Below are 55,578 nucleotides of genomic sequence, written 5' to 3'. Positions count from 1 at the left end.
CGACGTACCCCTCGGTCTTCCGGGCGATCGCGTCGAGGTCGACGTCGTCCGCGAGCGGCTTCTCGCGGGTGTGGACCTCGAGGATCTTCCGGCGACCCTCCTCGTCCGGGACGGGCACGTGGACGTGCCTGTCGAGCCGGCCGGGACGGAGCAGCGCCGAGTCGATCAGGTCCGGGCGGTTCGTCGTCGCGATCACGACGACGTCCTCCAGCGACTCGAGCCCGTCGAGCTCCGTCAGCAGTTGGGAGACGACGCGCTCGCCGACGCCCGAGTCGCTCGTGTTGCCGCCGCGCTCGGTCGCGATCGAGTCGATCTCGTCGAAGAACACGATGGTGGGCGCGTTCTCGCGGGCCTTGCTGAACACCTCGCGGACGCCCTTCTCGGACTCGCCCACGAACTTGTTCAGCAGTTCGGGCCCCTTGATCGAGATGAAGTTCGACTCGCTCTCGTTGGCGACCGCCTTCGCGAGCAGGGTCTTCCCGGTCCCGGGCGGACCGTACATCAACACGCCCTTCGCGGCCTGCATGTCGAGCTGGTCGAACACCTCGGGGTACTCGAGCGGCCACTGGATCGTCTCGCGGAGCCGTTCTTTGGTGTCGTTCAGGCCGCCGACGTCGTTCCAGGTGACGTCGGGCACCTCGACGAACACCTCGCGGAGCGCGGAGGGCTCGATGCCCTTCATCGCCTCCTTGAAGTCGTTCTCGGTGACCTGGATCGAGTTCAACACGTCCGCGTCGATCTCGTCGCTCTCCAAGTCGAGCTGCGGGCGGATCCGACGGAGCGCATGCATCGCCGACTCCTTCGCCAGCGACTCGAGGTCCGCGCCGACGAACCCGTGGGTGTTCTCGGCGTACTCGTCGAGGTCGATCCCGTCGACGAGCGGCATGTTCCGCGTGTGGACCTGGAGGATCTCCTTGCGGCCGTCGCGGTCGGGGACGCCGACCTCGATCTCGCGGTCGAACCGGCCGCCGCGCCGGAGCGCGGGGTCGATCGCGTCGACGCGGTTGGTCGCGCCGATCACGACCACCTCGCCGCGCTCCTCGAGCCCGTCCATCAGCGAGAGCAGCTGGGCCACGACGCGGCGTTCCACGTCGCCGCCGGCGTCCTCGCGTTTGGGGGCGATCGAGTCGAGCTCGTCCATGAACACGATCGCGGGAGCCTCCTCGGTGGCCTCCTCGAACACGTCACGGAGCTGCTCCTCGCTCTCGCCGTAGTACTTCGACATGATCTCCGGACCGGAGATCGTGTGGAAGCTGGCGTCGATCTCGTTGGCGACCGCCTTCGCGATCAGGGTCTTTCCGGTCCCCGGCGGCCCGTGGAGCAGGACGCCCTTCGGCGGGTCGATGCCGAGCCGCTTGAACAGCTCGGGGTGCCGCATCGGCAGCTCGATCATCTCGCGGACCTGCTCGAGCTCGTCGTCGAGCCCACCGATGTCCTCGTAGGTGACGTCGGGCGAGCCGTCGGCGGCCGCGCCCTCCGACGCGCCCGCGCCGCCGACGATCTCCTCCGCGGGCTTCTCGGAGATCTCGATCTCCGTCGAGTCGGTGACCACGACGGTCCCCGACGGCGACGTGCTCGCGACCTTCAGCGGGACCGCCTGCGACTGCCCGCCCATGAAGCCGAAGCCGAGCGGGAGCTGGACGTTCTGGCCCTCGGTGACGGGCTGGCCGCCGAGCTCGCGGCGGATCAGCGCGTCGATGTTGCCGCGAATGCCCAGCCGCTGGGGTAAGGCGATGGTGATCCGGTCGGCGGGCTCGACGTCGACCTGCTCGAGCGTCACGCGGTCGTCGATGCCGACGCTGGCCTCCTGGCGGAGCTTCCCGTCGATCCGGACCACGCCGGTGCCGTCGTCCTCGGGGTAACCCGGCCAGACGCGCGCGATCGCGGCCCCGTCGGCGCCCTCGACGCGAATGAAGTCGCCGCCGGAGAGCCCGAGCTCCTCGGCCGCGACGCGGTCTATCGCCGCGAGCCGGCGGCCGGCGTCCTTCTGTTTCAGCGGTTTGACGGTGAGTTTCATCGGTCTCCCTCGATCGTCAACACGCCGTTCGTCACCGAGACGTTCCGGGCCTCACCCGGCAGTTCGAACTCCGATTCGGTCGGCTCGCCGTCGCCCTCGACCACGACGATCGCCGTGTCGCCGACGGTGTCGACGTCGATCGTCTCGTCGTCGACGCCGACGTCGGCGGCGACGACCCACCCGTCATCGTACTCGTACCGGCGAAGCAGCGAACCGCCGCCGACCGATCGGGTCTGTTTGGTAGTCATCCTAACCACAAGTTAGGCGCGAAAGTATATAAATTAATCGGAGAAAATCGCAGGACGTGAGAATATCGTCCGTCGAACGGTAGTATTGCGGTTCGGATCGTCCCGACCGCGTCCCTCAGCGAGACCCGGTCGCGTGCGGGATCCCCCTGCGTGAGCCCGCCGCCTCCGTGGAGATCCGCCCGTTTAATCCCCTCGCACGCTGGATCCGGGACATGGAACGGGTCACGCACCACGGTCGCGAGACCGCCTACCGCCGTTTCGACCGCGGCGGCGACGGGCCGACCGTCTGTTTCGTCCACGGCAGCGGCGGGAACGCCGGCGTCTGGAAGGCACAGGCCCGGCTGGGCGACCGCTTCCCGGTCGTCGCGCTCGACCTCTCCGGACACGGCGAGAGCGACGACGTGGGGGCGCCCGCGGGGGAGCCGACCCTCGAGTCCTACGCCGACGACGTCGTCGCCGTGACGGCGGCGACCGACGCCGACGTCCTCTGTGGCAACTCGCTCGGCGGAGCCGTCGTGCTGTGGGTGGCACTCGAACGCGACCTCGCGCTCGACGGACTCGTCCTCGCGGGCACGGGCGCGAAGCTGACGGCGGGGGCGGCGCTTCGGGACGCCCTCGCGACCGACTTCGACCGGGCGCTGTCGCTGTTACACGAGCGAGATCGACTGTTTCACGACGCGCCGGCCGGACTCCTCGAACGCTCGCGGGAGACGATGCTGGAGTGCGGCCGGGCGGTGACCGAGCGCGACTTCCTGACCTGCCATCGGTTCGACGTGCGCGAGCGACTGGACGAGGTGGCCCTTCCGACGCTCGCGGTCGTCGGCGAGCACGACGCGCTCACGCCGCCGCGGTATCACGAGTTCCTCGCCGACCGGATCCCGGACTGTGAGTACGCCGGGATCGACGACGCCGCCCACCTCGCGATGCTCGAGGCACCGTCGCGGTTCAACGCGGTCCTCGCGGAGTTCGTGGAGCGTCTCGACTGACCCGCGACGGGACGAAACGGCCGGACATCCTTTTGTTCCCCGAGGGGGACTCCGGAGGTATGGGAACCGACGACGAACGGGGATCCGGAGGGACGGCGTCGGAGCCGTGGGCGACGTCGACGCCGGGTGAGGAGAGCCCCGACATCGACGACCTCCTGAAGAAGCTGGACGCGCTCGAGGAGACGGTCGACGACGAACACGAACGCGAGAAGGTCAGACAGACGATCTCGCTGGTGGAGCGGATGCCCGGAAGCGACGCGTTCACGACGCGGATCAGCAAGTACACGGGACGCGACATCGCCCAGTCGTTCGTCGGGGGGATCGTCTTCGCGCTCCCGCTTCTCGTCGAGGGGGGCGTCTTCGAGATCGCCGCGTGGTTCGCGACGGCGCGGGTCGCCGGCGTTCCCGTCTACCTCGCCGGACACGTCTGTTTCGTCGTCGGCGTGACCACCGGGCTGCTGTACTACGCCGACTTCCGGGACGTTCGGGTGTACCGACCGATCTTCGGGCTCGTTCCCCGCCGGCTCGTCGGCGTCCTGACCGTCGCGTTCGTCGTCTCCGCGGGGCTGATGGCGCTGTGGGGCCGGCTCTTCGCGGAGGACCCGACGACGCTGGAGGCGTTCGCCAGGGTGACCGTCGTCTGGGGCGGGGCGGCGTTCGGCGGCGCGCTCGGCGACATCCTTCCCGGGGAGTCGACCGGACGGGACGTCAGCGAACACTTCGAGGAGCTCGGCGACGTCTTCGACGACGATTGAGCGGCCGGACGGGTACCGCGATCCGTCGAACGGGTACCACAGGTTTTTCGCCGCGGCGACCGTACGGTCGTCCATGTCAGCGTTACGCGACGCGCTTCGGGACCTCCCGGACGCGGTGTTTGCGGACCTGCTCGAGTCCGACGACGGGTACGTCCTGCTCGTCGACCTCCCCGGGACGACCGCGGGGAGCACGGAGGTCCTCTTCGAGGACGGCCGGATCGTCATCGAGGCCCGTCGCGAGAAGTCGACGCCGGAGGGCTTCCGCTACGTCCGGGAGGACCGCCCGCTGTTTCTCGACGCCGAGCTCCCGCTGCCGCCGGACGCCGACGGCGACGACGCCGACGCCGAGATGGACCGCGGCGTCCTCGAGGTGACCCTCCCGAAGCGCGCCGACGCCGACGCCCATCGGATCCCGGTCGAGGAGAGCGACGACGGAGACGAGGCCGACGCCTGACGGGTGGTCACGCTGGTCAACCTCCGCGCCTACTGGCGGTTTCTCGTCGTGATTCGGCGGTTCTCGCCGCTGATCCTCGCCTACTGGCGGGATCGCAAGCGGTTCCTGCTTTTCGGACGAGGCCGCGAGGTTGACGCCGCCACCCAGCGCGAGCGCGCCGACGTCCTCCTCGACATCCTGCTCACGCTCGGGCCGACGTTCATCAAGCTCGGCCAGTTGCTGTCGACACGGCCGGACGTCCTCCCGCCCGCCTACATCGAGGTGCTCGAGGGGCTCCAGGACGACGTCCCGCCCGCCGACTGGGCGGACTCGAAGCGGGTGCTGGAGGACGAACTCGGCCCCGTCGAGGAGACGTTCGACGACTTCGACGCGGAGTCGATAAGCGGGGCCAGCCTCGGGCAGGTGTACACCGCGCGGTTCGAGGGGAACGACGTGGCCGTGAAGGTGCGCCGCCCCGGGATCGAGTCGCTCGTCGAGGCGGACCTCAGGGCGATCCGCTGGTCGCTCCCGATCGTTCGGCGGTTCATCGGCGGCGGCCGGGCGTTCTCGATCGAGAACCTCTCCGAGGAGTTCGCGAAGACGATCCGCGAGGAGATGGACTACCGCCGCGAGCGGGAGATGCTCGAGGAGATCAAGGCGAACTTCGCGGGCGACGACCGGATCCGGATCCCGGAGGTCTACGAGGCCGCCTCGGGTCCTCGGGTGCTCACGATGGAGTACATCGGCGGGACGAAGATCAGCCGGACCGACGAGCTCGACGCGGCAGGCCTCGACCGGACCGCGATCGCGGAGACGCTCCAGGAGGTGTACCTCCAGATGATCATCGACGACGGCGTGTTCCACGCCGACCCGCACCCGGGGAACCTCGCAGTCGACGCGGAGGGCGCCGTGATCTTCTACGACTTCGGGATGTCCGGGCGGGTCGACCCGTTCGTCCAGGAGAAGATCGTCGAGTTCTACGTCGCGGTGGCCAGACAGGACACCGACGCGATCCTCGACACGCTGATCTCGATGGGGACGCTCTCGCCCGAGGTCGACCGCGACGTGATGGGCGAGGTGATGGACCTCGCCATCGCCGACGCCCGCGGCGAGCAGATCGAGCAGTACCGCGTCAACCAGATCATCGAGCAGGTGGAGTCGACCATCTACGAGTTCCCGCTGCGGCTCCCCCGAAACCTCGCGTTGGTCCTCCGGGTCGCCACCGTCGTCGAGGGGGTCTGCGTCACGCTCGACCCCGAGTTCGACTTCATCGCGACCGCGACGAACTACCTGGAGGCGGAGGGGTACTACGAGCAGACCGCCCGCGAGCTCGCCGAGGACGCCGGCAGACAGCTCCAACGGACGACCGAGTCGCTCTTCACCGTCCCGCCGAAGGCCGAGACGTTCCTCGACCGGGCGAACCGCGGCGACCTCCACATCGACGTCACCATCGAGGACGAGTCGCGGGTGCTCGACAAGCTGGCGATGCGGATCGCCTACTCCGTGCTGCTCGCGGTCGGCGTCCTCTCGGCGACGATCCTCTACTCGTTCGCCGAGGAGTGGCGGCTCGCGGCGATCGTCCTCCTGCTCGCGACCCCGCTCGCGGTCGCGTTGTACCGGTCGTTCCGCAAGAAGCGGCGGACGATCCCGGGGAACCCGCAGTTCACCAGACAGGGGATGCGGGAGCGACGCGACGACTGAGAGGACGTGAGTCACCCACGACAGACCCAGACGTCGTCCCGCTCGTCCACGTCGTAGCCGCGTTCCGAGAGCCACGACCGGAGGGCGTCTTCGTGGTCGGCGGCGTGCGCCGAGGAGTCGTCGACGCCCTCCAGTGGGTCGCCGTTAGCCCCCACACCGTCAGCCGATCCGGCGCCGCCCGCCTCGTGTACCTCGACGACGAGCAGCGGTCGGTGGGTCCGGATCGTCGTCTCCGCCCCGCGCAACACCGCCGGCTCGTGGCCCTCGACGTCGACCTTGATCGCGTCGGGCGCGGGGACCGGGTCGCCGGAGACGGTCCCGTCGCCCGCGGCACCTCCCTCGACCAGATCGTCGAGCCGGTACACCGGAACCTCCTCGACGGCGGCGACCCGTGCCCCCCACCGGGTCGCGCGGTCGCGGTCGAACGCGGAGCACTTCGAGAACGTCGAGCGGTAGAACGGCAGCGACCCGCGCTCGTCGCCGAGCCCCGCTCGTCGGAGATCGATCCCGCGATCACCGCCGGCGTCGAGCCCGTTTCGGGCCGCGTTCCGCACCAGTCGGTCCGCGCTCTCGCCGTTGGGCTCGAACGCGACGACCCGGCGGTCGGTGCCGACGGCGAGCGGGATCGCGTGCTCGCCGACGTGCGCGCCGACGTCGAGGACCGTCGCGTCGTTCGGGAGCCGGTCGAGCGCGGCCAGCCCGGGGTCGTCGCCGTGGGGGTTCGTCGGCTCGTAGCTCCAGTAGGTGCCGGCGACGGTTCGCTTGGGCGTGGCGACCCCGAGGGCGTACGTCAGGTCCGCGAGCCGGTAGAGCGTCCGGAACCCGACCCGTTCGAGCCACGCGGGGGTGTCGAGCGCGGGCATCCTCGGGCCTCAGGCCGTCACGACCTGTATCGGGACGAGCAGGAAACAGAGCGCACCCGCCCCGAACGTCAACACGCCGATGGCGACGCGGGGCCAGTCGAGCCTCGCCTCGTCGTCGGGGTTCGCCGGGCCGTTGAAGGCGATGACGAGCGAGAAGACGCCCCAGAACGCCCAGAGGCCGACCGACTCGTCGAGCCCGAGCCCGCGTCCGTAGTGGAGGTACGCGGCGATCGCGAACAGCGCGCCGGGCACGAGCGACGCGATCGTCTCCTGGCGCGGCCCGACCATCGCGCGGACCATGTGGCCCCCGTCGAGCTGGCCGACCGGAAGCAGGTTCAGGAGGGTGAAGAACATCCCGACCCACCCGCCGATGATCACCGGGTGGACCGCCCGGGTCGGATCCGAGTACGAGGTGGGCTGGCCGATCAGCCCGGCGATGAGGTCCAAAAGCGGCGGGTTGTTGAAGCGGATCATCGTCCCGGAACCCGTCACGAGCTCCGCCGGAACGCGGATCGGATCGAGCGAGAGACCGATCACGGTGACGACCACGGTGGCGACGAGCCCGGCGATGGGACCGGCCGCGCCGACGTCGAAGAGCGCCTTCCGGGAGGGCATTCGGCCGCGCATCCGGATCACCGCGCCGAGCGTCCCGAACGGGAACACGAACGGGATGACGTACGGAAGCGACACGTCGACGCCGTGGTATCGCCCGGCGACGTAGTGGCCCAGTTCGTGGGTCATCAACACGCCGAGGACGGCGGCGGTGAACGGCCACGCCTGTAGCATCGAGAGGGGGTTCGCGCGGATCTCCGCGAGCGGGACGTAGTACCAGCCGTACGCGCCGACGAATAGCGTCGAGAGCACCGTCGCGAGGAACAGCCCCACGTTCACCCAGGGGATCCCCTCGCGCCCGTGGCCGAAGGGGGTCGCGACGACGACGTGGCCGTCCTCGACCGTCTCCACGTCGACGTCGTAGCCCGCCTCGCGGAACGCCGGAACGATCTTCCGGAGGAGCGTCCGTTCGGGGATGTACGACTCGCCGACGTAGCGGACGCGACCGTCCTCGCGGCGGACCTCCTCGACGCGGAAGAAGGTCCGGAGCGGGTCGGGACGAGGGACGTCGGCGGCCGCCGAGGCCGTCCCGTCCTCGCGTTCTGACATCGTCGGTCGTTGGCCGTCGCCGAGTATAAACCCCGCGTCACCGGACGCGGAACGAACCGATCGGAGGGCGAGGGACCGGGAGAGAGAACGGCGGAGCGGGCCGGAGAACCGACTGATCGACTGACGGAGGAACGGAAAGAGCGGAAAGAGCAGAAAGAGCGGAAAGAACGGAAGGGCGTACCGTTCGGGGGTTCAAAACGATCGGCGGGGACGCGTGAGCGCGTCCGGTTCGACGACGGTTGGATCAGGCGGGCTCGACCCGCCAGGTGGTCGCGCCCGTGTACGACCACTTCTCGACGGTGAGCTCGGTGGCCGACTCGCTGAGTTTCACCATCAGCGCGCCGATCTCCTTCGGCGAGAGTTCGACGTCGTCCGAGATGAACTTCCCTTTGAAGTACATCTCGCCGTCTTCGGCGCGTTCGAGCAGGTACCGCTTCAGCCGCTCCTCCTTGGAGAGGTCGTCGGTCGTGCCCGCGTTCGTGGAGGGGTTCGCAGTCGCGCTCATGGTACGACTCGTCCATGGCGGCGGGGGATGTTATAAAGGGGAGACCGTTGGGTGGCATTCAGGGGGTTTCAGCACCTTTCAAACGACGAACGGAAAATAAAACGTACCGAACGACGTTTTATAACCGTTCGATAGACGGTTAAACAGTTTATAACCCTCATAGAATCGTTCGATCCGATCCCAAGAGGACCGGTTCGTCCGAGGACCGATCGGTCGCCGGATCCGAGTTTATCGGTGGTATTTGCCCCTACAATGCCGGCCGGACGACCCGATCACGGTCGAGCGCGGAGCGGAGACGACGCCGTACGGGAGGGCCGTCGCGGCTCGCGGAGCACGGAAGGTGGTCGAAACGGGGGAACCGGAGGACCGACGCCTCCGACGTTCACGACCGCTGGTGGAGCCAGAACTCCTCGGACTCGGTGGTCTCCTTCTTGAAGATCGGGACCTCGTCCTTGAGCCGGTCGATCCCGTCCTCGACGGCCCGAAACGCCTCCGCCCGGTGGCCCGCGAGGACGACCACGAAGACGATGTCCTCGCCCGCCTCAATCACGCCCGTGCGGTGGTGGAAGGCCACCTCGAAGACGCCCTCCCGGTCGGTCAGTTCCGCGGCGATCGCGTCCATGCGCTCGCGAGCGACGCCCTCGTACTTCTCGAAGGCGAGGTGGGTCGTCCGCTCGTCGTCAGGGGCGTCCCGGGCACGGACTCGTCCGGTGAACGTCGCGATCGCGCCCGACCGCTCCGCGTCGGCCGACCGCTCGACGCGGTCCACGAGCAGCTCGCGAGTGACCCACGGCTCGGCGCCCACGAGCGCCGCGAGGAGGTCGTCGACGTCGACGTCCTCGGGACCCGCCCCGCGAGCGAGCACGTCCCCCGGCGTTTCGTCGGGGTCGGCGTCGTCCCCGAGCAGCACCGCCGGAACCCGGAGCCGGGCGAGTCCGACCGCGACGAGGTAGTCGTGGTCCGGCGCGAGCCGATCGAGGAGCGCGTCGAAGCCGTCGACGGTCCCGCGGCCGGTCCAGGAACCGTCGGACGAAAGCGAGAGGGTCGTGTCGCCCGCGGTGTCCCCGTCGTGGTGTCCCCGTTCGTTCGATTCGTCCGGGCTCTCGTCCCGACGGACGACCGCGACGCGTCCCTCCAGCCGCTCCGCGAGGGTCCCGGCGAGGTCGTCCGCCCCGGGACCGAGTATCGAGATCGGTTGCATGCCCGAACGCGGGCGGCGAGCGGCTTAGGCGTTTCCCGGTCGGCTCACTCGTAGGCGTAGAACCCCTCGCCCGTCTTCTTGCCGAGGTCGCCGGCGGCGACCTTGCGCTTGAGGAGGTACGCCGGCTTGTACCGGTCGCCGAGCTCCTCGTGGAGCGTCTCGCTGGCGTCGAGCACCACGTCGAGGCCGATGTGGTCGGCGAGTTCGAGCGGGCCCATCGGGACGTTCGTGCCGAGTCGCATCCCGCGGTCGACGTCGTCCCGCGTGGCCACGCCCTCGTCGTACGCGCGGACCCCCTCGTTGATCCACGGCATCAGGATCCGGTTGGTGACGAACCCCGGCTTGTCGTCCGACTCCCACGTCTCCTTGCCCAGGTCGGCCGCGAACGCGTGGGCGAACGCGACGACCTCGTCGGCGGTCCGCTCGCCCACGACGACCTCGACGCCCTCCATCACCGGAACGGGGTTCATGAAGTGGAGGCCGACGACCGCGTCCGCGCGGTCGGTAGCGCTCGCGATCGACGTGACCGAGAGCGTCGACGTGTTGGTCGCGAGGACGACGTCGTCGTCGGTGACTGACGCGAGGTCGGCGAAGACGTCCCGTTTCACCTCGAGGTCCTCGATCACGGCCTCGACGACGAGGTCGGCGTCGGCGAGAGCCGCGAGGTCCGTGGTGCCCGAGATCCGCGATCGGATCGTCTCTGGATCCTCCGCGAGCGCGTCCTTCGCGGCGAGTCGATCGAGACTCGAGGCGATCCCCTCGAGGCCCCGGTCGACGTACTCGGCCTCCACGTCGCGCATGGTCACGTCGTACCCGGCGGTCGCGGCGACCTGTGCGATGCCGTGGCCCATCGTCCCGGCACCGACCACGCCCACCGTCTCCACCGCGGATAGCTCTCGCATGGGAACCGCTGCCGTGCCACGAATCCTAAGCGTTGTGGCTCGCCGATCGTTTCGTCCGGACGATCGTTTACTATCTGAGTAGTAATGGAAACCATCGAGGGATCCGTTCCGAACGCGATCGAGAGCGCGGTGAGCCCATCGAATTCGTTTCTTTACGAACGCTCGATCGACCGTAGTGTTTTTTATCGATGTAACCGGAGTACGAACTGATGCTTCCTCACGCCGCCGACGACATCTCACGGGACGGAAAGTCGCTCATTCTGGCGTACGACCACGGCCTCGAACACGGGCCGGTCGACTTCGAGCCCAACCCGGCGACGGCCGACCCCGAGCGGCTGTTCGAGTTAGCGACCCACGAGGCGGTGACGGCGCTGGCCGTCCAGAAGGGGGTCGCAGAGGCGTACTACCCGGAGTACGAGGACGACGTGAACCTGCTCCTGAAGCTCAACGGGACCTCGAACCTCTGGCGGGGCGAGCCGAACAGCGCGGTCAACTGCTCGGCCGAGTACGCCGCCGAACTCGGTGCCGACGCGATCGGCTTCACCGTCTACGGCGGCTCGAACCACGAGGTGGAGATGGCCGAGGAGTTCCGCGAGGCACAGGAGGGTGCCCGCGAACACGACATGGGCGTCGTGATGTGGTCGTACCCGCGCGGACAGGGACTGCGAAACGACGGCAGCCCCGAGGTGATCTGCTACGGGGCCCGGCTCGGGCTCGAGCTCGGCGCCGACTTCGTGAAGGTGAAGTACCCCGGCTCCGCCGAGGCGATGGGCGAGGCCGTCAGGATGGCCGGCCCCACGCAGGTGGTCATGTCCGGCGGGACGATGCGCGACGACAAGGCGTTCCTCCGGAACGTCGCGGACGCCATCGACGCCGGCGCGACGGGGCTCGCGGTCGGCCGAAACGTCTTCCAGCGCGACGACCCCGAACGGATCCTCGACGCGCTCGAGGCCGTGGTCTTCCAGGAGGTCGACCCGGCGGAGGCGCTGGCCATCGCCGAGAGCGACGACTGATGACCGACGCCGATCCGGTCGTCGAAGCGGTCTTCGACGCGGTCGCGGCGACGGCCCCGGAGATCCGCGACGCCCTGCCCGGCCGCCGCGTCGAGAGCGGGACGGAGAACCCCTCGGGCGAGACGGTGCTGGCGGGCGACGTGTACGCGGACGAGTTGCTCCTGGAGGCGCTCTCCGCGGTCGAGGGCGTCGGCTCGTTCGTCAGCGAGGAGCGCCCGGAGGCGATCGACGTCGGCGGCGCGGTCGGCGAGGGCGCGTACGCGGTCGCGATCGACCCCCTCGACGGCTCCTCGAACCTGCGGTCGAACAACACGATGGGGACCGTCGTCGGCGTCTACGACGCGCCGCTTCCCGCCTCCGGGCGGGACCTCGTCGCCGCCGGGTACGTCCTCTACGGCCCGATCACGACGATGATCGTCGCCGACGACCGGGGCGTCCGCGAGGAGGTCGTCGAGCGCGACGGCGACGACCCCGGCGTCACCCGGTCGGTCGTCGACGACGACCTGACGCTGCCCGACGAGCCGACCGTCTACGGCTTCGGCGGGCGGGTGCCCGACTGGCCCGCCGCGTTCCGGGAGTACGCTCGCGAGGTCGAGGACGAACTCAAGCTGCGGTACGGCGGGTCGATGGTCGGCGACGTGAACCAGGTGGTGACCTACGGCGGGGTCTTCGCGTACCCCGCCCTCGTCGACGCGCCCGAGGGGAAGCTCCGGCTCTCCTTCGAGGCGAACCCGATCGCGTACATCGTCGAGTCGATGGGCGGGGCGTCATCGGACGGCTCCGGCTCGATCCTCGACGTCGAGCCCGACGGGATCCACGACCGTGTCCCCCTCCACGTCGGCAACGAGGGACCCATCGACCGACTGGAAGCCGCACTCGACGGATAGGAGCGGAACTAGTTTTTCTGATCTCGCGGTGGCGCGCCTCCGAGCGTCCGAAGGGCGCGAGGAGACCGCGAGGGACGCGGCGACTGAAAGGAGCCGCGAGGCTGGGGAGGCGTGAGGTGCGGGGCGGTCGCGGTGGGGGGACTCAAAGGGGCAGCCGCGAGGGCGAAGTACACCGGCGTAAGCACTGGAGGGAGCGAGCAACGCGAGCGACTGAAGCGCGCAGCGAGGTGCGCGAGCCCTCGCGGCTGGGGCTTTGACGGTGTTCCCCGTAATCGTGTCTTCAGCTGGCTTGAATAGATTCAGACCTTCATTACTACCACGGCGGCGACCGCAAGGACGCCGATGTGTGTTCCGTTGACCAGCCCACTCGTTTCGGTCCGTCCCACGATCACGGGCAATATATCCAGATACGGTGCCCACGAAGGCGCTCCCGCGTGCGGCGCGAGGAAGTTCCACGCTGCCAGCAGTACCACTCCCACCGCAACGTACCGGATTCCGTTGCGGACGTGTCGAGCGGTTCCGAAATCAGTACTCATGTGACTGCCGTTGCGTCCGCCGAGGAAAAAGGTAAGTCAGCGAAGACGTCTTCCGAACTCGAAAGTCCTGACGCGGACACGTTTGTAACGGAACAGTAGTTTCAGCACTAGACCACCGAGGGAATCCAAGGTCGGCGTACGAACCTCTGCCTCTATACCGACCGACACCCACCTACTCCGGCGGTTCGGACATCTCGTTTCCCGAATCCATCGGCTCGTACCCGACTCGCTCGCGGGCGTGTTCGAGGTCGAACCACGAGTTCGGGTTGTCGCTGATCCCGTAGAATATCTCGAAGGCCCCGCCGGCGAGGGTGTTCGGGTTCAGGTCGTCCGTGCCTCCGCCGTCCCCCTCGTCCGCATCCGAATCCAGTCCGTCCCGCAGACACGCGTCCACCAGCCCGGCACAGTCCCGCCGCGAGAGCCACGTACACCGCATCCGCGCGACGGCCTCCCCGTACGTCTCGTCGCCGCGCTCGCAGTCGCCGCGGGCGACGGCGCGCTCCGCGTCGCCGAACGGGTGGTCGTGGGTCGGGTCCCGGACCGAGCCGATCCGGAGCGCGTAGCAGTCGATCCCCTCGCGCTCGGCGTAGAGCCGACACCACGCCTCGCCGGCCACCTTCGACGCGCCGTAGTCGGAGTCGGGCCGCAGTGGGCTCTCGGCGTCGACCGTCAGGTCGTAGTCGGGGTCGTACAGCGACGGCGCGTGCTGCTCCTCGTACATGCCGACCGCGTGGTTCGAGGAGGCGAAGACGACGGTGTCGACGCCCGCTCGCGAGGCGGCCTCGAGGACGTTTCGCGTGCCGCGGACGTTGTTGCGCTCGACCGACTCGTAGGGCGTTGACACCGCCGGCGCGCCCGCGAGGTGGACGACGGCGTCGACCTCCCGGTCGTCCATGACCGCCGCGAGCGACGCGGGCGCGTCGGGGTCGCCCACGTCGCGGACGACCGTCTCGCGGTCGCGGTGCGGATGCGGCGTGCCGTCGCCGAGTTCCGCCGACGGCTCCTCGCGGTCGAGGAGGACGTACTCGACCGCCGAGTTCGCCGTCACCGCGGTGCCGACCGTGCCGTGCGCGCCCGTGAGAAGCACCGTGGCGGCGTCGAGCGGAGCGTCGCTCCCGGGCCGGTCGTCGGTCGCAGGTGAGCCGTCGCTCACGAGGCCGTCCCCTCGTCGTCGCCCGCGGTCCACCGTCGCGCGCCGGGGAGTATCCCGACCAGCTTCGTCACGTAGCCGAACTTGAACAGCCCGAGCTGTGAGAGCCCGCCGAGGACGAACAGCGCGAGGAACGGGAGCGCGGTGGGGTCGAAGAGCAGCGGCTCGACGGTCAGCTCCTCGGCGGCGGTCGCGAAGGACCCGGGGGTGAGCGAGCGCGACGCGAGCGCCGCACCGATGAACGCCGTCGAGACCACGAGCGTCGTCCGCGTGAGCACGAACCCGAAGAGCGCGCCGACGGCGACGCCCGCGAGCGTCGCGCCGACGAGCAGCGCCGTTCCCTCGATTCCGGCCGCGTCGGCCGCGTAGAACGGGCCGACGGCGAACCGCCCCGCGAAGCCGCCGACGACCCCGCCGATCGCGAGAACGGCGAAGGAGAGCCCGGCGTACGCGAGGAACCCGCCGACCGCGCCGCCGAGCAGGACGCCGCCCGCGGAGAGCACCAGCCCGTCGACGGCGATCAGTCCGGCGAGGTTCGGCGCGGCGAGGTAGCCCGCGCCCGCGCCGATCAGGAAGCCGGTCAGCGACACGGCGTACACGGAGACCGCCGCGCCGACGAACGCGAGCAGGAGGCCCGCGACGACGACCCCCGCGTTGAGTGGCGTGAACATACCGTCACGTGTGCCGCCGTCCGTCTTAAAAGGTCGCGACGGGCGGGCGGGTCACGCTCGAAACGGCGGCAATCACCGCGCCCGACGCTCCGCCGTCCGGTCGACGTGGCGCGTGTAGCCGCCGACCGCGAGCCCGAAGCCGACGACGAGAAGCAGGAAACCGGCGAGCCGGGTCGTCCCGATCGTCATCAACGCGAGGATCGCCCCGAAGACGAACGCGAAGACGCCGGAGACGACGATGCCGACGTCGACGAGCGGCGAGGGCTGGAGCGCACGGCAGTGCGGGCAGACCCGCGCGTCGCCGGGGATGGGCTCGCGACAGTCGACGCAGTGGACGCGGTCGCGGGGCACGGCTCCCGTTCGGGCGGCGGGGACTTATCGGGTCGGGTTCATAGTGATTACTGCGGTTCTTTACCGGCCTGACGACCTGTATCGGTAGTAGAAGTCCTTGATTCGGCGTCTTCCGACACCGTCCGTGAAAATAGTCGCAGTAATCACTATCAGTCGTCCGCGGCGGCCCCGCTCGCGGCGTCGGCCGTCTCGAGCGTCTCCTCGACCTGCGTCACCACCAACACGAGCGCCACGAGCGCGAGGACCCCGCCGACGGCGAAGGGGACGACGAAGCCGAAGCCGACGAGCCAGCCGGACGCCAGCGGACCGAGCGCGACGCCGAAGCCGAACCCCATGGTCAACACCGACAGCGTCGTCCCCGACTCGCCCTCGCGGGCGAGGTCGCCGGCGAGCGCGAGCGAGGGCGCGAAGACGAACGCGACGGCGACGCCCTGACCGAGCCGGACGAGCGTCATCAGGACGGGCGAGAGGACGAGCCCCTGTAGGAGCGTCGTCGGCGCGAGGAGCAGGAAGCCGCCCACGAGGAACGGCCGGCGACCGATCCGGTCGCTGGCGCGCCCGACCGGGACCTGGAGGGCCACGTTCGCGATGGTGACCGCCGCGAACTGGACGCCGAACCAGACGGGCGGCTGGTCCAACCGCAGGTTCACCTGGTTCTGGAGGGTCGCGTACAGCGCGATACACAGCCCCATCGCGACCGTCGCGACCCCCAGCACGAAGACGGGATCGAGCAGGCGGTCCTCGCCGCGGACCCGGATCGAGAGGTCGTCGCCCGCCTCCGCCGCGTCGGCGGCGTCGTGAACGAGGAGGTAGACCAGAAGGAAACTGAGGTACGCGCCGAGACAGGCGGCCGCGAAGGCGGCGTCGAAGCCGTTGACGACCGGGAGCCCGACCGCAGACAGGTCGTAGGGGCCGTTGTCGACGACGACGCCCGCGAGGACGGGGCCGAAGCCGAACCCGATCAGCCGGAAGGTGTTGAAGACGCCGAAGTTTCCCCCCCGCTGGTCCGCGCTGCCCGCGTACTCGTTGACGAGCGCGACCGTCGCCGGGATCGTCAACGCGGCCCCGAACCCCTGGATCGCTCGGAGGACGACGAGGATCCAGTAGGCGTCCGCGAGCGTGTAGAGCGCGCTCGCGGTCCCCAAAAGTAAGATTCCGGCGAGCACGAACGGCCGCCGGGTGGCCAGCCGGTCGGAGAGCCGCCCGGTGAACGGCTGTGAGAAGCTGTTGAGGAAGCCGAAAAGCGAGAGGACGATCCCGATGAGAAGCGGCTCGGTGAGCGTCACGCTCACGGCGCCGATCCCGAGGCTCGACCCGACGAGGGCGTCGATGTCGATCAGGTCGCTGGCGACGTACAGCGGGAGGACGACGATGAGAAACGAGTTGCCGACCGCGCCGACCATCCGTGCGAGCGCGAGGACGATCACGCGGCGATCGGTCCCGAGTATCTCCGAGATCGACCCCATTCGACTCCGGTTCGATCCGGGTCGTGAAGGCCCTTGCGGACGGCGGGAGGCGATCCGGTTTCTCGCCGAATCGGGGGCGTACCGACTACTCCGCGGGTTTCGCTTCGGGGCGGGCTATCCCGCGGATCTCGAACCGCGCGCCGCCGCTTTCGGAGTCCGTCACGGAGACGTCCCAGCCGTGTGCCGTGGCGATCTCCTTGACGATGGCCAGTCCGAACCCGGTGTTTCCGTCGGAGTCGCTCTCGCCGGGTTCGAACAGGTCGTCCCGGATCTCCTCCGGGATCCCGGGGCCGTCGTCGGCGACGGAGAAGCCGTCCTCCAGCCCGCCGATCCGGACGGTGACGGCGTCGCAGTCGACGGATCCGTGTTCGATCGCGTTCCGGAACAGGTTCTCGAAGAGGTTCCGAAGCCGGTCGGGATCGGCGAGAGCGGCCCCGTCGAGTTCGACCTCGAGACTCGCCTCGTCGGTGTCGACCGTGCCCCAACTGTCCTCGGCGAGCGCGGCCAGATCGACCGGTTCGGGGTCGCCGACGGTCTCCCCCTCGCGGGCCAGCGTCAGCGTGTGGTCGACGATCGACTCGATCCGGTCGAGCGCGTCGACGGCGGCCTCGAGGTGGTCGCTGCCGGTCTCCTCGCGGGCCAGGTCCACCCTGCCGCGGGCGACGTTGAGCGGGTTCCGGAGGTCGTGGCTGACGATCCCGGCGAACTCGTCGAGCCGCTCGTTCTGCCGGCGGAGCGCGCCCTCGCGCTCTTTGAACGCCGTGATGTCTTCCTGGAAGCCGACCCAGCCGGTGACGCGGTCGTTCTCGGCCTCGCGGATCGGCGCGATGCTGACGCGGTTCCAGAACGGCGTGCCGTCCCTGCGGTAGTTCAACAGCTCGACGCTCGCGGGTTCCTCGGCGTCGATCGACTTCCGGAGTTCCGCGACGGCCGCCTCGTCGGTGTCGGGACCCTGTAAGAACCGGCAGTTGACGCCGACCGCCTCCTCGCGGTCGTACCCGGTCATCTCGACGAACTCGTCGTTGACGTACACCATCGGGTTGTCCGGCAGGCTCGGGTCGGTGATGGTGATCCCGACGGGGGCCTCGTCGAGCGCCCGCCGTTTCGTCTCGAGCTCCTCGCGGCGGGCCGCCTCCACGGAGACGTCCCGGAGGATCCCCACGCTGCCGTCGAACTCCTCGCCCTCGTAGGGGAGGACGGCCATGTGGTCGCGACACGGGATCGGGTCGCCCTCCTTCGGGACGATGTCGACCCGGAACCGCTGGATGTCCGGATCCCCACTCGAGAGGATCGAGCCGAGCCGGTCTTCGGCCTTCTGGACCGCCTCCTCGTCTTTGATCAGGTCGGGCTTGCTTCCGAGGATCTCCTCGCGGTCGTACCCGGTCAGTTCCGCGAACGGCTCGTTGACGTAGTCGAACGTCCCCGTCTCGTCGACGACGTAGACGGGGTAGCCGAGCGCCTCGAGCACCGTCGAGTAACGGTCGGCCGCCCGGCGCGTCCGGAACTCCTCGACCGCCTGTTGAACGCGGGTGGCGAGCCGCTGGAGCTGTTCGGGCCCGCCCTTCTGGAAGTAGCCGGTGACGCCCGCGTTGAGCGCACGGCTCGCGATCTCCTCGGACCCCTTCCCCGTGTACAACACGAACGGGATCGCCGGGTGGTCCTTCCGCAGCGTCTCGAAGAACGCCAGCCCGTCCATCCCGGGCATGTCGTAGTCGCTGACGACGCAGTCGAACGACTCCGCATCGAGCCGCTCGAGTCCGGTCTCCGGCTCCGTCACGCTCGTCACCGACGCCGACGCCAGTTCGCGGTCGAGATACGCCTCGGTGAGGTCGAGCACCGAGGGGTCGTCGTCGACGTGTAACACGTCGATCCGTTCCGTCATAATCGATCAAGCGGATCCGGGGATAAACGCGTATCGGCTCCGGTATCGAGAACGGGGGCGGAGTCGGGTCGGTCGCGAACGCCGGGTTTCACCTCCGCCGCGCGTGGCGGGCGCTTAAGGGCGCACGGAGCCGACGCACGGACGATGGACGGCGGGACGCTCCCCGGAGCCGACGCGGACGACGACGCGAGCGATCGGAGCCGCGTCGTCTTCCACGTCGACATGGACTGTTTTTATGCCTCCTGTGAGCGCCTGCGAGACGCCGACCTCCGCGGCGAGCCCGTCGTGGTGGGGATGGGGTACGAGGCGGGCGAGACGATCGGCGCGGTCGCGACCGCGAGCTACGAGGCCCGCGCGTTCGGCGTCGAGAGCGCGATGCCGATCTCCGAGGCGCTCGACCGCCTCCCGAGGCGCGTTGACGCCGACCCCGAAGACCCGGACGTGCCCGATCCCGACGGAACCGGCCGCTACCTCCCCGTCGACATGGAGTTCTACGAGGCGGTCGCCGGCGACGTGAAGGCGGTGCTCCGCGACTGCGCCGACGTCCTCCGCGAGGTGAGCGTCGACGAGGCGTACCTCGACGTCACCGACCGGACCGCCTGGGACGCCGTCGGCGGGGACGACCCGGCGTCGAGCAGCGCGGCGGGGCCGAGCGACGTCCGGACGCTCGCGGAGGGGTACGCGCGACACGTCAAAGAGCGGATCGAGCGGGAGGCGGGCGTGCCCGCGAGCGTCGGCGTCGCGCCGAACATGTCGGCCGCGAAGGTCGCGAGCGACGCGGACAAGCCGGACGGGCTCGTCGTCGTCCCGCCCGGGTCGGTCGAGGCGTTCCTCGCGCCGCTGCCGACGGCGGCGCTTCACGGGGTCGGCCCCGTGACCGAGCGGGCGCTCGCGGAGCGCGGGATCGAGACCGCGGGCGACGTGGCCGACGCCGACCCCGACGCGCTGGCCGAGGAGCTCGGCGACCGCGGCCGGGAGCTGGTCCGGCGTGCCCGCGGCGAGGACGACCGGGAGGTGACCCCGCGGGGACTCCCCAAGAGCCTCTCGCGGGAGTCGTCGCTGCCGCGGACGGCCGACGAGGAGCGCAAGCGCGAGACCGTCTCGGCGCTCGCGGCCGACGTGGCCCGACGCGCCCGCGAGCGTGGCTGTCTGTACCGCACGATCGGGATCAAGGCGGTTCGTCCGCCGTTCGACGTCAACACCCGCGCGCACAGCCTCCCCGGTCCCGTCGACGACCCCGACCTGGTCGAGTCGGTGGCGCTGGAGCTGCTCTCCGAGTTCGACGACGAGGCGGTCCGCAAGCTCGGCGTCCGCGTGTCGAACCTGGACTTCGCCGACAGCGACCAGGCGACGCTCGGCGGGTTCGAGGGGGTCGACGGCGGCGGTGGCGGTGGCGACGACGAGGGCAACGGAACCGACGGCGACGACGGCGGAAACGACGGCAACGGCGGCGGAAAGGAGGGTGACGGCCGGAGACTCACCGACTGGGTCGGCGGGAAGCCGGCCGGTGATCCGGGACCGGGCTGCGATGGTCCGGGGTCGGACTGCGACGGTTCGGGTGTGGGCCACGACCGCGGCGACGACGCCGACTCCGGGGGCGGCGACGGACAGGCGTCGCTCCGGGACTGGTCGGAGGGTGGTCGGAGGGGGTAGTACCCGGCAGGACACGATCGGAGCGCGAGGGGGTCGGTCGCCTCCGTGGAGGACGACCGACGGAGCGACGAGCGCGCCCCGGGTCAGACCGTTCGACGCTCGACGGCGGGGTCCACCCCGGCGTCCGACAGGTCATCGCGGATCCGCCGCCGGAGCGGGTCGGGGACCGACTCGCGCGGGACCGGCGCGGCCGTGTCGGTGCCGGACGCCGAATCCGTGCCGGACGCGGCTGATCCGCCTTCCGACGCGGGCGACGCCCTCCTCCCTCCAGTCCTCTCGGGAACCGTCCAGTAGAGGACGGCGTCGGCCTCGGCGTAGAACTCCACGGCGAACCGGTCCCCGCCGCCGTCGTAGTGGACGCGCGCGGCGGCCCCCTCAGCCCGCCACCCCTCCTGACGGACGAGTGCGGCGATCGAGTCGTACATGGTCGCGTTCCGGGCGGCGGACACATGTCGGCTTCGACCGGCGGTCGCCGTCGCCCCCGTAGGGCCGAGGACGGACTCCCGCGGTCCGTCTCGCGTCCATCGTCCCGCTTCGCGTTCAGCGCCCCGCTTCGCGTCCATCGCCCCGCCTCGAAAGGAGTTTACCCCCGCCGGCCGCAGGGCGGGTATGTCCCTTCGCGTCACCTTCCTCGGGACGGGCGGTGCCGTCCCGACCACCGAGCGCGCGCCGAGCGCCCTGTTCGTCAATCGCGAGGGCGACCGCCTGCTGTTCGACTGCGGCGAGGGAACCCAACGCGGGATGATGCGGGCCGGCACCGGCTTCGGGCTCGATCACCTGTTCGTCTCGCACCTCCACGGCGACCACGTCCTCGGGATCCCGGGGCTGATCCAGACGCTCGGGTTCAACGACCGGACCGAGCCGCTCTCGATACACTGTCCGCCCGGCACCCGCGAGGACCTCCACGACCTCGTCCACGCCGTGGGCCACCAGCCGGGGTTCCCGGTCCGGATCGAGGAGGTCGCCCCCGGCGAGGTCGCGCTCGACGCCGACGGCTACGAGGTCCGCGCCTTCGAGACGACACACCGCACCGTCTCACAGGGATACGCCCTCGAGGAGGCGGACCGCCCCGGCCGGTTCGACCGCCCGAGAGCCGAGGAGCTCGGCGTGCCCGTGGGGCCGAAGTTCGGCCGGCTCCACGCGGGCGAGTCGGTCGAACTGGAGGACGGAACCGTCGTGGATCCCGATCAGGTGGTCGGGCCGCCGCGGCCCGGTCGGACGCTCGTGTACACCGCCGACACCCGCCCGCGAGAGCGGACCGTCGAGGTCGCCGAGGACGCCGATCTCCTCGTCCACGACGCCACCTTCGCCGACGGGATGGCCGACCGCGCCCGCGACACGGCCCACTCGACCGGCCGCGAGGCGGGCGGGATCGCGGAGCGCGCGAACGCCAAGCGGCTCGCGCTCGTCCACGTCTCCTCGCGGTACGCCGGGGACGCCTCGCCGATCCTGCGGGAGGCGCGCGAGGCGTTCGACGGGGAGTGTCTCCTTCCCGACGACGGCGAACTCCTCGAGGTCCCGTTCCCCGACGCCGAGGAGTGATTCCGCGACGCCCCGGACCCCCGTTCGGGAAACCTTGATACGTCGCGGCGTCGACCTCCCGCGTATGTCCGACGAGTGTATCTTCTGTTCGATCGTCGCCGGCGATATCCCGGCGCGGACGGTGTACGAGAGCGACGAGGTCCTGGCGTTCCTCGACGCCAACCCGCTCGCGCCCGGCCACACCCTCGTGATCCCGAAGACGCACGCGGCCCGGATCGGCGACCTCGACGCCGCCCCCACGAGCGCCCTCTTCGACGCGGTCGCCGAGCTCGCTCCGCGCGTCCAGGAGGCGGTCGACGCCGACGCGGCGAACGTCGGGATCAACGACGGCGAGGCGGCCGGCCAGGAGGTGCCGCACGTCCACGCACACGTCATCCCGCGGTTCGAGGGCGACGGCGGGGCACCGATCCACGCGGTCGGCGGGGAGCGTCCCGACCTCTCGGACGACGATCTGGACGCGATCGCGGACGACGTCGCGGGAGCGATCGACGCGTAAGCACCGCCCGCCGATCGTAAGCACCGCCCGCCGATCGGTACCGCTCGACCGGGTCACCCCCGTCCGCCGGCCAGGCGGTCGGCCGCCGGAAGCGTGCGGAGCCACAGCATCGCGGCGGTTCCCACGAGCGGCCCGACGACGAGCGGGGCGAACGCCCACCGCCAGCCGACGGCGTCGCGTACGACGGGAACGAGCTGGATCGACGCGATGGTGATGAGGAACCCGACCGCGGTCTGAAGCGTGAGCGCCGACCCGACGTAGCTCTCGTCGGCGAGCTCCGAGACCGCCGCGGAGAACTGCGCGGAGTCGGCGACGATGACGAAGCCCCAGACGAGAACGAACGGGACGACCACGACGGGCGGGGCTCCGAAGACGACGCCCGCGAGCACGCAGGCGGCCCCGGAGACGGTCATCGAGGCGCTGGTGACGACGGATCGGCCCCAGCGGTCGGCCGCCGAGCCGGCCAGCCACGCGCCGACGCCGCCGACGGCGATCGTCGCGAACGCGAGCAGCGCGGCGCGACGGTCGGCGGCGACCACTCCGCCGGCCTCGAAGCTCGCGGCGAGGTAGACGGGGATCCACGTCCAGACCGCGTACAGCTCCCACATGTGGCCGAAGTAGCCGAGGTTCGCGAGGAGGACGCCGCGGTCGGTGACGATCCGCCGGATCGCGCTCGGGTCGAAGGGAGCCGTCTCCGGCTGATGTGGACCGTCCTCGTACGCGAGGACGAGCACGCCCCCGAGGGCCGCGAGGGCGGCGGTGCCGTACAGAACCACGTCGGGACGACCGATCCCGCTGACCGCCCGCAGGAGGTGCGGAGATGCCGATCCCACCGTCAACGCGCCCACGAGGACCCCGATCGCCAGCCCCCGCCCCTCGTCGAACCACGACGCCATCATCTTCATCCCCGTGGGGTACACGCCCGCGAGCGCGACGCCCGTCAGGAACCGCAGGAGGATCGCGGGCGGCCCGCTCGCGACGACCGCCGCGATGACCGCCGTCCCCGCGGCGCCGGCCAGTGCGGAGCCGGCGAACAGGTATCGCGGCGGGACGACGTCCGCGATCGTCAGCGACGCCGACGCGAGGGCGCCGACGACGAATCCGAGCTGGACCGCGTTGGTCAGCCAGGCCGTCTCGGCGGGAGAGAGCCCCCACGTGGCGGCCAGCTCCGGTCCGACGGCGGTCCCGCTGAACCAGAGCGTCATCGCGAACAACTCCGCGACGCCGACGAGCGCGAGCGCGCGCCACTTCCCGTCTGCGATGGCTGCCATCTACCGGTCACGGTACTGAAAATCGAAACATAAACGTTGGGACGACCTCCGGGGCAGACCGCACGAACGACGGGGCTCCCGTTCCGTCGGCGGAGCGGTCCTCCCGAGGCGATCCGCGACGCTTAACAACCGACTCCAGAGAGCGAGTCCATGCACGCGACGACGCTCGCGCTGGTCGGGGCGACCGGCGGCGCGGGGACGACACGGACGGCCGTCGAACTGGCGACGGCCGGCGCGCGCGGCGGTCGGGACGTGGCGGTGATCGACGCCGCGTACGCGACGCAGGGGCTCTCCGAGTACGTTCACGGTCGGATCGGAACCGACCTCACGACGCTCCTCACCGACGAGGCCGGCGCGTCGCTGTCGGCGGCGACGTACCCGATCGCGCTCGGCGGCCGGTCCGGCGGCGGAGGCGACGAGGCCGGGAGCCTTCCGGGACGCGCGGACGTGATCCCCGCCCGTGCTCCGTTCGAACGGGTCGCCCGCGCGAAGACGTCCGAGGCGGCGCGCAGGCTCGAACGGCGGATCGACGAGGCGGCGACCGCCTACGACGCGGTGGTCGTCGACGCGTCGCCGGTGGCATCGAACGAGGCGGTCGCGGCCGTCACGGCCGCGGACGGCGTCGTCGCGGTCCGCCCCGCGACGCCGCACGGCAGCGACGCACTCCAGCGGCTCCACGGTCGGATCGCCGACGTGGGTGCGAGCGTCGACGCGACGGTCGCGGTGTCCCGCGGGATCGGCGCCGAGGCCGACGCCGACGGAGCGTCAGCCGACGCCGACGTGACGCTCCCGGAGACGGACCCGCGCGTGACGGCCGCGCCCGTGACAGCGACGGGGGACGGGGACTACTCGCGGACGGTCGCCGACGCGTACGCCCGGCTCTTCGATACGACGCTCGAGGTCGACTTCTCGGAGGAGGGGCTGATCGAGCGAATGAGGACGTAGCGACGGAGGTCGGCGGAGTCAGCGGAGGTCGTCGGACGATCCCAGCGCGTCGCCGAGGGGGTCGTCCGCGCCGAGGCCGGACCCGAGCGGCGAGGACCCCGCGAGCTTCGCCCCCACCACGTCGGCGACCGCCGGAACCGGGTCGTGCGTCTCGACGTACGTCGCGAGCGCGAAGTCGGCGTCGTCGCCGCCGGTGAGCGCGACCGCCTCGCTGCGGGCGATCCGGCCGTCGAGCCAGTCGCGAACGATCCCCCGGCGGGTCGGCGCGAGCGGGCAGACGCCCGAGACGCCACAGCGGTGGAGGGCCTTCGCGGCGGTCATCGGCGCGACGCCGGCGTCCGCGGCCGCGTCGCCGACGCTTCGACCGGCGGTGTACGCGTCGACCAGCGTCGCGGTCGCCTCCGGCGTACACGGCAGGTCCTCCGCGTGCTCGCGCAGGCGCTCGGCCAGCGGCGTCTCCGTGTCGTCGGCGACGGCGACGCCCCGGTCGCGCTGGCCGACGGTCACCTCGAGCCCCTCCGCGATCTCCGACAGCGTCATGTCGACCGCTCTCGCGTTTGAGTAGATAAAACCACCGTACTCCGTCGGGGCCGACCCCGATCACCGACCGGTAACCGGTCGGTTCGAGCGCGCGGATCCGACCGTCGACCCCCCGATCCACCGGGGTTTAAGTAAGGGATCGGGACCGAGGTTCAGACGTGATGAGCAAGGCACCTTCGACCCGCGCCCGTTCGCGTCGTTCCCGGAACGCCCGCGTCGCCGAGACGACCGCTCGAACCGCCGAAACGACCTCGTCCGCGTCCGCCGAAACGACCTCGTCCACGGCCGACGCCGTCCACGCCGCCGAGGAGTGCCCCGAATGCGGCGGGCGCACCGAGGTCGACAGCGCCGAGCGCGCCTGCGTCGACTGCGGGCTCGTGCTCGAGGCGGACCGGATCGACCACGGTCCCGAGTGGCGCTCCTTCGCGGACGACGACACGAACCCGAAGCGGACCGGGGCGCCACTGACGCGCTCGCGGCACGACCGCGGGCTCTCGACGGAGATCGGCCGGTCGACCCGGCTCAAGGGACGGAAGCGTCGCCGGATGGCGCGGATGCGCACCCAACACAACCGCGCGCGGATCTCCACGAAACGCGACCGCAACAAGGTGTACGCCTACACCGAGATCCGGCGGCTCACCGGCGCGTTGGAGCTGCCGACGAGCCTCCGGGACACCGCCTGTGCGCTGTTCGACTCCGCGCAGTCGGAGAGCCTGCTCCGGGGTCGCTCGCTCGAGGGCTTCGCGGCCGCGTGCGTCTACGTCGCCTGCCGCACCGCCGACGTCGCTCGGACCGTCGGCGAGGTGTGCGCGGAGGCGAAGGCGACCGAGGCGGAACACCGCGCCGCCTTCGACGCGATGAACCGCGAGCTCGGGCTCCCGATCGGTCCGGCCGCCCCCGCCGAGTACCTCCCGCGGTTCGCGAGCGATCTCGGGGCCTCCCCGACGGTCGAGGCACGCGCCCGCGAACTCGCTGACCGCGCCGTCGAGGAGGGGATCGCGAACGGCCGCAACCCGGTCGGCGTCGCCGCCGCCTGCCTGTACACCGCGGCGCGCCAGTGCGACGTCGACTGTACCCAGCAGGAAGCCGCCGACGTCGCGGGCGTCACGCCCGTGACGATCCGCCGGACGTACGTCGAACTTCGCGAGGAATCGTAGCCGGTTCCGCCCGTGTTCGACCGACCGATCGCCCCTCGCCCGTCCGACACGCCCGTTAAGGGTCGTCGGGCGCGTACCACCCGTCGTTCGGATCGAACGCCACCGATGAACCCCACGACATCCCCGATCGACGAGTTCCTCGCGAGCGTCGCGTCGAAGCGCGTGGCCCCCGCGGGAGGCACCGTCGCGGCCGTGGCCGGTGCGATGGGCGCATCGCTCTGTGAGATGGTCTGTATCCACACCCTCGAGAACGACGAGTACGCGGCCGTCTCGGCGGAGACGGCCGACCTCCGGGAGGAGTTCCGCCGACGACGTGGACGGCTTCTGGACCTCGCGGCGGCGGACGCGACCGTCGTCGAGGAGTCGTTCTCGGAGGCGGCCGGCGAGCTCGAACGGTCGGACCGCAAGCGGTCCGTCGGCGTGCCGCTCGCGATCGCCGACGCCTGCGGGGCCGTCCTCGAGTCGGCCGTGACGGTCATCGAGACGGGCAACCGAAACGCCGTGGCCGACGCCGCGACCGGCGCGTTCCTGGTCGACGCCGCGCTCCGGTCCGCCCTCTTCACCGCGCGGGAGAACCTGTCTCTCGTCTCCGATCCGTCGTCCCTCGAGGAGACCGAGCGGCGACTCGACGGGATCGAATCGCGCGCCGACGACGCCCGCGAGCGGGCGGCGGCCCGCCTCGACGAACGGACGTGAACCGGGGGACCTCAGGTCGACTCGGACGCCGTCGCCCCTCCGGCGACCACTCGCACGACGGCCCGCGTCATCCCGAGGAACGTCAGCCCCCACACGCCCAGCGCGAACCACCCCCAGTACGCCGGCACGACCGAGAGCAACCGGAACGTGCCGATTCCGGCGAGGTTCAGCGTACAGGCGGTATACATCCCCATCGGGAAGACCCTCCCCCACGCGGTCGGCGCGTACGCGTGGTATCGCCGACCGACCCCGAGCCGCGCCCACGGAAGGAGGACCACCCACGTCGGCGGTCGCGAGTCGACGCCGTCGGCGAGGAACGCCCAGACGTCGAGGACGAGGAGAAGCGGGATCCACCACGAGGCGATCGCCCACGCGAGGAACGTGACGCCGACGATCACCGGCGCGTACGGGGCCCACCCCGCCGCCGACGCCAACTGCGGGCCGATCGTGGTCCCGGCGAGCGTCGTGATCGCCGCCGCACCCATCGTGATCCAGTACGGTCCGGTCCAGTCGTCGGGCCGGACCGCGCCGTCGAGCAGTCGATAGGTGACGACGGTGACGACGACGAAGTACAGCACGTATCCCGAGCCGAAGTAGCTCACGCTCAACAGGACGGTCACGTCGGCGTACGCCGGCAGCGCCTCGGCCAACAGCCCTCCGAGGACCGCGAGCGACTGCATACAGACGATCACCAGCAGGAAGGCGCCGTCGATGCGCTCGCTCACGTCCGCTTTGCGCGCGCCGACGATCTCGGTCGCGAACAGGTAGTACAGAAGCAGCGGGGTGGCGACCACCGTCGTCGCCCAGAGCGCGGCGGCCGCCGCCGTCGCCTCCGAGAAGACCAACAGCTGGACGCCGACGGTGTTCGTCGCCACGACGAACGTCAACGTTCCCCAGTGGCGCTCCCGGTCCCGGAGGTCGGCGAGCACGCGCTCGGGGAACCTCGTCAGCCGCGCCGCGAACAGGAGGAGCAGACCGTAGCCGCCGACGGTGAGGACGTACAGGGGCCGAGCGACCGCCGCGACGCCCAGCTCCCGGAACGCGACGGAGACGATCCCGGTGGACATGACGAACCCGAAGTACGCCGGGTCCAGCGTCTCTATCGCCCGGCCGAGGCGAGCAGTGACCGACCTCTCGTCGGAAACGGATGGGTCGTCAGGGGCGGATCGGTCCTCCGTTCCCGGTGTGTCGGTCATGGCTGTCCCACGGCGGCGTCGTCGCCGCCGATCCGTGCGCTGCTGGTCGGGGAAACCGTAAGTGCGTACCGTTCTCGGGTACGTGGCGGGGAACGGTCGGCTCGATCCGTCTCGACACCGACGACCCGAACGACGCGTCACGAGCGGCGGCGTCTCGCGAGAAGAAACGACGGGCGAGCCGTCGTCCGTGACGCCCGCCGGGCGGCCGCGACCGCGTCAGCGAGGACCGCGACGGGGGGAGGGTCGGCCGAGCGCCGATTGGGGGGAGGGGTCGGCGACGGCCGGAGGGCAGGGGAGGGCGAGGGAGGGCGGGGGAGCGCCGCGCCCGCCCGACGGGGCGTCACGCACCTAAACCGACGCCCGGTCGATGATTCTACGTTAGCCATGGACGGTCCGGATGAACCGTACAATACGCACGGATCGCTCGATCCGTGTCGACGCCTCGACGATCCCTCGATCCGCTCAGGATTCCCCGAGCTTGTGCTGGAACGCGAAGAAGACGCGCCGGCCGGTCTCCGTGAGGTGGACCGTGTCCGAGCGCCCGACGTCCTCCAACTCGACGTAGCCGCGGTCGCGGAGCGGGGAGAGCACGTGCGTCTCCAGCGCGCGGTACTTCGCGGTCCGGCTCTCGCCGGCCTCCCGCAGGAACGAGAGATCGCGCTCGCGGGCCCACTGGATCAGGTTCCACTTGTCCGTCGTCCGGTTTCGCTCGGCCCGCTCGCGGAGCCGCCCGAGCACCGCGACCTGGTCGGTCGTCGGGGCGTCCATCGGGTACAACGGCAGGTCGACCGTCGCCGCGACGCCGGCGGTGAGCGGCGTCTCCTCCACGTCGTGGCGGTGGACTTCGGGCTCGACGCTGTAGGGTCGGGCACCGACGACCATACACGCGATGGCGACGCCGACCGCGGCGATCCGCGGGCCGGTCGAGACGTTGGCGAACAGCCGGTCGCCGTCCGGTTCGCCGGCGTCGTGGCGGGCGGCGACGGTAGTCGTCACGCCGAGCACGTCGTACACGTCCGCGAGCTCGACGGGCAGCGCGCAGACCTCGGCGAACTCGGCGGCCTCCGCCCAGGCGTCACGCTGGTAGTCGGTGAGTCGGTCGACGTCGACGCGGCTCCCCTCCGGGCCGGCGGCGGCCGCCTCGAAGTCGACGGCGCCGCGGTCGGCCTCCCGGCCGGGGGCGTCCGCGAGCAGGTACGTCACGTCCGCGCCGTGGCTGCGGAGGGGTTCGACGATCCGGTCGTGCTCGTGGCCGAGCGGCACGACGTGGACGCGCCGTTCGGCGACGCGGGGGACCGTTGTGTCCATGTCTCGTCTCCCCGCGGTGACGGCATAAATGGTGCGTCCCGTAGGGGCGGATACCACGAAAACGGTTAAGCCCGGCTGTCGCCTACGAGACGACATGAGCGCTGACCGGTCCGCCCTGCGGCGGGCCATCGAGCGCGGCGAGCGCGACGGCGGGGCGATCGAGTTCAAGGAACGGCTCACCCGCGAGGTACACCTGGCGGACGGCCGGATGGAGTCGCTCGTGGCCCAGCTCCGCCACCGGGTGCTCTCCGGGGACGGCGAGGCGACGTACGCCCTCGGCGTCACCGACGACGGCGGGCTCGCCGGGGTCTCCCCTGACGCCTTCTCGGAGACGATGGACGTGCTCTCGCTTCTGGCGGAGGAGGCGGACGCCCACATCGCCGACGTGGAGACCTGGAGCGCGGGGGCCGACGGGGACGGCGACGCCGCGGGACTCGTCGGCCTCGCGACCGTCCGCGAGGGCGGGATGTTCGAGGCGGACGACGACCACCTCGTGGTCGGGACGGCCGGCCACGTCGACCACGGGAAGTCGACGCTCGTCGGGACGCTCGTCACGGGCCGGGCCGACGACGGACAGGGCGGCACCCGCGGGTTCCTCGACGTCCAGCCTCACGAGGTCGAACGCGGACTGTCGGCGGACCTCTCGTACGCGGTGTACGGCTTCGCGGACGACGACGAGCCGGTCCGCATGGACAACCCCCACCGCAAGTCGGACCGCGCCCGGATCGTCGAGGAGGCGGACCGGCTGGTCTCGTTCGTCGACACCGTAGGCCACGAGCCGTGGCTCCACACCACGATCCGCGGGCTGGTGGGCCAGAAGCTGGATTACGGCCTGCTCGTCGTCGCCGCCGACGACGGCCCGACGGCGACGACCCGCGAACACCTCGGGATCCTGCTCGCGACCGAACTCCCCACGATCGTCGCGATCACGAAGGCGGACGCCGTGAGCGACGAGCGGCTCGCCGCGGTCGAACGCGAGGTGGAGTCCACCCTTCGCGACGCCGGCCAGACGCCGCTTCTGATCGACCGTCACGGCGTCGACGTCGCGGTCGCGGAGGTCGGCGACGGGGTCGTCCCCCTGGTCCGGACCAGCGCGGTGACCAAGGAGGGGATCGACACGCTCGACCGGCTGTTCGAGACGCTGCCCAAGCGAGCGACGCCGGAACGCGGGACGTTCCGGATGTACGTCGACCGCAGCTACAAGGTGACCGGCGTTGGCGCGGTCGCCTCCGGAACGGTCAACTCCGGGACCGTCGAGGCGGGCGACGAGCTCCTCTTAGGTCCGATGGGCGACGGCTCCTTCCGCGAAGTCGAGGTCCGCTCGATCGAGATGCACTACCACCGGGTCGACAAGGCGAAGGCCGGCCGGATCGTCGGGATCGCGTTGAAGGGCGTCGACGAGGCGGAGATCGAACGCGGGATGGCACTCGTCCCCCGCGACGCCGACCCGGAGCCGGTCCGCGAGTTCGAGGCGGAGGTGATGGTGCTCAACCACCCGACCCGGATCCGTGAGGGGTACGAGCCGGTCGTCCACGTCGAGACCGTCTCGGAGGCGGCCGCGTTCGCGCCGGCGGAGGGTCGGCTGCTCCCCGGCGACACGGGACGGACGCGGGTCCGGTTCAAGTTCCGCCCGTACCTGATCGAGGCGGGCCAGCGGTTCGTCTTCCGCGAGGGGTCGAGCAAGGGCGTCGGAACCGTTCGGGACGTGGACCCGGACGATCCGGCGGGATCGGACGGCGGAGCGTAGCACACGCTTTCTCGGGAACCGATCTCGGAGACCGATCGGGAGGGATGCGATCGAAGGAAGGGAGGCGAAGAGACGGAAAGCGAAGGGACGGTGACGGCCGTCCCGCGCTCGACTAGACGTACTCGAGGATGTCCCGGAAGTTGATCGCGACGGCCAGCGCGGCGCTGACGACCAGCACGATGATCGTCGCCATCGGGTCCATCGCCTCCGTTCCCTGCGAGTAGACGACCATGCCGTACATTTCCTTGGTGAGCGCGTCCATGGTTCCGCCGACGAAGAAGACGCGGATGAAGTCCTCGAACGAGCGGAGCCAAGCGAACACGAAGCCCGCGGCGATCGCGGGCGAGATGATCGGGAGGGTGACGTCCTTCAGCACGCTACGGCCGTCCGCACCGAGGTCGCGTGCGCCCTCCTCGAGCTTGCCGTCGAACACGGCGAGCCTGGCGGTCACCGGCAGGACGATGAACGGCAGTCCGTACACCGAGTGGGCGAGCACGGTCCCGAAGAAGCCGGGGGAGATCCCGATCACGCGGAACAGGATCAGAAGCGAGATCCCCATGATGATCCCCGGCATCAGAAGCGGGACGATGACGAGTCCCCTGAGCATCCCTCTGCCGCGGAAGGTGTGGCGGGCGATGGCGAATCCCAGCGGGACGCCGATCAGAGTCGCGACCGAGGCGGATACCGTCGCCACGAACGCGCTCTGTCTGGCCGCCAGCAGGAGCCCCTCGTTGGTGAACAGGCTGACGTAGTTCTGGAGGGTAACTCCTTCGAACGGGAACAGCACCGCCGAGTTCTCCATGAACGAGAGCGCTATTATCTGCGAGAGCGGGAGCCAGAGGAACACGATGATCCCGAGCGTCAGCGCCCACATGCCGTAGGAGGCGATCGCGCTCACGACCCGATCGACGGAGACGGTCCCCGTGAGTCCGGGCTCGCCGACGAGACGAGACAGCCGACTATGTCCTTCACTGTCCGCCATGGTTTACCCCATCGCCTCCAGGCTGGTGGTGCGCATCACGATCGCGAACGCGATCAGAGTCGGGATGATGAGGAACAGCGACCCCGCCGCGCCGTAGTTGATGGCGTACAGTTCGTTTATTCTGGCCGTGAGCACCTCGGCGATCATGGTGAACTTCCCGCGTGCGAGGAACTGCGGCGTGATGAACGTCCCGAGCGCCGGGACGAACACGAAGACGCACCCGGTGATGAGCCCCTGTGCCGACAGCGGGACAACGACGTCCTTCGCGATCTCGATCCGCGTCGCCCCGAGGTCCCGCGACGCCTCGATGACTCCGTAGTCGATCCCCTCGAGACTCGAGTACAGCGTCAGCAACATGTACGGGAAGAAGGCGTGAGTAAGCGAGATGACCACGGCCGCGATCCCGTACTCGAAGATCCCCACCGGTTCGGAGAATAGAGGGGTCGCGAGCAGCGCCGAGTTGATCAGCCCCTGGCTGCCGAAGAGAGAGAGCCACGAGTAGATGCGCACGATGAAGATGGTAAAGAACGGGACCAGGACCGCGAACAACACGACCTTGAACCGCCGTCCGGAGAGCCGCGTGAGCAGGTACGCGACCGGGTACGCGAGAACGACCGTCAGGAACGTGGTGGCCGCCGCGATGCGCAAAGAGAGGAGGAACGAGTCGACGAAGGGCGTCTGGAACAGCCCGCTCTCCCCGACGAACAGGTCCCGGTAGTTCGACACCGAGAAGGACCACACCACGTCGTAGGAGCTGTTGATCTCCGCAAAGCTCACCATCACGAGGAACGCCGTCGGGACCAGTATCAGCCCGAGCAGCCATCCGACTCCTGGTCCCGCCATGAACGCCAGCTTCGCTCGCTTTCCCCGCCGTTCGAACGCGTCGCCGAGCTTCTGGATGGTGCTCATCTCGTGTTCACGCGTTCTTGACCCGTTCGAACATCTCGATCCACGCCTCGTCCCGTTCCGCGGGCTTGAACGGGATCATCCCCTCGAGCACGCCGGGTTCGATCTGGAGCGACTCCGTTTCGATGTTGTCCATCGCGTCCTGTGAGGTGTTCATGATGTTCCGGTTCTCCGACAGTGCCGCCCCAGTCTCAGGGGAGATGTACTCGTTCAACACCTGGAAGGCTGCCTCCTTGTTCTCGGAGCCGGCCGTGACGATAGCCCCCTCGAACCAGGTGAGCTCCTCCTCGGCCGGCTGGGAGAACTCCAAGGGATCGTAGTCGTTCATGATCCCCACGTGTGTGCTCCGATTCGCGAACGACACGATGATGTTCCCGTTCTGGTAGTCCTGCGTGAGCGTCTCCTCGTCGTGGATGAATCCGAGGAGGTTCGGCTTGAACTCGGTCAGCGTCTCCTCGATCGTCGTGAGCTGCTCGTCGGTGAACGACACCGTGTCGCCCTCGAACGCCTCGGTGTAGCCGAGCGCGAGCCCCGTCGCCATGATCGACTTGTAGTAGCCGTCGTACAGCGTGATGCTTCCCGTGAGGTCTACTCCCTCGATCTCCTCGCTGAAGAGGACTTCGTAGGAGTGTTCGTGGTCCTCCGGGAGCACCGAACTGTCGTACCCGTAGGCGTACCAGCCGAACTGGACGGGGACCCCGTAGACGTCTCCGCTGTCGGCGAACTGACCTTCGGCCGCGCTCTGGAACGTGGGATACAGCGCGTCGAAGTTGGTCATTACGTCCATGTCCACCGGTGCCGCCAGGTCGGCATCGATGAACCGTGGGACGTACTCGTTGTTCGGAATGACGATGTCATACTCCTCACCACCGCCCGCGTTCACGGTGGAGAACATGTTCGCGGAGCCGTCGGCCACCGAGACGTCGAGCGTGACGTCCTCAAGCGCCTCCTCGATTTGATCGTTGACTCCGTCGTATCCCGTCCACGTGAGGATCGACACCGTGGTTCCGCCGCCGCCACCCATACACCCGGACAGGCCTGCCATACCCGTAACACCGGTCGCGCCTGCCGCCTTGATGAATTGCCGTCTGTCTACCATCGTCGTCAACCGACTTCTACTTCTATGTAATAAATCTACTCTAGACAACACATGAACAGTGGGTGATTGTCCTAATATACTTCTGAACCATTCCTCTACAGCGAATAAATGGATCGATCATCCATTTTCGTAGATCGTGTGAGGCGTCCGCTACCGCCGCGAGATCCGGGCGCTGAAAAATTATCCATCATACGTCCTATTTGATAGCCGGATAAGCCCAATTCATAGGTACTATCTCCCTTAAGGTGTATGTATTATCAAAAATATACGAGTTGATCGGAAGAAAGCTTGAATATGCGCCGTCCGGTCGGTCGCGGTATGACGACATCAATGACGGCAGTACGACTCGATGGCGTCCGCAAGGAGTTCGGCGATACGACCGCCGTCGATGGGATCGACATCGACCTCCAACGCGGGGAGTTCTTCTCGCTGCTCGGTCCGTCCGGCTGCGGGAAGACGACCACCCTGCGGATGATCAGCGGTTTCGAGACTCCCACCGACGGTTCGATCCGCATCGAGGGTGAGGACGTGATCCACCGGCCGCCGAACAAGCGGAACACGAACCTGGTGTTCCAGAGCCTCTCGCTTTTCCCCCACATGACCGTCGCCGAAAACGTGGGATATGGGCTGAAAAAGGACGGCGTCAATCCCGGCGAACGCGAGAAGCTCATCGAGAAGTACCTCGACATCGTGGATCTCTCCGGGTACAAAACCCGGAAGCCGCAGGACCTTTCAGGAGGCCAACAGCAGCGCGTGGCCATCGCCCGTGCGCTGGTGAACGAACCGGACATCCTGCTTCTGGACGAGCCCCTCTCGAGTCTCGACCGCAAACTGCGCCAACAGATGCAGGTCGAGCTCCAGGAGATCCACGACCGCGTCGAGAGCACGTTCTTCTACGTGACACACGACCAGGACGTGGCGATGAGCATGTCCGATCGGCTCGCCGTGATGAACGACGGGCGGATCGAACAGATCGGCACGCCGAAAGAGATCTACCGCGAGCCTGCGACCGCGTTCGTCGCCGATTTCATCGGTGACACGAACCTCCTCGACGGCGTCGTCGAGAACACGACGCACCCGCCACGGCTCGAACTGGATGCCGGAACCGAGGTGACGGTCGATCTGGGCGATTCCTCCGTGAAAGGCGACGTGATCGCCTCCATCCGGCCCGAGGAGGTCCGACTCACGGAGCCGGGTGCCGGCACGATCGACGGCACGATCGTCAACCGCTTCTTCCACGGGGAACGCACGAACCTAGTGATCGAACCCCACGACGACTCGCTTCCGGAACTCGACGTCGCCGTTCAGGGACGGTCGGACATGCCCGATTCCGAGGAGGTCTCCGTCGAATTCAACCCCGACGCGATGAGCGTGTATGCGAAGTAGCCGCCCCGTTCGACCGCTCGCAGTCGCGCGATCGACGACGGCTACCGTCGGATCACCGTTTCACTAACTCGCCACCCCGACCCGAACGTGAACCCACACACCACCGATCCGAACGGACGTATCGAACCCGTATGAAAGGCAGCGTCGACCCGACCACTGACGCCGCCGGTACGGACGTACTGCTCCACCACAGCGTCTCGGCCGTCTTCGGCGGCGACTTCGTCCGATCCCTGCGATCGCAACTCGATGCGACGCTCCCGTCGGAGGACCGGATCGAGACGGCGACGACCGCCGTGGAATCCGGTGCGGCGATCGGCGATGCGGACGTCGTCTTGACCGTCCGGCCGGTTAGCGAGGAGCTCCCCGAGAGGGCGGCACCAGATTGGGTCCAGACGCTCAATTCCGGGGTCGACTCGTACGATCTCGACGAGCTCGCGGATCGAGGGATCGCGGTGACGAACGCCGCCGGCGTCGCGGCGAACCCGATCGCCGAACAGGTCCTCGGCTACTTGCTCGTCTTCGAGCGTCGGATCCACAAGGGGATCCGCCAACAGGAGCGCGACGGCATCTGGCGGGATTACTCCGCGGGCGAGCTCGGCGGGAAGACCCTCGGGATCGTCGGCGTCGGTGCGATCGGCACGCGCGTCGCGGAGCTTGCGTCCGGGTTCGACATGGAGGTGATCGGCACGAAACGCACGCCCGAGACCGCCCCCGATATCGTCGACGAGGTTTACCCACCCTCCGAGCTGCCGGAGCTGCTCGCCCGCTCCGATTACCTCGTTCTCGCCTGCCCCCTCGTCGAGGCGACGCGCGGGCTGATCGGCACCGAGGAGTTGATGTCGATGCGATCGGATTCGGTCCTCGTGAACGTCGCGCGCGGGGAGGTGATCGAGGAGAACGCACTCGAGACCGCCCTCCAGCGAAACCGGATCCGCGGGGCCGCCCTCGACGTCTTCGAGGAGGAGCCGCTCCCTCCGGAGTCCCCGCTTTGGGACCTCCCGAACGCGATCGTCACCCCGCACATGGCGGGGACGACCCCGAAGTACGGCGACCGGATCGGGTCGCTGTTCGAGGAGAACTACCGGCAGTACGTCGCCGGCGATCTCGACGACCTCCGCAATCGGGTCGTCTGATCTCGAGCCTCGGTGCAGACCGCGGACGGTTCAGTCGTCGGCCTCGACCGCCGAGGCCTCAGCGCGGACCGTGGTCGCCAACGCAGCGATCCCCTCGTCGATCCCGGCGGGCGAGACGTGGCTGAACGAGAGCCGTGCGTTGCGCGTGCCCCCCTCGTCGGCGTAAAAGAACGATCCCGGGAGGTACGTCACGCCCTCGTCGATGGCGTCGGGGAGCATCTCCTCGGCATCGATCCCCTCGGGGAACTCGAGCCAGACGAAGAACCCACCGTCCGGCTCGCTCCACGTCGTCCCCGGCGGCATCCGCTCCGCTAAGCTCTCCAGCATCCGGTCCCGCCGCTCACGATACCCCACACACAGCTCCTCGATGGCCCGGTCGAGCCGACCGTCCTCGGCGTAGCGGGCGATGAGTCCGCGGGTGTAGCTGGGCTCTCCGCCCGCGTTGATCCGGTCGAACTGTTCGACGAACGACTCCTCCGCGACGATCCAGCCCGTGCGGACGCCCGGAGCGACCGTCTTCGAGAACGTGTTGGCACGGATCGTCCGGCCGCTCCCATCGAGCGCCCTGATCGGCGGCGGTTCCGCCCCGTCGTACCGGAGCTGTCCGTACGGGTCGTCCTCGAGGACCAGGAAGTCGTACGTCTCCGCCAGTTCGAGGAGTCGCTCGCGACGGTCCTCGGGAAGCGTCACTCCCGTCGGATTGTGGAAGTTGGGGATGGTGTACAGCAGTTTGGGAAGTGCCGCCCCCGCCGCCTCGCGGGCCTCGAGCTCGTCGGCGAGCGCCTCGACGTCGAGTCCGTGGGCGTCCATCTCGCATCCCTCGATGTCGACCCCGTAGTTACGGAACAGCCGCAACGCACCCATGAACGTGGGCGCCTCGACGAACACCGTGTCGCCGGGGTCGAGGAAGGTCTGACACGCCGTGTCTATCGCGTTCGTCGCGCCGTTCGTCAGATGGATCTGCGAGGTCGTACAGTCCATCCCACGGTCGCGGGCCCGTTCGACGATCACCTCCGGGAGCGCGTCGGCGTACTCGCCGCCGCCGTACTGGAGCGCGCGATCCCCCTCGTACTCGAAGAGGGACTCGGCCGCCGAGACCAGCTCCTCGTTCGGGAACGACTCCGGATACGGGAAGCCGAAACTCAGCGGGACGGCCTCCGCGTCCCGGATCGACCGCCATGCCCCGTACACGGAGGCGTTCATCGTCTCCCGAACCGTCTCGCTGAACAGGTGATCGAGGCCGTTCGACTCGGATCCGTTCATTCGGTATCGTCTACCGACTCCTGTTTCAGTAACATAAACGTATTGTCCGAGATATTCAAATGATCAATCACATATTGACAATATAGTGTTCTGCTTGTTGGAAAAGCGCGGCCCGTTCTGAACGTATACGGACGGAGGTTCGACGGGAGATCCCCGCCGCGGGGGCCCGGCTGGCGTCAGGTCACTCCGTCACCGAGACCAGTTCCATCAGCGGGTAGCCGTCGCGCATCGCCATGCGAGTGTCGACGACGGTTCCCTCGTAGTCGATCCGCATCTCGACGTCCATGAGCGAGCCGGTCAGCTCGGTGTAGCCGTTCACGTGGTCGATCGCGTCGGCGACGCGGTCGTCGTGGATCGTCACGTCGACCGACGCACAGAACGGCTGGTTCTCGATCGCCTCCGCCATCGCGGCCTCCAGGCTCCGCGCGCTCGCCGGACTCACGGGGGTCCCCGCGAACTGGTGGTACAGCGAACCGAACTTGATCCCCGCCTCGAAACACGCCTGTTGGGCGTCCGTAGCCATGCTCGAAGGCGGGAACCGTCGGCGTAAGAAGCTTCGGAGCCGGCGTGGGGGCGGGGCGGATCCGCGGCGGGTTCGCATCTCCCGCCGGCTTCGATACGTTTTACCCACGCGCCGCGTGTCGTGGACGTAAATGAACGAGAACGGCCGGTCGATCGTGGCGTTCACCATGGTGTCTCACGCGATCGTCCACACCTACGAGCTCTCGATCCCGATCCTCGTCGTCATCTGGCTCTCGGAGTTCTCCGTGACGACCGCGACGATCGGCACCATCGTCGCGGTCGGGTACGCGCTCTTCGGGATCGGCGCGCTCCCGAGCGGTCTCCTCGCCGACCGCTACAGCACGAAGTCGATGGTATTGATCGGGTTGGCGGGAATGGGCGCGTCCTTCCTGCTCTTGAGCGCCGCACAGGGAACGATGACGATCGCTCTCGCGCTCGGCCTGTGGGGCGTCTTCGCGAGCATCCATCACCCGGCGTCGCTCTCGCTCATCTCGACGGGCGTCTCCGAGAGCGGGACCGGGTTCGCGTACCACGGGATGGCCGGAAACCTGGGGATCGCGTTCGGGCCGCTCGTCACCGCCTCGCTGCTCATCGTCTTCGACTGGCGGCTCGTCTCCGCGCTGCTCGTCGCCCCGGCCGTGCTCGCGGTCGCGTACGCGCTGACCGCCGAGTTCGACGAGATGGCCGCCGTCGACGTCGACGACGAGGACGGAGACGGGGACGACCGGTCCGACGGTCCCGACTCCCTGTCCGGGTTCCTCGCGGACAGCCGGGCGCTTTTCACCCTCGGGTTCACACTGGCGCTGGCGGTCGTCCTGATGAACGGGCTGTTCTACCGCGGGACGCTCACGTTCCTGCCGGACGTGCTCGGCGGCTTCCTGCCGGATATCTCGGGGACGATCGGCCTCTTCGCGCCCGACAGCCCGATGGCCCAGGAGTTCGATCTCGCCTCGTACCTGTACGCGGGGCTGTTGACCGTCGGGATCGCCGGCCAGTACGTCGGCGGCAAGCTCACCGACCGGATCCGGGTGTCGGCCGGACTGGCGGCCGTCTTCTCCGCGCTCGTCGTCCTCTCCGTGGCCTTCATCCCGGTCGCCGAGGCCGGGCTCTGGCCGCTGGTCGCGATCAGCGCCGTCTTCGGGTTCGTCCTGTTCTCGATCCAGCCGCTGTATCAGGCCGCCATCGCGGTCTACAGCCCGCCGGACGGGCGCGGGCTCTCGTACGGCTACACCTACCTCGCCAACTTCGGGTTCGGCGCGGCCGGTGCGGCGCTCGCCGGCTTCCTCCTCAACGCCACGAGCGTCGGGCGGACGTTCCTGCTTTTAGCGCTCATCCCGGCGGTCGGCGTGGTCATCGCGCTCGTGCTGTTCTCGGTCGTCGACGCGGAGTAGGCGGCGTTCGACGACCCGTCGGCGAACGGAAGGCGTTAGGGCCGCGGCGGGGAACCGACTCGCATGGACACGCTGTGTATCACGGGCGGACGGGTCCTCCACCCCGACGGCCGCGTGCGCGAGGACGACATCGTCGTCGACCGCGACGAGGGAACGATCCTCGCCGTCGGCGGGGACGGAACGGTCGCCGATCACGTCGACGGGGCGTCCGAGACGCTCGACGCGACGGGAGGACTGGTGATCCCCGGACTGGTAAACGCCCACACCCACGTCTCGATGACGCTGCTCCGCGGGTACGCCGACGACAAGCCGCTCGACGCGTGGCTTCGCGAGGACGTCTGGCCCGCGGAGGCCGAGCTCACCGACGACGACATCGAGGTCGGCGCCGAGCTGGGGGTTTTGGAGATGATCCGATCGGGGACGACCGCGTTCGCGGACATGTACTTCGCCGTCGACCGCGTCGCCGACGTGGTCGATCGCGCGGGCCTGCGCGCGCGACTCGGCCACGGCGTCGTCACGATCGGGAAGGGGGAGGAGGCGGCGGTCGCGGACGTCGAGGAGAGCCTCGCGGTCGCCGCCGACCTCGACGGCGCGGCGGACGGTCGGGTCCGGACCGCGTTCATGCCCCACTCGCTGACGACGGTGGGCGAGGAGTACCTCCGCGAGGGGCTCGAACGGGCCGCGGCGGACGGGATCCCCGTCCACCTCCACGCCAACGAGACGCGCGAGGAGGTCGACCCGATCCTCGAGGAGCGCGGCGAGCGACCGATCGAGTACGCCGACGACATCGGGGCGCTCGGCGAGGGGAACTTCCTCGCACACTGCGTCCACGTCGACGACGCGGAGATCGAACTGCTCGCCGGGACGGGGACCGCGGCCGTCCACTGCCCGGCCTCGAACATGAAGCTCGCGAGCGGGATGGCCCCGGTCCAGCGCCTGCGCGAGGCGGGCGTCACCGTCGCGCTCGGGACGGACGGGGCCGCCTCGAACAACGACCTCGACCTGTTCGACGAGATGCGCGACGCCGCGATGGTGGGCAAGCTCGCCGCGGACGACGCGAGCGCGGTGCCGGCCGGGGCCGTCGTGGAGATGGCCACCGCCGGCGGCGCGGACGCGCTCGGGCTTCCCGGCGGCCGGATCGCGGAGGGAGCGGCGGCCGACCTCGCGGTCGTCGACCTCGGCGCGCCGCACCTGACGCCGGTCCACGACCCGGTCTCACACCTCGCGTACGCGGTCCGCGGGAGCGACGTTCGCCACACCGTCTGTGACGGTCGCGTCCTCATGCGCGACCGGGAGGTGTTGACGCTCGATGCCGACGCGGTCCGGGCTCGCGCCGCCGAGGCCGCGAGCGACCTGGTCTCGCGGGTCGAGGAGGGGGCGTGAGGCGTCGACGCGCCGCCCCCGGCCCCGTCTCCGACTCCTTAACACGCATACCGCGGCCAGTCGGCGCATGCCAGCACGCCTTCGCGTCCTCGCCGGCGACTGTCAGGTGACCGAACGCGGCGACCGGACCCGCACGCATCGCGGCCGCGTGGTCGTCCTGATCAAGCCCGACAACACCACGCTCGTCCACGACGCCGACGGCTACCAGCCCGTGGCGTGGCTCACCCGTCCGGAGTCCGTCGTCGTCGAGGGCGACGGAGCCGGATTCACCGTCACGGCACGGGACGGGTCCCGGAAGCTCCGCGTCGTCGCCGAGGAGGCGACCGCCAGCCGGGCGCTCCCCGTCACCGAAGCGGGGGTCCCGGTCGGGACGTGTCCGGACGACGGCGGCCCGCTCGTGCGCTCGCGCGGCGACGCCGTCTGTCTCGACTGCGAGCGCCGGTGGGGGCTCCCGGCGGGTGCGAGCGTCACGGACGCGACCTGCGAGGCGTGCGGGCTCCCGAAGATCCGCGTCGAGCGCGGCGAGGCGTTCCACCTCTGTCTGGACCCCGCGTGTGACCCGCTCGAGGAGGCGGTTCGCGACCGGTTCGACCGCGTCTGGGCGTGTCCGGACTGCGGGGCCGCCCTCGAGGTCCGGTACGCGCCCGGCCGCGTCTACCTCGCCTGCGAGAACGACGCCGACTGCGGGACGACGCTCTCGATCCCGTCGGGCGTCGCCGTCGACGAGTGCGACTGCGGGCTGCCGGTGTTCGAGACGCCGACCGGTCGGCGGTGTCTCGACGGGACCTGTGCGGTCGAGGCGGCTGGAAAATGAGAGAGGAGGTTCGCTCGCGACTACTCCGCCAGCTGCTCGCGACCCGGCGCGATGAGCCGGTCGAGGTACGCCGCGAGCGCGCCCTTTGCGTCCTCCGGGTGGAGTTCACCCGACTCGAGGTCGGCCTCGAGCGTCTCGTAGGCCTCGTACTCCAGGTCACCGCCGTACTCGTCGGGGCGCTCGACGACGACCGTCTCGAACCGCGGGAAGACGTGGTACTCGAACACCTGGAGCACGGGGTTCTCGCGCTCGACGCCCTCCTCGGTCGGGTCGGGGTCGGCCGTGGGCGGGCAGTACGCATCGTTCACCTTCGTCTCGATCGCCTCGCGGGAGTCCTCCATCGAGATGGTGACGCCCGTACTGGAGGACATCTTCCCCCGGCCGGTGCCGAGGTCGGCGATGAGCGGCGTGTGGAGGCTCGTGGGCGGCTCGCGGTCGATGCTCGGGAGCACGTCGCGGGCGAGCATGTGGACCTTCCGCTGTTCCATCCCGCCGACCGCGAGGTCGACGCCGAGGTACGGGATGTCGAGCGCCTGCATCAGGGGGTAGACGGCCTGTGAGACCTTCACCGAGTCGCCCGACTTGATCTCGGACATGGCTCGCTCGGCGCGGGCGAGCGTCGTCTCGAGCTCGAGCGCGTGGAGGTCGAGCGTGTAGTCCTCGTCGAGCTGGAAGTCGGAGCCGAGCACGAACTGGGTGTTCGACTCGTCGAGTCCGTAGGCGATGAACTGGTCGCGCATCCGCTCCGCGGTGCTCCGGATCTCCGCGAACGACCCCTTGTCGTTGAGGTACGCGTGGACGTCCGCGAGCAGGACGGTGACCTCGAAGCCGGCCTCCTGGAGGTCGATCAGCTTGTTCGCCGTGAGCATGTGGCCGATGTGGAGAACGCCGGAGGGCTCGTAGCCGACGTACGCCCGCTTTCCGTCGGGGTCGTCTGCCAACGTCTCGATCTCCTCCTCGGTGACCACCTCGGCCGTGTTCCGGGTGATCCGCTCGTGGGCGTCCATGGCTACGATAGCGCGGGGGCTCGGCATATGACTTCTGAAAGCTCGTCGCCACGGGCCGGTCCGCCCGGCCGCTCCTCGGTCCGGTACTCGATCCTCGGCCCCGAACTCACTCCTCGGCCCCGAACTCACTCCTCGGCCCCGAACTCACTCCTCCGTCTCGAGTTCCGTCCCCGCGCGGTGCTCGGAGATGATCCGATCGAGCCGCTCGGCCCGCTCGTCGCGCCGGCGACGCTCCGCGCGCGACTCCCAGTCGTCGACGGCGGCCTCCAGTTCACTCTCCTCGGCGACCGCGAGTTCGTCGACCTCGCGGACGTCGACGGCCGACGCGGGGACGACCGGGATCCCGTGGTCGAAGAGCACCTGGTCCGCGACCTCCGAGAGGTTGCCGTCGCGGATCACCGCCCGTGGGTCGGTCTCCGCCAGCCGCTCGGCGGTCCGCCGTCCCGCCCCGGAGGCGTCCCGCAGGTACACCACGTCGCCGGCGACCAGTCCGTACGCCTCGTCGGCCGCGTCGAGCGCGTCGAGCGTGAACTGCTCGACGACCTTCACGCTGGTCAGGCCTCGGTCGGCCGCGACGTCGTCGAAGTTGGAGTGGTCGAGCCGCCACAGTTCCTTCAGCGTCTCCACCTTCCCCTCGAGTTCCGCCACCGTCTCGCGGGCCTCGTCGCGCTCGCGCTCCAGGCGATCGGTCTCGCGTTCGAGCCGCGAGACGATCCGTCGGCTGCGCGCTTCGATCCGCTCCTCGCGTCTCGCGTCCTCGAGTTCGGCCTCCAGCTCCGCGATCCGGTCGTCGCGGTCGGCGAGGTCCGTCTCCAGCGACTCCGCGTGTGACTCCAGCCGGTCGACCCGGTCGCGGAGCCGCCGGATCGTCTCCTCCTCCTCGGTCCGCTCCGGCTCGGTGGGGTCCTTCTCGGACGTCGCGCCGTTCTCGTCGCCTTCGGCGCGTCCGTCGGCGTCCGCACGGAGGTCCTCGATGACGGCCTCGACGGACGCGCCGCCGGCGACGACGCCCGCGATCACTTCCTCGCGATCGAGCCGCGGCGGCGTCTTCTCGGTGATCCGCTCGAACTGGTCGGCGTGAGCGTCGTAGGCGTACAACGCGGCCGCCAACGCGTCGCGTTCGTGGTCGTTCTCGTAGCTCGCCTCCCGCGTGCGGTGGAGCTTCTCGTCGACGGGGAGGTCCGTCGTGGGCCGCCAGCCGGCGGCGTCGAAGGAGCGGCGGAACTTCTCGACGGTCTCGGGCATCGGCTCCACGTCGGCGGCGACGAGGATCGGCCGGCCCTGCTCGATTATCCACTCGGTCACCGCCGCCGTGTCGGCCGTCCGCGAGGAGTAGAGCGCGTGGACGGTGCCGTCGAGGCCGACGACCGCGACCGCGGTGGTCGTTCCGGGGTCGATCCCGACGATGACGCGGTCGCGCCGCTTCACGAGCGGCTCGTACTCGATCCCGTCGCGGCGCTCGCGTTCGACCTCTACACGGACGTCGCCCGCCCGCGAGTTCGACACGGGGATGTCCTCCGGGCGGGCCTCGACGGTGAAGACGGCGTTCGCGTAGCCGCCGTACTTCTCCGTCACCTCGCGTTCGAACTCGAGGTTCGCCTCCCGGAGCTTCGATTGGACCTGTCGCGTCCGCTTCCTGACGTTGCCGTGGATCCGGCGGGTGTAGCGGTCCTGGCTCCAGCCGCCCTTCCCGGTCGAGCGCCCGCGGGAGACCTTCACCGTGGTCTCGTCGGTGAAGGCGGTCACCTCGTGGCCGACGTTGGCCGCCGCGAGCCGCGCCGCCGCCTCGGCCTCCTTCATCGGCTTCTTCCCGTACGGGATCCCGTGTCTGGAGGCGACCCGCGAGAGGGGTTCGGGACGCTCCGCGCCGGTCACTTGAACGAGCCGGGTGCCGTCGGGCAGGGACCGCAGAAAGCCCACGAGCGCGTTCTTGTCGGGGGCCAGCTCGTAGGCGTTGTCGGTGGCGACGAAAAGCGGCTCGCGGTCGTCGATCAGCCGCCGGAGCTTCCGGAGGGAGACCACGTCGCGGGTGACCCGCGCGAGCGGCCCGTCGACGTCGGGGGCGTCGGGGTCGTCGTCGTCGACCGGGTCCAAGATCACGAGCGCGTAGGAGGGGTCGTCGCCGCGAACGTCGCCGCTCTGCACGTCGACGCCGAACACCGGCCGGTCGCGGGCGCGGATGGTCCGGGATGTCACGGGATCACGTAGGCCGTTCGGGCGTATATACCCCACGCCGAGCCCGGATCCGTCGGCGTGATCGGCCGCTCGACCCGCCCGCTTATACGTCGTCGCGGCGAAACCCGGACGAATGAGCGAGGAGTTCGTGCTGCTCGAGCCCGAGGACCAGCCCGGCGACGAGTGGGAGGAACTGGACGTCTCGGACACCGAGGCGGACCGGATCGCCCGCCGGCAGGACCGGGAGTTCAACGAGTTCCGCGAGCGGGTGAAGGACACCGAGCAGTTCAAACTCCAGGAATCGGTCTTCGACGACGCGACGCTGGCGGCGGTGTACAAACTGGTTCAGGACGGGTACGTCGACGCCTTCGGCGGTCCGGTCTCGACCGGCAAGGAGGCGAGCGTCTTCGAGGCGCTCGGCGGGGAGGCGGGCGAGCGGCCCGAGCCCGGATCGGCCGCGGCCGCCGAGGAGCACGCCCGCGAGGTGGCGGTGAAGGTGTACCGGATCAACTCCTCGAACTTCCGGCAGATGCGCGACTACCTCGAGGGCGACCCGCGCTTCGAGGGGATCGCGAACGACAAGAAGGCGGTGGTGTTGGCGTGGACGAAAAAGGAGTTCGCGAACCTGAAACGCGCCCGCAAGGCCGGCGTTCGCGTCCCCGAGCCGATCGCGGTCCAGCGGAACGTGCTGGTGATGGAGCTGGTCGGTCACGCCGAGGAGCGCGCCCGGCGGCTGAGCGAGGTCGACGTCGAGAACCCCGAGACCGCCTACGAGGTCGTCCGCGAGTACATGCGGCGGCTCTATCGCGCCGGCTTGATCCACGGCGACCTCTCGGAGTACAACATGATCATCCACGACGGCGAGCTGGTGGTCATCGACATGGGGCAGGCCGTGACGGTTCACCACCCGAACGCCGGGGAGTTCTTGGAGCGCGACTGCGAGAACGTGGCGACCTTCTTCACCCGACAGGGGATCGACGTCGACCCCGACGACCTCCGCGCGTACGTGACGGAGCCGGAGCCCGATCCGAGCGGCGAGCCGGACGAGGGACCGGGGTCCGCCCCGGACGACGATCCGAGCGAGTGAGGATCCGGGCGGCGAGGACCCGACGAGCGAGGAACCGAAGGACAGTACTGATTTGGGTCCCGGTCGATGGGCCTCCATGCCCTCCACGAACGGAGCCGCGGGGGTCCCGCCCGAGGTCGCCCCCGTCGTCCGGCGATACCACCGCGTCGAGCGCGCGGTCAGTTGGCTCGTCGCCCTCGTGATCGTCGCCGTCGCCGTCGCCGCGTTCCTGTCGCTCGATACCCTTCCGGCCGTGCTGGTCGCGGTCGGCGTCGTGGCGGTCGTCCGCGTGCCAGTCGTACGGCGGGGCGGACACACGCGACTCGTCGCCGACGCCGACCCGTCGGCGGTCGCCGCCGCGTTTCGAAGTCCCACCCCGCCGATCCTCGCCTTCCAGTGGGGGATCGCCGACGGGATCGAGGTCGGCGGCGGGAGCGTCGACGGGGAGACCGACGCGGATCCCGACGGAATCCCGACGACTCACGCGAGCTACGAGTTCTCCTACCTGTTCGGGTTGCGGTCGGCGTCGATGGAACTCGAGGTTCGGACGGCGTCGGAGGAGGCCGCACCCTCTCCCGACGGGAACGAGCCCGTCGAGACGCTCGAAGCGAGCGCGACCGCGAACGGACGGCCGTGGGGGACGTATCGGGTGTCGATACGCGAGAGCGACGCGGGGACGGTCGTCGACGTCGAGTTGACGACGGACCGGCGGTTCGACCTGCGGTCGGTCCCGCAGACGCTGGTCGCGGAGCGGTACTTCGAGGCGGTCCTCGCCGCGCAGGGATACCGCGTCGCCGACCGTTCGGTGTCGTGGTCGACGTGACGCACCGTGTGCCGGCCGACGGAGAATCCACGGTAGCCGCCCGCACACGCCCGGTATCCGGACACACACCCGGGACGGCGGAACACGTTTAAAAGGCTCCGCCGGGTACTTCGGTGTATGCAACACGTGACGGTTCCGCAGGACCGGATCGGCGTCGTCATCGGGGCCGGTGGCGAGACGATGCGGGAGATCGAAGAGCGGGCGGGGGTCAGACTCGACATCGACTCCGAGTCCGGCAGCGTCGCCATCGAGGAGACGGACGACCCCGTCGCCGCGTTGGTCGCCCCGGACGTGATCAAGGCGATCGGGCGGGGGTTCAAACCGGAGACCGCGCTGTCGATCCTCGACCACGACCTCCGCACGCTGGAGCTGATCGACCTGACCGAACACACGCGCAACGACAACGACCTCCAGCGAAAGAAGGGCCGGATCATCGGCGAGAACGGGCGGACTCGCGAGCTGATCGAGGAGCTGACCGGCGCGAACGTCGTGGTCTACGGCACCACGGTCGGGGCCGTCGGCGGTCCCGAGGAGCTCCAGGTGGTCCGGCGGGCGGTCGGGATGCTGCTCGACGGCGCGCCCCACGGCGCGGTGTACTCGTACCTCGAGCGCAAGTCCAACGAACTGAACGACGACGTGAGCTTCAACGCGCCGCGGTAGGCGCGCTTCGGGAGCGGAATCGTTCTTTCCACGCGATCGACGTCCTTCCGGGCGGTCTCTCCGGAGTTCAGTCGCCTGCCCATGCGTCGTTGCCGGCGCGGTGAACGCGTCCGAAGCTCTTTGCGTCCCATCTCGACCGCACAGCCCCGCACCTCGTAACTCCCCGGCCTCGCTTGAAGCCGGCGCACCGCGCCGACGACGCCACCGTGTGGTAGGGTTCCCGTCCGCCGATCTCCTCGGTTCCGATCCCGGAGACTCCTCGATCAGTCGTTCTATATAAAGTCCCGTGATAACGAGCCACATACGCGGCTCCTCGGCACCACCGTGTTGCGGTTTCGCACGAATCGAACGAAGGGTTTATATAGAATCACAAACAATCAGAGCTTGATTATGTCTCAGCGACAGCGGATGGGCAATCAGCCCATGATCGTACTTTCCGAGGAGTCGCAGCGCACCTCCGGAAAGGACGCCCAGAACATGAACATCACGGCCGGCAAGGCTGTCGCGGAGTCCGTCCGCACCACGCTCGGCCCGAAGGGGATGGACAAGATGCTCGTCGACTCCGGCGGGTCCGTCGTCGTCACGAACGACGGCGTCACCATCCTCAAGGAGATGGACATCGACCACCCGGCGGCGAACATGATCGTCGAGGTGTCGGAGACGCAGGAGGACGAGGTCGGTGACGGAACCACGTCCGCCGTCGTCGTCGCCGGCGAGCTCCTCGACCAGGCCGAGGAGCTCCTCGACCAGGACATCCACGCGACCACCCTCGCACAGGGGTACCGCCAGGCCGCCGAGAAGGCCAAGGAGATCCTCGAGGAGGACGCCATCGAGGTCACCGAGGACGACCGTGACACCCTCGTCGAGATCGCCCAGACGGCGATGACCGGCAAGGGCGCTGAGAACTCCAAGGACCTGCTCGCCGACCTCGTCGTCGACGCCGTGCTCGCGGTCAAGGACGAGGACGGCATCGACACGGAGAACGTCTCCGTCGAGAAGGTCGTCGGCAGCTCCATCGACCAGTCCGAGCTCGTCGAGGGCGTCATCGTCGACAAGGAGCGCGTCGACGAGAACATGCCCTACGCGGTCGAGGACGCGAACGTCGCGCTGTTCGACGGCGCCATCGAGGTCAAGGAGACGGAGATCGACGCCGAGGTCAACGTCACCGACCCCGACCAGCTCCAGCAGTTCCTCGACCAGGAGGAGGAGCAGCTCCGCGAGATGGTCGACCACCTCGTCGACATCGGCGCTGACGTCGTCTTCGTCGGCGACGGCATCGACGACATGGCCCAGCACTACCTCGCACAGGAGGGCATCCTCGCGGTCCGCCGCGCGAAGTCCGACGACCTCAAGCGGCTCGCCCGCGCGACGGGCGGCCGCGTCGTCTCCAACCTCGAGGACATCGAGTCCGAGGACCTCGGCTTCGCCGGCTCCGTCGCCCAGAAGGACGTCGGCGGCGACGAGCGCATCTTCGTCGAGGACGTCGAGGAGGCCAAGTCAGTCACGCTCATCCTGCGCGGCGGCACCGAGCACGTCGTCGACGAGATCGAGCGCGCCATCGACGACTCGCTCGGCGTCGTCCGCACGACGCTTCTCGACGGGCAGGTCCTGCCCGGCGGCGGCGCGCCCGAGGCCGAGCTCGCGCTGCAGCTCCGCGACTTCGCCGACTCCGTCGGCGGCCGCGAGCAGCTCGCCGTCGAGGCGTTCGCCGACGCGCTGGAAGTCATCCCGCGCACGCTCGCCGAGAACGCGGGTCTCGACCCCATCGACTCGCTCGTCGACCTCCGCTCCCGCCACGACGGCGGCGAGTTCGGTGCCGGTCTCGACGCCTACACGGGCGACGTGATCGACATGGAGGCCGAGGGCGTCGTGGAGCCGCTCCGCGTCAAGACCCAGGCCATCGAGTCCGCCACCGAGGCGGCCGTCATGATCCTCCGCATCGACGACGTCATCGCGGCCGGCGACCTCAAGGGCGGCGGCACCGACGACGACGGCGACGAGGGCGGCCCCGGCGGCGCGCCCGGCGGAATGGGCGGCGGCATGGGCGGCATGGGCGGCATGGGCGGCGCGATGTAAGCGAGGTTCCTTCGGAACCTCGTTACTGAGCGGATCGCGGATGCGACCCGCGAGGTCTGAAGTCCGGGAACGACCACACCGCACCCAGCCACCCCGACCGTCGCACCGACTTCCGACCGGTCTGACCTAACCACCCACGGGCGGCCTGAACGGGCCGTCCGCGAACGCGTTTTTATTCGATCTCCCGAACCGTCGCGTACTCGTCTCTCGATAGCGTGGGATCTCGTATTCGCTCGATACAGTCTAAGGAGTGAGCGATCGATTGCGGTGGCGCGCCTCCGAGTGCCCCTCCGGGGCACGAGGAGCACGCGAGGGACGCTGCGAACGAAGTGAGCAGCGAGGCTGGGGAGGCGTGAGGTGCGGTTACGGTGCCGTGCGGGGTGGGACTCAAAGGGGCAGTCGCCGGCGGCTTCGCCGCCGGCTGCCAGAGGCGCGGAGCGCCTCGCTGTCGCGAGGGCGACGGCGGGCGAAGTACGCACCGCAGCGAGTGAGCGAAGCGAACGATCGAGGAGCACAACGAGGCCCCCGAGTCCTCGCGGCTGGGGCTTTGGGAATGGTCACCGCGCCAGCAATGACTCCCTTCTCCTCACCTCGATCATTACTGAAACAACCGTACTAGTAGCACTCGAGATATAACGGTCGTTTCAGTAGAAGAAGTTCGAACGGATCGGAGTTCAACGAACCGTCTCACGGTCGAACGTTCCCCCTCGGGTTCACCTTGCCTGTTCCCTCACCGCCTCGCTGTCGCTCGGCGGTTCAGTGTACGGGCCGGGAGGGATTCGAACCCCCGACCGTCCGGTTAAAAGCCGGACGCTCTCCCTAACTGAGCTACCGGCCCGCGTCGTTCGATACGATCAGACGACGGATAAACGTTTAGAAACGGCAGGGACCACGCGATTCACTCGTCCACGGACGACGACGCGAAGTAGTCCTCGAGCGCGGTCGCGACGATCTCGCCCGGATCGACGTTCCGCATCGCGGCTCGCCGCCGGAGCTCGACGTACGTCTCGATCGGGAGATCGAGGCCCATCCGGCCGAGATCGACGCCGACCTCGCGGGCCGCGTCTGCCATGTCCTCGCCGTCGTTGACCGCCGAGGCGACGGAGCGGACCTCCCGGACGGTCATGTCGCCGTCGATGGCGGCCCACGCCAGGAGGTACCGGTCGGTCCCGCCGAGACGAGCGACGTGTTTGGCCGCGCTCGGCGTGATGTGTCCGCGGGCGACCTGCCGCCGGATCGCCTGTGGAAGGTCGTGAACCCGCGCCCACTTGCGGATGAACGCGACGGTGACCTCGTCGCCGGCGCGGGCCGCGGCCTCCTTGTACGAGCCGACGCCGCGAACCAGCGCCGCGCAGGCGGCGGCCCCGCGGAGCATCAACACGTGGTCGTCGTCGCCGACGTCGCCGGCCGCGAAGCGGTGAACGGTCTCGGCGGCCTCGGCGACGCTCTCGGGGTCGTCGGGGTCGAATCCCACCGCCTCGGCCGCGCGATCGCCCGTGACCGCCGGATCCGAGCGAACGACGGGTTCGCCGACCGGGGACCGTCGGTCGGCGCGTGACTGCTCGTCCATACGCCTACTTCGACCCCGAGTACATAAGGGGCGGGCACCGGGGCAGGTATCGCAGACGACTCGGACGCCCCTACGCGCCGTCGAGGCCGTCCCCGTCGCGCGTCAACTCCTCGGCGACGACGTCCGGCGTCACGAGCGCCGGGTCGACCGCGAGGTCGGCGACGCCCGCGACGAACTCCGGCAGCGACCGGTCCGCGTACGTCACGACCGTCACCGACGGGTTCAGCTCCTTCGCGACCGGGATGCCGGTCGCCTCGTCGGCGTCGGTCAACACGAGGTAGTCGGCGTCCGCGATCCCTGCGGCCCTCAGGGCGTCCGCCGAGACCACGCCCTCGATCCGGGACACCGTCGCGCCGAGCGCCTCCAGCTCCTCGCCGATCCCGTGTTCGTCCGGGCCGGCGACGACCGCGAACCGCGCGTGTCCCGCCATCACTCGTACTCGATGGTCGCGGGCGGTTTGTGGGTCACGTCGTAGACGACGCGGGCGACGTTTTCGTTCTCGCCCGTTATCCGGCTCTGGATCCGCTGGAGCGTGCTCCAGTCGATCTCCTGGGCGCGCGCCGTCATCCCGTCGCGGCTCTCGACCGAGCGCACGGCGACGACCCAGCCGTGGACCCGGTTGTCGCCTTTCACGCCGGTCGCCTTCCCGATCACGGCCCCGAACGCCTGCCAGGGGTCGTACTCCTCGAGCTCCTCCTCGACGACGTGACACGCCTCGCGGGCGACCTCGGCCTTCTCGGGGGTGACCTCGCCGACGACCCGGACGGCGAGTCCGGGCCCGGGAAACGGCATCCGCTCGGAGATGACTTCCTCGAGATCGAGCGCGCGTGCGACCTCGCGGACCTCGTCCTTGTAGAGGTCGCGCACCGGCTCGACGATCCCCTCGAAGTCGACGACCTCGGGGAGTCCACCGACGTTGTGGTGGGACTTGATGTTCCCCTCCGACTCGATGCGGTCGGGGTAGATCGTCCCTTGGACGAGGTAGTCGGCGTCGACCTCGCGGGCGACCGTCTCGAACTCGTTGATGAACCCCTCGCCGATGACGTGGCGTTTCTCCTCGGGGTCGACCACTCCCTCGAGCCGGTCGAAGAAGCGGTCCTGTGCCTCGACGACCCGCAGCGACTCCATGAACGAGAAGGTCTCGCGGACTCCCTCGGTCTCGCCCTTCCGCATCAGTCCCGTGTCGACGTACACCGGCGTGAGCCGGTCGCCGATCGCCTCGTACGCCAGCGTCGCCGCGACCGAGGAGTCGACGCCGCCGGATAGGGCGATCACGGCGTTCGCGTCGCCGATCTCCTCGCGGATCTCCGCCACCGCGTCCTCGATGAACTCGTCCGTCTCGACCATCTATAGCCTCACGTCCGCGTTCCGCTCGGTTGTGTCCGTCGATCCCAGCGCCGCCTCGACGAGGGCGACGAACGGGGGACTCGCGCGGTCCGGTCGCGACCGGAACTCGGGATGTGCCTGCGTCCCGAAGAAGAAGGGATGGTCCTCGCGTTCGAGGATCTCCATCCGGTTGTCGGCGCGTCCCGAGAAGGAGAGCCCGTCGGCCTCCAGCTCGTCGATGTACTCGGGGTTCACCTCGTAGCGGTGGCGGTGCCGCTCGGTACAGGAGTCCGCGCCGTACACCCGCGCCGCCAGCGTGTCCGGCTCGATGTCCGTCTCGTGTGCGCCGAGCCGCATCGTCCCGCCCATGTCCTCCGTCTCGTACTGCTCGGGGAGGAGGTCGATGACCGGGTGAGGTGTCTCGGGGTCGATCTCCGCGGAGTGGGCGTCCTCGAGCCCGAGGACGTTGCGTGCGTGTTCGACGACGGCCATCTGGAAGCCGAGACAGAGCCCGAGGAAGGGCACGTCGTTCTCGCGGGCGTACCGGATCGCCTCCACCTTCCCGTCGGTCCCGCGGGAGCCGAACCCGCCGGGGACGACGACCGCGTCGGCGGTCGCGAGCCGTTTCTCGTGGTGTTCGCGGGTCTCGTCGGCGTCGACCCACAGCACGTTGACTTCGGTCTCGGTCTGGATGCCGGCGTGTTTCAACGCCTCGTGGATCGACATGTACGCGTCCTCCAGCGCGTACTTGCCCACGAGCGCCACGTCGATCTCCTCGTCGCGGTCGCGCGTGACGAGCTCGCGCCACTCCGTCGAGCGCTCGGCCTTCGGGAGCGCCTCGTCGGCGAGTCCGAGCCGCTCCATCACGTACTCGTCCAGTCCCTCGTCCTCGACCATCAGCGGGACGTGGTAGATGTCCTCGACGTCGGGGTTCGAGAAGACGGCGTCCGTGGGAACGTCACAGAAGAGCGCGATCTTCTCCTTGGTCTCCGGGTCGAGCCGGTCCTCACAGCGCCCGACGAGCACGTCCGGCTGGAGCCCGATGGAGCGCAGCTCCTTCACCGAGTGCTGGGTCGGCTTCGTCTTCTGCTCGCCGTTCTTCGAGTAGGGAACGAGCGTGACGTGCGTGAAGAGGATGTCCTCGTCGTCCTCCTCGTGGGCGAACTGCCGGAGCGCCTCGAGGAAGGGCATCGACTCGATGTCGCCGACGGTGCCGCCGATCTCGATCAGACAGACGTCGCTCCCCTCGGCGGCCTCGCGGATGCGCCGCTTGATGTCGTCGGTGACGTGGGGGATGATCTGGACGGTCTTGCCGAGGTAGTCGCCGGCGCGTTCGCGCTCGATGACGTGCTGGTAGGTCTTCCCCGTGGTGACGTTGTGGTCGAACGTCATGTCGGTCCCGAGGAAGCGCTCGTAGTTCCCCAAGTCCAGGTCGACCTCGCCGCCGTCCTTGAGGACGTACACCTCGCCGTGCTCGTACGGGTTCATCGTCCCGGCGTCGACGTTGAGGTAGGGGTCCACCTTCACCGCGGTCACGTCGAAGCCCGCGTTCGAGAGGAGTCGGCCGGTGCTGGCGGCGGTGATTCCCTTACCCAGCCCGGACATGACTCCGCCCGTGACGAACACGAACTTCCGACCCAGCGAGGGGTCGTATCCCGTGTCAGGATCCGTTGGCATATCGACCGTCCGTCAGGGGCCGGCAAAACCGTTTCGGAGGGGTTCCGAACCGGGGCAAACGAACACGGTCGTCCGTGAGGATCGGTGAGGAACCGATCGTTCGTCGAACGAGAACCATCCGCATGGAGGAGCACAGAGGGCGGAAGCGGGACGGGGCGGCCGGAGGCCGGCGGTTCGGGGAGACGGTGCGGTCGTCGGCGATCCGCCGGCGCGGTCGATCGCGGGAACGACGATCCGGTCGAACCGGTCAGGGTGCGAGCATCGGCTCGGGTCGGTGGCGGTCCTCGACCGTCGCCTCACAGACCGGGCACGTGTGGGTGGTCCGTTCGGGACCCTCGTTAACGATCCAGTCGCCGGAGAGGCCACTCTCGTGGCCGCAGTCGGGGCAGAACAGCACCGCCTTCGGGCGCGAGTTCGTGTCGTCGGTGGAGGTGTGATGGGTGGACACTGTTGGTGGTTCAGGTAGGCGTTCGCCGGGAATAACGCTGTTGGCGGGGATCGATCGGGAAGGATCCGACGGAACGTCCCGATCGTTCTCCGAACGTGAGTGCTGCTAACGCTCCGATCGTTCGGCTGTACGAAGCCGGAGTCGCGACTACGAAGCATATCTCCAAAGCCCCAGTCGCTCGGCTGTACGTCGTTGCTGGCGCGATGAACACCGCCAAATCCCCAGTCGTGAGGACTCGCGCGGCTTGCTGTCGTTCGAAAGGCGCTCCGCGCCTTTCGTGATGTCGTCAGAACGCGACGCGTTCTGACTGCTAGCCAGAAATCAGAGATTTCTGGCGATGACGAGAGAGCTTTGCTCTCTCGAACCACGGTCCTCAGTCGTTCGCTCCGCTCACTCCTTGCGGTCCTTACGTCGCCGTGCTTCGGCCTCACGACTGCCCCTTTGAGTCCCACCCTTCCCGCACAGCACCGCTCCGCCCCGCACCTCACGCCTCCCCAGCCTCGTCAGTCGCCTCTGGCGACTGACTCCCTCGCGTTCCGGTCGCGGGCCGGCGGCCCGCTCCCGGGCGCGCCGGGACGCTTCGCGCCGCCGG

52 protein-coding genes and 1 tRNA gene (1 of these 53 only partly in view) are annotated in these 55,578 nt (G+C 69.3%); 22 read left to right on the top strand and 31 right to left on the bottom strand.

From position 1 onward, the window contains the following. Together F3H10_RS13215 and F3H10_RS13210 are read right to left on the bottom strand one after the other, a co-directional pair. Positions 1–2,017, bottom strand: partial view of a CDC48 family AAA ATPase gene (locus tag F3H10_RS13215; protein ID WP_149785229.1) — the 5' portion only. Its footprint begins 257 nt before the window's first position; 2,017 of the gene's 2,274 nt are visible here — the first part of the coding sequence; its start codon is at positions 2,015–2,017; its stop codon lies off the left edge, out of view. Continuing rightward, entirely contained in the window at positions 2,014–2,265 is a 252-nt protein-coding gene (locus F3H10_RS13210; RefSeq protein ID WP_149785228.1) for an Hsp20/alpha crystallin family protein, read from the bottom strand. Before F3H10_RS13210 ends, F3H10_RS13215 begins: the two co-directional genes overlap by 4 nt. Positions 2,266–2,477: 212 nt before the next feature. Here F3H10_RS13210 and F3H10_RS13205 point away from each other — a divergent pair, with 212 nt between their 5' ends. The 4 genes from F3H10_RS13205 (at position 2,478) to F3H10_RS13190 (ending at position 6,140) form a co-directional block, all read left to right on the top strand. After that, a complete protein-coding gene (locus F3H10_RS13205; RefSeq protein ID WP_149785227.1) occupies positions 2,478–3,251 on the top strand; it encodes an alpha/beta fold hydrolase in 774 nt (257 codons plus the stop codon). A gap of 59 nt (positions 3,252–3,310) precedes the next feature. After that, positions 3,311–4,006 carry a DUF2391 domain-containing protein gene (locus F3H10_RS13200; RefSeq protein WP_149785226.1) on the top strand — a complete coding sequence of 232 codons (696 nt, stop codon included), beginning with the start codon at positions 3,311–3,313 and terminating at the stop codon, positions 4,004–4,006. A gap of 73 nt (positions 4,007–4,079) precedes the next feature. Then, a complete protein-coding gene (locus F3H10_RS13195) occupies positions 4,080–4,460 on the top strand; it encodes an Hsp20/alpha crystallin family protein (protein ID WP_149785225.1) in 381 nt (126 codons plus the stop codon). 3 nt (positions 4,461–4,463) lie between these two features. Continuing rightward, the gene (locus F3H10_RS13190) at positions 4,464–6,140 is read left to right on the top strand and encodes an ABC1 kinase family protein (protein ID WP_149785224.1); all 1,677 of its coding nucleotides are present in this window, start codon (positions 4,464–4,466) and stop codon (positions 6,138–6,140) included. A gap of 11 nt (positions 6,141–6,151) precedes the next feature. On the opposite strand, the gene F3H10_RS13185 is transcribed toward F3H10_RS13190, so the two are convergent. The 5 genes from F3H10_RS13185 to F3H10_RS13165 form a co-directional block, all read right to left on the bottom strand. Beyond that, positions 6,152–7,003: an FkbM family methyltransferase gene (locus F3H10_RS13185; protein WP_149785223.1), complete on the bottom strand. Its 852-nt coding sequence runs from the start codon at positions 7,001–7,003 to the stop codon at positions 6,152–6,154. A 9-nt stretch (positions 7,004–7,012) separates the two neighbouring features. Next, a complete protein-coding gene (locus F3H10_RS13180) occupies positions 7,013–8,164 on the bottom strand; it encodes a site-2 protease family protein (RefSeq protein ID WP_149785222.1) in 1,152 nt (383 codons plus the stop codon). Positions 8,165–8,408: 244 nt separating this feature from the next. Further along, entirely contained in the window at positions 8,409–8,669 is a 261-nt protein-coding gene (locus F3H10_RS13175; protein ID WP_149785221.1) for a DUF7123 family protein, read from the bottom strand. Between the two features lie 382 nt (positions 8,670–9,051). Then, positions 9,052–9,870: a molybdopterin synthase gene (locus F3H10_RS13170; protein WP_149785220.1), complete on the bottom strand. Its 819-nt coding sequence runs from the start codon at positions 9,868–9,870 to the stop codon at positions 9,052–9,054. Positions 9,871–9,914: 44 nt separating this feature from the next. Then, positions 9,915–10,772 (bottom strand): 3-hydroxyacyl-CoA dehydrogenase family protein, encoded by an 858-nt coding sequence (locus tag F3H10_RS13165; RefSeq protein ID WP_149785219.1) that lies wholly within the window; start codon positions 10,770–10,772, stop codon positions 9,915–9,917. 209 nt (positions 10,773–10,981) lie between these two features. Between F3H10_RS13165 and F3H10_RS13160 the strand changes: the two genes are divergently transcribed. Next, positions 10,982–11,785, top strand: coding sequence for a class I fructose-bisphosphate aldolase (locus F3H10_RS13160; RefSeq protein ID WP_149785218.1), 804 nt, complete (start codon positions 10,982–10,984; stop codon positions 11,783–11,785). Continuing rightward, complete coding sequence (locus F3H10_RS13155) at positions 11,785–12,672, top strand: class 1 fructose-bisphosphatase (protein ID WP_149785217.1); 888 nt, start codon at positions 11,785–11,787, stop codon at positions 12,670–12,672. The genes F3H10_RS13160 and F3H10_RS13155 overlap by 1 nt, the downstream gene beginning before the upstream one ends. Positions 12,673–12,971: 299 nt before the next feature. Here the strand turns inward: F3H10_RS13155 and F3H10_RS13150 are convergent, their stop codons facing one another. From F3H10_RS13150 to F3H10_RS13125, 6 genes are all read right to left on the bottom strand, one after another. Then, complete coding sequence (locus tag F3H10_RS13150; protein WP_149785216.1) at positions 12,972–13,208, bottom strand: hypothetical protein; 237 nt, start codon at positions 13,206–13,208, stop codon at positions 12,972–12,974. Positions 13,209–13,380: 172 nt separating this feature from the next. Continuing rightward, entirely contained in the window at positions 13,381–14,361 is a 981-nt protein-coding gene (locus F3H10_RS13145) for an NAD-dependent epimerase/dehydratase family protein (RefSeq protein WP_223174315.1), read from the bottom strand. Beyond that, positions 14,358–15,029 carry a phosphate ABC transporter permease gene (locus F3H10_RS13140; protein WP_149785215.1) on the bottom strand — a complete coding sequence of 224 codons (672 nt, stop codon included), beginning with the start codon at positions 15,027–15,029 and terminating at the stop codon, positions 14,358–14,360. The genes F3H10_RS13145 and F3H10_RS13140 overlap by 4 nt, the downstream gene beginning before the upstream one ends. A gap of 72 nt (positions 15,030–15,101) precedes the next feature. After that, entirely contained in the window at positions 15,102–15,380 is a 279-nt protein-coding gene (locus tag F3H10_RS13135; protein ID WP_142986201.1) for a zinc ribbon domain-containing protein, read from the bottom strand. Positions 15,381–15,529: 149 nt separating this feature from the next. Further along, positions 15,530–16,846 carry an MFS transporter gene (locus F3H10_RS13130; protein ID WP_149785214.1) on the bottom strand — a complete coding sequence of 439 codons (1,317 nt, stop codon included), beginning with the start codon at positions 16,844–16,846 and terminating at the stop codon, positions 15,530–15,532. A gap of 85 nt (positions 16,847–16,931) precedes the next feature. Continuing rightward, complete coding sequence (locus F3H10_RS13125) at positions 16,932–18,728, bottom strand: hybrid sensor histidine kinase/response regulator (protein ID WP_149785213.1); 1,797 nt, start codon at positions 18,726–18,728, stop codon at positions 16,932–16,934. 144 nt (positions 18,729–18,872) lie between these two features. On the opposite strand from F3H10_RS13125, the gene F3H10_RS13120 reads away from it, so the two are divergent. Further along, the gene (locus F3H10_RS13120) at positions 18,873–20,381 is read left to right on the top strand and encodes a DNA polymerase Y family protein (protein ID WP_149785212.1); all 1,509 of its coding nucleotides are present in this window, start codon (positions 18,873–18,875) and stop codon (positions 20,379–20,381) included. Positions 20,382–20,464: 83 nt separating this feature from the next. Here F3H10_RS13120 and F3H10_RS13115 read toward each other — a convergent pair whose 3' ends face one another. Further along, the gene (locus F3H10_RS13115; RefSeq protein ID WP_149785211.1) at positions 20,465–20,806 is read right to left on the bottom strand and encodes a DUF7538 family protein; all 342 of its coding nucleotides are present in this window, start codon (positions 20,804–20,806) and stop codon (positions 20,465–20,467) included. Positions 20,807–20,990: 184 nt separating this feature from the next. Here F3H10_RS13115 and rnz point away from each other — a divergent pair, with 184 nt between their 5' ends. After that, entirely contained in the window at positions 20,991–21,923 is a 933-nt protein-coding gene (rnz, locus tag F3H10_RS13110) for a ribonuclease Z (protein WP_149785210.1), read from the top strand. A gap of 64 nt (positions 21,924–21,987) precedes the next feature. Further along, positions 21,988–22,419: an HIT family protein gene (locus F3H10_RS13105; protein WP_149785209.1), complete on the top strand. Its 432-nt coding sequence runs from the start codon at positions 21,988–21,990 to the stop codon at positions 22,417–22,419. A gap of 53 nt (positions 22,420–22,472) precedes the next feature. Here the strand turns inward: F3H10_RS13105 and F3H10_RS13100 are convergent, their stop codons facing one another. Next, a complete protein-coding gene (locus tag F3H10_RS13100) occupies positions 22,473–23,690 on the bottom strand; it encodes an MFS transporter (RefSeq protein WP_149785208.1) in 1,218 nt (405 codons plus the stop codon). Positions 23,691–23,840: 150 nt separating this feature from the next. Between F3H10_RS13100 and F3H10_RS13095 the strand changes: the two genes are divergently transcribed. Continuing rightward, positions 23,841–24,635 (top strand): P-loop NTPase family protein, encoded by a 795-nt coding sequence (locus F3H10_RS13095; RefSeq protein WP_149785207.1) that lies wholly within the window; start codon positions 23,841–23,843, stop codon positions 24,633–24,635. 18 nt (positions 24,636–24,653) lie between these two features. Here the strand turns inward: F3H10_RS13095 and F3H10_RS13090 are convergent, their stop codons facing one another. Beyond that, positions 24,654–25,175 (bottom strand): DUF7858 family protein, encoded by a 522-nt coding sequence (locus tag F3H10_RS13090; RefSeq protein ID WP_149785206.1) that lies wholly within the window; start codon positions 25,173–25,175, stop codon positions 24,654–24,656. Positions 25,176–25,336: 161 nt separating this feature from the next. Between F3H10_RS13090 and F3H10_RS13085 the strand changes: the two genes are divergently transcribed. Beyond that, positions 25,337–26,332 carry a transcription initiation factor IIB gene (locus F3H10_RS13085; protein WP_149785205.1) on the top strand — a complete coding sequence of 332 codons (996 nt, stop codon included), beginning with the start codon at positions 25,337–25,339 and terminating at the stop codon, positions 26,330–26,332. 105 nt (positions 26,333–26,437) lie between these two features. Then, on the top strand, positions 26,438–27,028 hold the full coding sequence (locus F3H10_RS13080; RefSeq protein WP_149785204.1) for a cyclodeaminase/cyclohydrolase family protein: 591 nt from the start codon (positions 26,438–26,440) through the stop codon (positions 27,026–27,028). 11 nt (positions 27,029–27,039) lie between these two features. On the opposite strand, the gene F3H10_RS13075 is transcribed toward F3H10_RS13080, so the two are convergent. Together F3H10_RS13075 and F3H10_RS13070 are read right to left on the bottom strand one after the other, a co-directional pair. Then, positions 27,040–28,224 (bottom strand): tellurite resistance/C4-dicarboxylate transporter family protein, encoded by a 1,185-nt coding sequence (locus F3H10_RS13075; protein WP_149785203.1) that lies wholly within the window; start codon positions 28,222–28,224, stop codon positions 27,040–27,042. Positions 28,225–28,686: 462 nt separating this feature from the next. Then, a complete protein-coding gene (locus tag F3H10_RS13070) occupies positions 28,687–29,532 on the bottom strand; it encodes an HFX_2341 family transcriptional regulator domain-containing protein (RefSeq protein WP_149785202.1) in 846 nt (281 codons plus the stop codon). A 94-nt stretch (positions 29,533–29,626) separates the two neighbouring features. Here F3H10_RS13070 and F3H10_RS13065 point away from each other — a divergent pair, with 94 nt between their 5' ends. Next, positions 29,627–31,279, top strand: coding sequence for a GTPBP1 family GTP-binding protein (locus F3H10_RS13065; RefSeq protein ID WP_149785201.1), 1,653 nt, complete (start codon positions 29,627–29,629; stop codon positions 31,277–31,279). A gap of 112 nt (positions 31,280–31,391) precedes the next feature. Here F3H10_RS13065 and F3H10_RS13060 read toward each other — a convergent pair whose 3' ends face one another. Genes F3H10_RS13060 through F3H10_RS13050 form a run of 3 tightly spaced genes read right to left on the bottom strand, consistent with a single transcriptional unit; the run spans position 31,392 to position 34,212 of the window. After that, entirely contained in the window at positions 31,392–32,261 is an 870-nt protein-coding gene (locus tag F3H10_RS13060; RefSeq protein ID WP_149785200.1) for an ABC transporter permease, read from the bottom strand. Positions 32,262–32,264: 3 nt separating this feature from the next. After that, positions 32,265–33,170: an ABC transporter permease gene (locus F3H10_RS13055; protein WP_149785199.1), complete on the bottom strand. Its 906-nt coding sequence runs from the start codon at positions 33,168–33,170 to the stop codon at positions 32,265–32,267. A 7-nt stretch (positions 33,171–33,177) separates the two neighbouring features. Beyond that, positions 33,178–34,212 carry an ABC transporter substrate-binding protein gene (locus F3H10_RS13050; protein ID WP_149785198.1) on the bottom strand — a complete coding sequence of 345 codons (1,035 nt, stop codon included), beginning with the start codon at positions 34,210–34,212 and terminating at the stop codon, positions 33,178–33,180. Between the two features lie 372 nt (positions 34,213–34,584). On the opposite strand from F3H10_RS13050, the gene F3H10_RS13045 reads away from it, so the two are divergent. Beyond that, entirely contained in the window at positions 34,585–35,652 is a 1,068-nt protein-coding gene (locus tag F3H10_RS13045) for an ABC transporter ATP-binding protein (RefSeq protein WP_149785197.1), read from the top strand. 131 nt (positions 35,653–35,783) lie between these two features. Next, positions 35,784–36,785, top strand: a complete 1,002-nt coding sequence (locus F3H10_RS13040) for a D-2-hydroxyacid dehydrogenase (RefSeq protein ID WP_149785196.1) — start codon at positions 35,784–35,786, stop codon at positions 36,783–36,785. A 30-nt stretch (positions 36,786–36,815) separates the two neighbouring features. On the opposite strand, the gene F3H10_RS13035 is transcribed toward F3H10_RS13040, so the two are convergent. Continuing rightward, the gene (locus F3H10_RS13035) at positions 36,816–38,048 is read right to left on the bottom strand and encodes an aminotransferase-like domain-containing protein (RefSeq protein WP_149785195.1); all 1,233 of its coding nucleotides are present in this window, start codon (positions 38,046–38,048) and stop codon (positions 36,816–36,818) included. A gap of 181 nt (positions 38,049–38,229) precedes the next feature. Then, positions 38,230–38,571: a dihydroneopterin aldolase family protein gene (locus F3H10_RS13030; RefSeq protein ID WP_149785194.1), complete on the bottom strand. Its 342-nt coding sequence runs from the start codon at positions 38,569–38,571 to the stop codon at positions 38,230–38,232. 130 nt (positions 38,572–38,701) lie between these two features. On the opposite strand from F3H10_RS13030, the gene F3H10_RS13025 reads away from it, so the two are divergent. The 3 genes from F3H10_RS13025 to F3H10_RS13015 all read left to right on the top strand — a co-directional run bounded on the left by F3H10_RS13025 (position 38,702) and on the right by F3H10_RS13015 (position 42,158). Continuing rightward, positions 38,702–39,961, top strand: a complete 1,260-nt coding sequence (locus tag F3H10_RS13025) for an MFS transporter (RefSeq protein ID WP_149785193.1) — start codon at positions 38,702–38,704, stop codon at positions 39,959–39,961. Between the two features lie 63 nt (positions 39,962–40,024). Continuing rightward, positions 40,025–41,344: an amidohydrolase gene (locus F3H10_RS13020; protein WP_149785192.1), complete on the top strand. Its 1,320-nt coding sequence runs from the start codon at positions 40,025–40,027 to the stop codon at positions 41,342–41,344. 67 nt (positions 41,345–41,411) lie between these two features. Next, complete coding sequence (locus F3H10_RS13015) at positions 41,412–42,158, top strand: PDDEXK family nuclease (protein ID WP_149785191.1); 747 nt, start codon at positions 41,412–41,414, stop codon at positions 42,156–42,158. 20 nt (positions 42,159–42,178) lie between these two features. Here F3H10_RS13015 and F3H10_RS13010 read toward each other — a convergent pair whose 3' ends face one another. Further along, entirely contained in the window at positions 42,179–43,165 is a 987-nt protein-coding gene (locus F3H10_RS13010; RefSeq protein WP_149785190.1) for a tyrosine--tRNA ligase, read from the bottom strand. Positions 43,166–43,309: 144 nt separating this feature from the next. Next, complete coding sequence (locus F3H10_RS13005; protein WP_149785189.1) at positions 43,310–45,361, bottom strand: DUF460 domain-containing protein; 2,052 nt, start codon at positions 45,359–45,361, stop codon at positions 43,310–43,312. 112 nt (positions 45,362–45,473) lie between these two features. Between F3H10_RS13005 and rio1 the strand changes: the two genes are divergently transcribed. The 4 genes from rio1 (at position 45,474) to thsA (ending at position 49,965) form a co-directional block, all read left to right on the top strand. After that, a complete protein-coding gene (gene rio1 / locus F3H10_RS13000) occupies positions 45,474–46,427 on the top strand; it encodes a serine/threonine-protein kinase Rio1 (protein WP_149785188.1) in 954 nt (317 codons plus the stop codon). A 76-nt stretch (positions 46,428–46,503) separates the two neighbouring features. After that, positions 46,504–47,229 carry a hypothetical protein gene (locus F3H10_RS12995; protein WP_149785187.1) on the top strand — a complete coding sequence of 242 codons (726 nt, stop codon included), beginning with the start codon at positions 46,504–46,506 and terminating at the stop codon, positions 47,227–47,229. Between the two features lie 117 nt (positions 47,230–47,346). Next, complete coding sequence (locus tag F3H10_RS12990) at positions 47,347–47,889, top strand: KH domain-containing protein (protein WP_149785186.1); 543 nt, start codon at positions 47,347–47,349, stop codon at positions 47,887–47,889. A gap of 423 nt (positions 47,890–48,312) precedes the next feature. Continuing rightward, positions 48,313–49,965: a thermosome subunit alpha gene (gene thsA / locus F3H10_RS12985; RefSeq protein ID WP_149785241.1), complete on the top strand. Its 1,653-nt coding sequence runs from the start codon at positions 48,313–48,315 to the stop codon at positions 49,963–49,965. 764 nt (positions 49,966–50,729) lie between these two features. Here thsA and F3H10_RS12980 read toward each other — a convergent pair. From F3H10_RS12980 to F3H10_RS12955, 6 genes are all read right to left on the bottom strand, one after another. After that, positions 50,730–50,803, bottom strand: a tRNA-Lys gene (locus F3H10_RS12980). 60 nt (positions 50,804–50,863) lie between these two features. Next, complete coding sequence (locus F3H10_RS12975; RefSeq protein WP_149785185.1) at positions 50,864–51,535, bottom strand: DUF7119 family protein; 672 nt, start codon at positions 51,533–51,535, stop codon at positions 50,864–50,866. 70 nt (positions 51,536–51,605) lie between these two features. After that, entirely contained in the window at positions 51,606–51,965 is a 360-nt protein-coding gene (locus F3H10_RS12970; protein WP_149785184.1) for a DUF7126 family protein, read from the bottom strand. After that, positions 51,965–52,882 carry a glutamine-hydrolyzing GMP synthase gene (gene guaA, locus F3H10_RS12965; protein ID WP_149785183.1) on the bottom strand — a complete coding sequence of 306 codons (918 nt, stop codon included), beginning with the start codon at positions 52,880–52,882 and terminating at the stop codon, positions 51,965–51,967. The genes F3H10_RS12970 and guaA overlap by 1 nt, the downstream gene beginning before the upstream one ends. Then, on the bottom strand, positions 52,883–54,538 hold the full coding sequence (locus F3H10_RS12960) for a CTP synthase (protein ID WP_149785182.1): 1,656 nt from the start codon (positions 54,536–54,538) through the stop codon (positions 52,883–52,885). It abuts the gene before it with no gap. Positions 54,539–54,785: 247 nt separating this feature from the next. Continuing rightward, positions 54,786–54,986 (bottom strand): phage terminase large subunit family protein, encoded by a 201-nt coding sequence (locus tag F3H10_RS12955; RefSeq protein WP_149785181.1) that lies wholly within the window; start codon positions 54,984–54,986, stop codon positions 54,786–54,788. Positions 54,987–55,578: the final 592 nt, after the last annotated feature.

Origin of the sequence: Halorubrum aquaticum, from assembly GCF_900113615.1 — an archaeon.
GTDB lineage: Archaea > Halobacteriota > Halobacteria > Halobacteriales > Haloferacaceae > Halorubrum > Halorubrum aquaticum.
This window is presented reverse-complemented; position numbering and strand designations above follow the sequence as displayed.

What these genes read in the sequence shown, in the direction of transcription:
- F3H10_RS13120 (WP_149785212.1), top strand. Translation starts at nt 18,873, where the DNA reads ATGGACGGCGGGACGCTCCCCGGAGCCGACGCGGACGACGACGCGAGC.
- F3H10_RS12975 (WP_149785185.1), bottom strand. Translation starts at nt 51,535, where the DNA reads ATGGACGAGCAGTCACGCGCCGACCGACGGTCCCCGGTCGGCGAACCC.
- F3H10_RS13210 (WP_149785228.1), bottom strand. Translation starts at nt 2,265, where the DNA reads ATGACTACCAAACAGACCCGATCGGTCGGCGGCGGTTCGCTGCTTCGC.
- F3H10_RS12995 (WP_149785187.1), top strand. Translation starts at nt 46,504, where the DNA reads ATGCCCTCCACGAACGGAGCCGCGGGGGTCCCGCCCGAGGTCGCCCCC.
- F3H10_RS13070 (WP_149785202.1), bottom strand. Translation starts at nt 29,532, where the DNA reads ATGGACACAACGGTCCCCCGCGTCGCCGAACGGCGCGTCCACGTCGTG.
- F3H10_RS13075 (WP_149785203.1), bottom strand. Translation starts at nt 28,224, where the DNA reads ATGACCGACACACCGGGAACGGAGGACCGATCCGCCCCTGACGACCCA.
- F3H10_RS13115 (WP_149785211.1), bottom strand. Translation starts at nt 20,806, where the DNA reads ATGTACGACTCGATCGCCGCACTCGTCCGTCAGGAGGGGTGGCGGGCT.
- F3H10_RS13105 (WP_149785209.1), top strand. Translation starts at nt 21,988, where the DNA reads ATGTCCGACGAGTGTATCTTCTGTTCGATCGTCGCCGGCGATATCCCG.
- guaA (WP_149785183.1), bottom strand. Translation starts at nt 52,882, where the DNA reads ATGGTCGAGACGGACGAGTTCATCGAGGACGCGGTGGCGGAGATCCGC.
- F3H10_RS13055 (WP_149785199.1), bottom strand. Translation starts at nt 33,170, where the DNA reads ATGAGCACCATCCAGAAGCTCGGCGACGCGTTCGAACGGCGGGGAAAG.
- F3H10_RS13160 (WP_149785218.1), top strand. Translation starts at nt 10,982, where the DNA reads ATGCTTCCTCACGCCGCCGACGACATCTCACGGGACGGAAAGTCGCTC.
- rnz (WP_149785210.1), top strand. Translation starts at nt 20,991, where the DNA reads ATGTCCCTTCGCGTCACCTTCCTCGGGACGGGCGGTGCCGTCCCGACC.
- F3H10_RS13125 (WP_149785213.1), bottom strand. Translation starts at nt 18,728, where the DNA reads ATGACGGAACGGATCGACGTGTTACACGTCGACGACGACCCCTCGGTG.
- F3H10_RS13065 (WP_149785201.1), top strand. Translation starts at nt 29,627, where the DNA reads ATGAGCGCTGACCGGTCCGCCCTGCGGCGGGCCATCGAGCGCGGCGAG.
- F3H10_RS13140 (WP_149785215.1), bottom strand. Translation starts at nt 15,029, where the DNA reads ATGTTCACGCCACTCAACGCGGGGGTCGTCGTCGCGGGCCTCCTGCTC.
- F3H10_RS13180 (WP_149785222.1), bottom strand. Translation starts at nt 8,164, where the DNA reads ATGTCAGAACGCGAGGACGGGACGGCCTCGGCGGCCGCCGACGTCCCT.
- F3H10_RS13050 (WP_149785198.1), bottom strand. Translation starts at nt 34,212, where the DNA reads ATGGCAGGCCTGTCCGGGTGTATGGGTGGCGGCGGCGGAACCACGGTG.
- F3H10_RS13170 (WP_149785220.1), bottom strand. Translation starts at nt 9,870, where the DNA reads ATGCAACCGATCTCGATACTCGGTCCCGGGGCGGACGACCTCGCCGGG.
- F3H10_RS13090 (WP_149785206.1), bottom strand. Translation starts at nt 25,175, where the DNA reads ATGACGCTGTCGGAGATCGCGGAGGGGCTCGAGGTGACCGTCGGCCAG.
- F3H10_RS13195 (WP_149785225.1), top strand. Translation starts at nt 4,080, where the DNA reads ATGTCAGCGTTACGCGACGCGCTTCGGGACCTCCCGGACGCGGTGTTT.
- F3H10_RS13205 (WP_149785227.1), top strand. Translation starts at nt 2,478, where the DNA reads ATGGAACGGGTCACGCACCACGGTCGCGAGACCGCCTACCGCCGTTTC.
- F3H10_RS13155 (WP_149785217.1), top strand. Translation starts at nt 11,785, where the DNA reads ATGACCGACGCCGATCCGGTCGTCGAAGCGGTCTTCGACGCGGTCGCG.
- F3H10_RS13165 (WP_149785219.1), bottom strand. Translation starts at nt 10,772, where the DNA reads ATGCGAGAGCTATCCGCGGTGGAGACGGTGGGCGTGGTCGGTGCCGGG.
- F3H10_RS13080 (WP_149785204.1), top strand. Translation starts at nt 26,438, where the DNA reads ATGAACCCCACGACATCCCCGATCGACGAGTTCCTCGCGAGCGTCGCG.
- F3H10_RS13020 (WP_149785192.1), top strand. Translation starts at nt 40,025, where the DNA reads ATGGACACGCTGTGTATCACGGGCGGACGGGTCCTCCACCCCGACGGC.
- F3H10_RS12960 (WP_149785182.1), bottom strand. Translation starts at nt 54,538, where the DNA reads ATGCCAACGGATCCTGACACGGGATACGACCCCTCGCTGGGTCGGAAG.
- F3H10_RS13095 (WP_149785207.1), top strand. Translation starts at nt 23,841, where the DNA reads ATGCACGCGACGACGCTCGCGCTGGTCGGGGCGACCGGCGGCGCGGGG.
- F3H10_RS13015 (WP_149785191.1), top strand. Translation starts at nt 41,412, where the DNA reads ATGCCAGCACGCCTTCGCGTCCTCGCCGGCGACTGTCAGGTGACCGAA.
- thsA (WP_149785241.1), top strand. Translation starts at nt 48,313, where the DNA reads ATGATCGTACTTTCCGAGGAGTCGCAGCGCACCTCCGGAAAGGACGCC.
- F3H10_RS13040 (WP_149785196.1), top strand. Translation starts at nt 35,784, where the DNA reads ATGAAAGGCAGCGTCGACCCGACCACTGACGCCGCCGGTACGGACGTA.
- F3H10_RS13010 (WP_149785190.1), bottom strand. Translation starts at nt 43,165, where the DNA reads ATGGACGCCCACGAGCGGATCACCCGGAACACGGCCGAGGTGGTCACC.
- F3H10_RS13175 (WP_149785221.1), bottom strand. Translation starts at nt 8,669, where the DNA reads ATGAGCGCGACTGCGAACCCCTCCACGAACGCGGGCACGACCGACGAC.
- F3H10_RS13025 (WP_149785193.1), top strand. Translation starts at nt 38,702, where the DNA reads ATGAACGAGAACGGCCGGTCGATCGTGGCGTTCACCATGGTGTCTCAC.
- F3H10_RS13030 (WP_149785194.1), bottom strand. Translation starts at nt 38,571, where the DNA reads ATGGCTACGGACGCCCAACAGGCGTGTTTCGAGGCGGGGATCAAGTTC.
- F3H10_RS13185 (WP_149785223.1), bottom strand. Translation starts at nt 7,003, where the DNA reads ATGCCCGCGCTCGACACCCCCGCGTGGCTCGAACGGGTCGGGTTCCGG.
- F3H10_RS13200 (WP_149785226.1), top strand. Translation starts at nt 3,311, where the DNA reads ATGGGAACCGACGACGAACGGGGATCCGGAGGGACGGCGTCGGAGCCG.
- F3H10_RS13100 (WP_149785208.1), bottom strand. Translation starts at nt 23,690, where the DNA reads ATGGCAGCCATCGCAGACGGGAAGTGGCGCGCGCTCGCGCTCGTCGGC.
- F3H10_RS12970 (WP_149785184.1), bottom strand. Translation starts at nt 51,965, where the DNA reads ATGGCGGGACACGCGCGGTTCGCGGTCGTCGCCGGCCCGGACGAACAC.
- F3H10_RS13060 (WP_149785200.1), bottom strand. Translation starts at nt 32,261, where the DNA reads ATGGCGGACAGTGAAGGACATAGTCGGCTGTCTCGTCTCGTCGGCGAG.
- F3H10_RS13035 (WP_149785195.1), bottom strand. Translation starts at nt 38,048, where the DNA reads ATGAACGGATCCGAGTCGAACGGCCTCGATCACCTGTTCAGCGAGACG.
- F3H10_RS13045 (WP_149785197.1), top strand. Translation starts at nt 34,585, where the DNA reads ATGACGACATCAATGACGGCAGTACGACTCGATGGCGTCCGCAAGGAG.
- rio1 (WP_149785188.1), top strand. Translation starts at nt 45,474, where the DNA reads ATGAGCGAGGAGTTCGTGCTGCTCGAGCCCGAGGACCAGCCCGGCGAC.
- F3H10_RS12990 (WP_149785186.1), top strand. Translation starts at nt 47,347, where the DNA reads ATGCAACACGTGACGGTTCCGCAGGACCGGATCGGCGTCGTCATCGGG.
- F3H10_RS13150 (WP_149785216.1), bottom strand. Translation starts at nt 13,208, where the DNA reads ATGAGTACTGATTTCGGAACCGCTCGACACGTCCGCAACGGAATCCGG.
- F3H10_RS13085 (WP_149785205.1), top strand. Translation starts at nt 25,337, where the DNA reads ATGAGCAAGGCACCTTCGACCCGCGCCCGTTCGCGTCGTTCCCGGAAC.
- F3H10_RS13130 (WP_149785214.1), bottom strand. Translation starts at nt 16,846, where the DNA reads ATGGGGTCGATCTCGGAGATACTCGGGACCGATCGCCGCGTGATCGTC.